The following is a 56,438-nucleotide window of genomic DNA, read 5'->3' on the forward strand; positions in this document are numbered from 1 at the left end:
TAATAGAGCGCGAGCGGGCGCGGGCCGGACCGTATCTGCCGGGTCACATCCTCAAGGTCGTCATAGGGGAGGATCGGAAGCAGCGGCCCGAATATCTCCTCCTGCATGACGGCCATTTCCAGCGTGACATTCAGCAGCAGGGTAGGGGGGAAGCGGCGGCCGTTGCCGGAGGCGCTCGGTGCAAGCGCCTGGACGATCTCCGCGCCCTTGGCGCGGGCGTCGTCGACGAGTGCCGTGAGCCGCTGAAAATGGCGGTCGCTAATGATCGAGCTGTAGCGAGGCGAGTCTACGCCCTCCGGGAACATCTTGCCGCAATCCTCGACGCAGGCGTCCGCGAACGCCCGCTCCGTGCCCGCTGGCACGAACACATAATCGGGCGAGAGGCAGATCTGGCCGGCATTGCGGGCCTTGACCGTCATGATCCGTCTTGCCGCTTCGGCAAGGTCGAACTGCCTGGTCACGATCACCGGCGATTTCCCGCCAAGCTCCAGGGTGACGGGCGTCAGGTTGCTCGCCGCGGCGCGCATCACATGCTTCGCGACAGCCGTGGAGCCGGTGAAGATCAGATGATCGAACGGCGCCTCCGAGAAGATCGCACCCCTGCCTTCGCCGCCCAGCACGGTGCTGACTTCGTCCGGCGAGAAGGATTCGCTGATCAGCGCCGAAAGCAGATCCGAAAACCGCGGCGTGAATTCCGAGGGCTTCAGGATCGCGCGATTGCCGGCCGCCAGGATCCCGGCCAACGGGCTGAGGAGAAGAGTGATCGGATAGTTCCACGGCCCGATGACCCCGACCACGCCAAGCGGCGTATATTCAACCCTTGCCTCGCCGCCCGGCGTGATCGAGTGCCGCGCCTTGGGCTGCATCCAGGTCGGAACATTCTCTGCCGCGAATTTCAGTGCCGACGCGGCCGCCAGTATGTCGACGAGCGTTTCCTCGCGGGCGCGATTGCCGAAATCGTCGGAGATCGCCGTTACGAGCCGATCCTTGTTCTGGGCAAGGAGCGAAACGACGCGCCGGATGCGATCGACACGGATCTGCGCGCCGGGAAAGCCGTCGGCTTCATAAGCCGCGCGCTGCGCCGCCACGATGGAATTGAGTTCGCTTCGGAATTGGTCGAGATCGCTCACGGTCACCGTCTCTCTCCTCAAAGAATGGGAACAGCCCCCTGCGTCGGCTATTTTCTGGACGCCGCGGGCCGAAGGTCGTCGCCTCCGATCCAGGGCCGGTGCCCGCCGATCGTGTAGGCACCGTCGACAAGGATGTTTTGCCCCGTCACGAACGATGCGGCGTCAGAGCAGAGGAACACGGCAACTTCCGCGACCTCGCTTGCCTCGCCGAGCCTGCGGGCGGGCGTGTGATCGGTGATGGGACGCTGCGTGATCTCATCCATGAACCGCCGGGTCATCGCGGTCTCGATCACGCCGGGATTGACGTTGTTCACGCGGATGCGCTCGCCCGCCGTCTCGACGGCGAGCGCTCGCGCCATGCTGTCGAGCGCCGCCTTGCTGGCGGAATAGATGGACGAGCCTGGCAGCGCGCCATGGGCAAGCCAGGACGAGGTGTTGACGATCGCGCCGCCATGTCCCTGCCGCTGCATCTGCACGATCTCCGCCCGGCAGCACAGCCACACGCCACGGAGGTTCACGTTCATCGTGGCATCGAAATCCGCCGGGCTGAGTTCGCCGATCGGACCCCATGCGCCTTCGGTGCCCGCGTTGTTGAAAGCCGCGTCCAACCGGCCAAAATGCGATACCGTCCGCTCGATCAGCGCGGCCACCTGATCCGGGTCCGACACATCCGTGGGCACCGCCAGCGCGAAGCCGCCATCCTTCTCGATCTCGGCCACCACGGAGGCCAGTTCCTCCGAACGGCGACCAGCTACGACGACCTTCGCGCCACGTCGGGCGAAGAGGTGGGCGGCCGCCCGGCCGATGCCGCTGCCGCCACCCGTCACTAGGGCGACCTTACCGGCGAAATCCTGAGCCATTTGCGTCTCCTTTTCGCATGGCTGGCGTCCTGGGCGGCGCTGCTGCCGCGACGACGCTGTCGCCTGCGAAACGGATTGTCCGGGGCGGCATCATGCGATCTGGCGGACAGTTAGGATTGCCGTTCCTTGATGACAAAAGGCCATTTCAGTATGCGGTGATGAATAGAATAGGATAATCATGCCGCCACCGACCCTCCCGCATCTCGTGACCTTTCTGGCCGTCGCCAGGCTGCTGAGCTTTCAGAAGGCGTCCAGCGACCTGAACCTTTCCACCTCCGCCGTGAGCCACGCGATCCGGACGCTGGAGGAGCGTCTCGGCGTGAGCCTGTTCAATCGGACCACCCGCAGCGTCGCGTTGACGGAGGCGGGCGAGCATCTTCTTGGCCGCCTTGAGCCGCTGCTCAGCGATGTGGGCAGCGTGGTCGATGAGATGAATCTGTTCCGGGATCGGCCCTCGGGTCGTTTGCGGATCAACACGTCGCGTTACGCGGCGCATTTGGTGGTCGTGCCCCTGATGGCGCGCTTTCTCGCCGCATTTCCCGACATCACGCTCGACATCGTCGACGACAACGGAATCGTGGACATCGTGGGGGCCGGGTTCGACGCTGGAATCCGCTTCCTGGAAAGCGTGCCGGAAGACATGGTTGTCGTTCCGCTGGGCAGGGATTGCCGGTTCGCGGCGGTCGCCACGCCGTCCTGGCTGGATGCCAATGGGCCATTGCTGCATCCGAATGATCTGCTTCCCCATGAATGCGTCCGCTATCGCTTTCCAAGCGGCCGCATTTTCCGTTGGGAGTTCGAGAAGGAGGGCCAGCGGATCGATCTCGACGTCAGGGGGCGGGTGTCGGTCGGCGATCAGGATCTGGCCCTGGCCGCGGCAATCGACGGCATAGGGCCGGCATTCATCTTTGAGGACGTGGCGCAGGACGCCATTGCTTCGGGCAGACTGGTTCGCGTGCTGGAAGATTGGTGTCCGCGATTTACGGGACCGGTGCTTTACTATCCGCAACAGCGCCGGGTTTCTTCGGCGCTCCGCACCTTCATCGCCATGGCTCTGGGCCAGGTGTGATCTCGATGCCTGGCCCCGAGCCTCGCATTATCCGATCTGCCTCAACACCTCGTCCCGTTATTTCCTTTTGATCCGGGGCTGGTGTGATCGCATAAGTTGCGCACCCTTCACGGTGCGAGGAAACTATCCGCGCGCGCGATTACACTCTGTTCCTGTAAATTCTGAGCCAAAATCGTGGATGGATAGGTCAAGGAGGAAGTAATGCCAGACCATAAAGTGGCTATTGTCACGGGCGCATCGCGTGGAATAGGGGCGGCGGTGGCCGAACGTCTCGCCAGCGACGGCTTTACCGTGGCTATCAACTATGCCGGTGGCGCTCCCGAAGCGGAGGCGTTGGCGGCCAGGATCGTCGGCGCCGGCGGCATGGCGCTGACGGTGCAGGCCGACGTCAGCGATCCGGCGGCAGTGCTGCGCATGTGGGACAAGGTTGAAGGCGAAGCGGGCGGCGTCGACGTGCTAGTGAACAACGCCGGCATCATGAAGCTGGCGAAGATCGCCGATGGCGATGACGCGCTGATCGACAGTCAGATCGCCATCAACCTGAAGGGCAGCCTCTATATGATGCGCGAGGCGGCCAAGCGTCTGCGTGACGGCGGCCGGATCATCAACTTCTCGACCAGCGTGGTCGGCCTCAAGCTCGAGACCTACGGCGTCTATGCCGCCACCAAGGCTGCGATCGAACTGCTGACCGGCGTCCTGTCCAGGGAGCTGCGCGGCCGGAGCATCACCGTCAATGCGGTTGCACCGGGGCCAACGGCCACCGCGCTTTTCCTGAATGGCAAGTCTCCCGAGCTTATCGAGCATATGTCGAAGATGAATCCGCTGGAGCGGCTCGGCACGCCCGAGGACATCGCGAACGCGGTGGCCTTTCTGGCCGGTCCCGATGGCGGCTGGATCAACGGCCAGGTTCTGCGCGCCAACGGCGGCATGGTCTGAACCGCAGGCAGATAACGTCAACTCCCTTTTGGGAAGGAGCGCGTTTCATGAGCAACAAGATCATCCTCGTCACTGGCTCGTCCAGCGGGTTCGGCCGGCTGACTGCCGAAGCCCTGGGCCGTGCCGGCCACACCGTCTATGCCTCGATGCGCGACGTTGCCGGCCGTAACGCCAGCAATGCCGCCGAGCTGTCGGCCATCGGCGGCAGCGACATCCGTCCGGTCGAACTCGATGTGCAGTCCGAGCCGTCGGTCAACGCCGCGGTCGAGAAGATCATCGCCGAGGGCGGCCGGATCGATGTCGTCGTCCACAATGCCGGGCACATGATGTTCGGCCCCGCCGAGGCTTTCACCCCCGAGCAGTTCGCCCAGCAGTATGACGTGAACGTGCTCGGCACGCAGCGCGTCAATCGCGCGGTGCTGCCGCATATGCGCGGCCGTCGCGAGGGTCTGCTGGTGTGGGTGTCCAGCTCCAGCTCGGCCGGTGGCACGCCGCCCTATCTGTCGCCTTATTTCGCGGCAAAGGCGGCGATGGATTCGCTGGCGGTCCTCTATGCTCGGGAGCTTTCCCGCTGGGGCATCGAGACGACGATCGTGGTCCCCGGCGCCTTCACCAAGGGCACCAACCACTTCGCCCACTCCGGCCGCCCGGCCGACGAAGCGCGTCTCGCCGAATATGAGGCCGGCCCCTACGCAGGGTTCGGCGAGCAGGTGCAGAAGGCATTTGCCGAGATCGTCCCCGATGACGCCGATCCCGCGCCGGTCGCCGAGATGATCGCGGAAGTGGTCGACACGCCGTTCGGCGAGCGCCCGTTCCGGATTCACTATGATCCGACCGAGGACGGCGCCAATGTCGGCTTCGCCGTGCTCGACCGCCTTCGTGCCGAGATGCTCCATCGTGTGGGGCTTGGCGATCTGCTCAAGCCGCGCATGGTGCGACCGGACTAACAGCCGCCGCTCGCGAGCTGTCCTTGGGAAGTTATGTGTTCGAACTTTCCAAAAATGGAAAACAGTTGCCCAATATCTTCTGTTTTATTCCGAATGTGGAGGCATCAAATTCCGAGCGGGACGAGAAGCTGCGGGTGATCGTCACCGCCAAAAAAGGAGAAGTCTCATGAGCAGGCAGCAGCACGAGGAAGTCGCCAGAATCTGGTTCGCGGCCCTGGGCCGGGGCGATACCGAGACGATGTCGAAGATCAGCACGGACGACCTTACCTGGTGGATCGTGCCGGGCAACAAATTCTCCGGCACCCACACCAAGGCTCAGTTCCTCGGCAATCTTGCGATGCTGTTCGAGAATGCCGCCGGTCCCCTGACGCTCGAATTCCGGGAGATCACCGGTGAGGGCGATCGGCTGTCGATCGTCGCGAAGGGCGATCTGCCGATGAAGGATGGCCGCCGTTATCAGAGCAACTATCATTTCCTGCTCCACTTCCGCGACGGCAAGCTCGCGAGCGGCAAGGAGTTTCTGGACACGCTGCACGTCAACGAGATCTTCGAGGCGCCCGACGACGGCAATTCGAACGTCGCGACCCTGAAGCATTATCTCGACGCTCTCCACCATGGCGACAAGAACACCATGGCAAGCATGTTGGCCGAGGACGCACGCTACTGGATACTGCCGGGCACGACCTTCTCCGGCACCTATGACAAGCCCAGCTTCCTGACGCTGGTGGACAAGCTCGTCGAAGCCCAGTCCGCTCCGCTGGATCTCCAGATTGACGAGATCACGGCGCAGGGTGATCGGGTGGCGATCGTCGTGCGCGGCCACATGCCCCTGAAGGCCGGCGGCAGCTACGACAACATCTACCATTGGCTCTTCACCTTCCGCGACGGCCTGATCGTCGATGTGAAGGAGTTTTTCGACACCATGGCTGTCCGCACGGCCTTCGGCGCTCCCGAGGAACGCGAAGCGGCATGATGTTCGCGGGATAGCCCGGCATGGACCCAAGCCTCAGCTCGCCTGGGAGCCGGGCCGTCCCCAAACCAACTCGATCGACGCGGAACGGCGCACGGCATCGATGCCGGCCCGTTCAATGGAGGCAATCATGAAGTACAAGACACTCGGCAATACGGGCCTGCTGGTTTCCCAGCTTTGCCTCGGAACGATGACGTTCAGTGGCGGCACCGGCGTCTACAAGCATATCGGCAATGTCGGTCAGGCGGGCGCCGACGAGCTGGTGAAGGCCAGCATCGATGCCGGGATCAACTTCTTCGACACCGCGGATGTCTATTCGGACGGCGAGAGCGAGGAAACGCTCGGCCAGTCGTTCCGGAACCTGGGCATCGCTCGCAAGGATTATGTGCTTGCCACCAAGGCGTACAGCCGCATGGGGCAAGGCCGCAACAATGTCGGCGCCTCGCGTGGCCACATCATGGATGCGATCGACGCAAGCCTGCGTCGCCTCCAGACCGATCACATCGATCTCTACCAGATCCATGCGACGGACACGCTGACGCCGACCGAAGAGACGCTGCGCGCGCTCGATGACCTCGTCCGCCAGGGCAAGGTTCGCTACATTGGCGTTTCCAACTGGCAGGCATGGCGCATCGCGACAGCGCTCGGCATTTCGGCGCGCCTCAATCTGGCCCGCTTCGAGACGTTGCAGGCCTATTATTCGATCGCCGGACGGGATCTGGAACGGGAACTTGGCCCGCTCCTCGACGCGGAAAAGATGGGACTGCTTGTCTGGAGCCCGCTCGCGGGCGGTCTTCTCTCCGGCAAGTTCAGCCGCGACAACCAGTCGCCCGAAGGCTCCCGCCGCTCGGAATTCGACTTCCCGATCGTCGACAAGGAGCGCGCGTGGAATGTCATCGACGTTTTGCGCCTGATCGCGGAGGCGCACGGTTGCAGCCCGGCGCGGATCGCGCTTGCCTGGCTCCTCTCGAAGCCGGTCGTGACCTCGGTGATCGTCGGCGCCAAGCGGCTGAGCCAGCTTGAGGACAATATCGCCGCCATCGATATCACGCTGAGCGAGGAAGAAATCCGCAAGCTCGATGCGGTCAGCGAGCTGCCTCCGGAATATCCCGGCTGGATGCTTGCCACCCAGGGCGCGGACCGTCTGGGACCTGTCGATCTGTGGGCCGACAAGACGGCTTCCTCTTGATCGAGCGCTCCCCGCCGGCGAGGACATCATGCGCCACTTCCTGCTCTTCTATGAATACGGCCCCGACTTTGAGGTCCGCCGTGCGGAGGTCCGCGAACAGCATCTCGCGCGGGCCTGGGCTGCCAGCGCGCGTGGTGAACTCGTCCTCGCCGGCGCGCTTGCCGATCCTTTCGACACGGGCGTCCTGCTCTTCAGGGCGGATAGCGCCGTGACCGCGGAGGAATTCGCCCAGTCAGACCCTTACGTGACCAACGGCCTAGTGACGGCGTGGCGCGTGCGGGAATGGATCACCGCGGTCGGTGAAGAGGCGGCATCGCCCGTGGGCAAGCCAGCTGACACCAGGGAGAACAACGATGAGTAAGCGACTGGAAGGAAAGATCGCCGTTGTCACCGGCTCGGCCAAAGGGCTTGGGGCGGCGATCGCGCGACGTTTCGGCGCCGAAGGCGCATCGGTGGTGGTGAACTATGCAACGAGCGAAGCGGAAGCTGAAAAGGTCGTCCGCGATATCGTCGAGGCCGGAAGCCGGGCCGTGGCCATCAAGGGGAACATGCGCGACCCCGCCGAGGTCGAGCAGCTTTTCGCGGAGGCGAACCGGGCGTTTGGCCGCATCGATATCCTGGTGAACAACGCCGGACTCTATGATTTCCAGCCACTGGAGAACATCTCGATCGAGCTGTTCCGCAAGCATATGGAACTGAACGTTTTCGGCTACCTGCTCGCCGTCAAGGAGGCAGTGAAGTACATGCCAGACGGCGGCAGCATCGTGAACATGAGCTCGACGATCACGATGTTCGGCGCGCCGAACTCCTCCGTCTATGCAGCGAGCAAGGGGGCGATCGACGGCCTGACCCGATCGCTTTCCAATGAACTCGCGCCGCGCAAGATCCGGGTCAACGCGATCAAGCCGGGCGTCGTCGACACCGAAGGCGTCCAGGCCGGCGGCTTTCTCCAGACCGACTTTGGACCGAATATCATCGCGCAGACGCCGCTGCGCCGGCTGGGCGTGCCGGACGATATCACGCCTGCTGCCGTCTATCTGGCGTCCGATGAATCAAGCTGGACCACCGGCGAGTTCTTCGTGCTCGCCGGCGGGCATCGCTGATCCGCCGGAGAAGGCCGCGAGCGCACAGGAGATTCAGGATGGCTGAAGTCAGCGAAAAGACCCCCGGCGAGGTGGTCAACCATTATCTCGAAACCTTCTTCAAGAAGGATGTCGACAAGACGCTCGAGTGCCTGACCGACGATGTCGTCTGGAAGGTCCAGGGCGCCGCCGATGTGCCGACCGTCGGCGGTACGTCGCGGCAAGGAAGAGGTCAGGGCGTGGATGGCGCTCTTTCCGCTCAATTTCCAGCCTCTCGACTTCCAGATCGAGCGCACGTTCGAGAATGGCGATCAGGTCGTGCTCACAGGGCATTTCACCCATCGCATTCTCAGCACCGGCCGGGAGTTTAGCAGCGACTTCGCGGCCATCTGCTCCGTCCGGGACGGCAAGGTGAGCGCGTATAATTTCATCGAGGATTCCTACGCTCTCTGGCGCTCGTTCCAGCCTGAATGATCGTCGGCTCAATCCACCTGCGGCGCGAAACTGCGCCTCTTCGTCAATAGCATACCAAGGAAGATACCATGATCGAGCCGACAACCCTGAAGTCGCAGATCGACGGATTTGAGTTCACGGCCCTGCGCGCATCGCCGGAAACGACGCGCAAGGGGGGCGTGATCGTCCTTCAGGAGGTATTCGGTCTCGATGAGGCTGTCCGGCAGGATGTCGCCCGCTGGGCCTGCCTTGGTTTCGAGGTCATTGCACCTTCGCTGTTTGACCGACAGGAACGAGGATTCGTCGCCGGCCATAATGCCGAGGGCCTGGAGATCGGGCTGCGCTATGCGGCGGAGAACGGCGACGATAATCCGATTTCCGATGTGCAGGCCTGTATCGATGCGCTGAAGGACAGCGGGCCGGTCTTCCTTGTCGGCTATTGCTATGGCGGCACCATCACGTGGCGCGCCGCCGCACGGACGAATGGCCTCGCGGCGGCGTCGAGCTATTATGGCGCAGGCGTTGCCGCCTCGGCGGAGATGGCTTTGGGATGCCCCGTCATCTGCCATTTCGGCGCCAGGGATCCGTATATCCCGGTTGCCGCGAGCATTGCCGCCATCACTGCGGCACATCCCGACGTGCCGGTCTATGCGTATGAAAATTCCGGACACGGATTCAATAACGAAGGCCCTGACGCCGATCCGGCCGATGTGCGCCTGGCCCGGGAACGGACATTGAAATTCTTCGAGGACAATGCGGGCCGCGACTGAGACGACCCGCGCCAACCAACGACATCGACGTCCGCACTCCAGGCATGTTCGCGATGCTGCGCGGGCGAGACATTCACCATCGAACGGAGGTTACCCATGCACATGCACGACTGGAACACATATCGCCAGCAACTGTTCGCGGGCGTCGGCGAACTCGGCAAGCTGAGCCCGGACACGGTGCGCGGCTATATGGCCCTTGGCGGAGCAGGCGAGAAGACCGGCCATCTCGATGCCAAGACCCGCGAACTGATCGCGCTGGCCGTCGCCATCTCGCTACGCTGCGATGGCTGCATCACCGTCCATACCGATGCGGCGCGGAAGCTCGGGGTCACGCGGGAGGAAATCGCCGAAGCGCTCGGCGTCGCCATCAGCGTCAATGCCGGCGCCGCCCTTGTCTATTCCACCCGCACGCTGGATGCGTTTGCCGCGGCCGAAGGTGCCTGAGGATTTCGGGCAGCGGACAACATGATCGCATGTCCGCTGTCCGGCACGTTTCAGCGGCCATCGATCAACGGGCCAGGTCGGGGTTCGCCTTCACCTGATCGGCGAGAAAATCGCCGACCGCCTGAATGCGGGCGGACGCGATCAGGTCTGCGTGCGTTACCAGCCAGACTTCGTTGCTGAACATCTGATCGGCAGGGACCATACTGATGAAGTCCTCGCCGGCGGCGAGGAAATCGGGGATCACGGCCAGCCCGAGCCCGGCCCGGACGGCAGCGATCTGGGTGGGCAAGCTGGTCGTAGCCAATGCGATCCGGCAATCGGGATACTCCCGCTCAAGCCATGCCGCCGCCGGCAGATGGGCATGGCTCTCATCCCAGGTGATGAAGTGCCGTCCCCCCAGGGGCTCGCCTTCGATGACCGGGTGCTGCTCGATATAGGCGCGGCTTCCGTAGACCGAGTAGGTCATGTGCCCCACGCGTCTGACCTTCAGGTTTCCGCGCGTTGGCCGCACGACGCGAAGGGCTATATCGGCCTCGCGCCGCCCAAGTTCCGCCGCGACCGTGCTGGTGATGATCTCGAGGCAGATGTGCGGATATCGTGCCCGGAAAGCCGGCATGGCAGGGATGATCAGGTCGGTTGCGAGACTGTCGGATGTGGCGAGCCGCACGGTTCCGGCCGGCGCCTTGTCGAGACCTGTAGCGCCGCGTTCCAGCGCCAGGATGCTGTCCTCGACGGCTTGGGCATGCCGCAGGACTTCGCGCCCGGCATCGGTGAGGAAATAGCCCGTCTGGTGACGTGCGAAGAGCGTCATTCCCAAACTTGCTTCGAATTCGGAAATGCGCCGGCTGACCGTGGACTGGCTGACCCGCAAATCGGCGGAGGTCCGAGTTAGGCTTCCGCTTCGGGCAACTCCTAAAAAATACCGGAGATCATTCCAATCCACGACGTGCTTTCCATTTTCGAGTCTACGCCCTGCAATATCTTCCATTGGGTTCCATCAACAGATCGGCCCTGTCTTCGGCCCAACTCTATTGACGCGGCGCCAGGCTCCCGGGCCGGTCCCCTCTATGCGGTTGAAGGCGCGATTCAGTGCCGCGTCCGTCTCATATCCCACGCGCCGGGCCACATCCGAGGTGGCAATCCCTTGCTGCAGCAGAAGCTTCGCGCGGTAGATACGCCAGCGAGTCAGATACTCGACAGGCGTTTCTCCCAGCACGTTCTTGAACGTCACCGCAAAGCTGGAGCGAGACATTCCCGCGTGCCGCGCGAGTTCGGCAATCGTCCAGGGAGACGCGATGTCAGCGTGCAAGGCACCAAGCGCGCGGGAAACGCGCGCGTCGCGCAATCCTGCCAGCCAGCCGGGCGCTTGGCCTCCTTCTGTATCGCACCACGCGCGAAGTGCCTGCACAAAAAGCGCGTTGACCAGATGTCTGACGACAAGGCCAGCGCCCATGCCATCCAATTTGGTTTCAAGGCCGACCAGTTCGAGGGTCGTCCGCATCAAGGGGCCGCGTACTTCAGCAGACTTCAGCAGCGAGATTGCGGGCAGGAGGGACAGAAGCGGTTCGGCCGCGGCAGCGTCGAAGTGGAATCGACCGGACACCAGTTCCGTGACCGCGCCGTTGCCGCCATATTCATGCGTGAGGCCGTTGATTGTCGAGAATACCGTCTCGCAGGGAACGATCTCCACGCCGGGCTCGCTTACCATCGTAAAGCCGGCGCCACCCTTGATGATCAGGCAATCGCCCGCTTCGACCCATATGGGCTCCGGAAAGCCGTCGGCCAGAAGCCAGGATGCACCGCTGCCGACCACGATCAGGCGCGCCTCGTCGCCCGTCGTGAATGCCACTCCCCAAGGCTCGCGGAAGCGAAGATGCGCGAAGAGCGCATTCTCCACCTGCATCGATGTCAGCATGTCCCCGAGGATGTCCATGCAGCTTTGCTATTGGACGATCCGATAACAATCAATTCAATCGGATGGGCCATTGCCCGGAAAGTCGCGGAGATGCCTCGTCGCTAACCGATCAGATCAGCGTAGAGGGCCTTGGGGTCCAGCGACAGGGCGCTCTTGATCCGTCGTGTCATGTCGTCGGCGAGCACTTCCCAGTCGCCCGCTTCGATTGCATCCAGCGCGGCGTTCGCAACGTTTGCGGGATCATTCTTGGGCATGTCGATGCCCCTCATCATGTCGGTGTCGGTCGCGCCGAGTTGCACGCCCACGACAAGCGTATTTTGCTTCGCGAGCTCAAGGCGGATGCTGTTGGTGAGACTCCACGCCGCCGCCTTCGCGGCCGAATATGCTTCCGCGCCGGGATAGCTGAACCAGGACGTCAGCGAGAGCATGTTGACGATGGCGCCGCCGCCATTGTGCGCCAGAATGGGCGAGAAGGCCCGCACCATTCCGAGAAGCCCGAAGAAATGCGTGTCCATCTCCAGCCGGATCAAATCCAGGTCGCCGAACATCAGGCTCTGGTTCGTGGCGATGCCGGCGTTGTTGATGAGAATCGTCGTATCGCCGGCGATCGCCGCTGCGGCCGCGATCTGCGCCGGATTCGTTATATCGAGCGCGATATGCTCTGCGCCTTCGATGTCGAGCGCCTCGGGATTGCGACCGGTCGCATAAACCTTGCGGGCGCCGCGTTCGATCAGTGCGCGGACATATGCCTTGCCGATCCCCCGGTTAGCACCGGTGACCAGAGCGACGCTTCCTTCTATCTTCACTGGCATAATTCCCGTTCGAGCCCTTACCCATCGGGGGCTGCGGGCTCCAGTGCTAGACCAACCAACCCGTGCGCGTCAGGATTTGCCGTCCGTCTATTTTATTGGATCGTCCAAATTTCTGTTGGATCAGCCATACGCCGCCGGACCTGATCAGGATGGGATCTTATACCACGAGCGCGTACGAAAGACGCTCGAACTCCGCCAGATCCCGCATGACATAGGCGTCGAGGAAGGGCGTCACCTGGGTCATAAATACTCCGGCCAGATCATTCGTCGGGTCGAGCCAGAAATGGGTATTGAGCACACCGCCCCAGAAAGCGCTGCCAACCGCACGACGCCCCGGCACTTGCTGCTCCGTTCTCGCGGCCATCAGGCTATGGGAGAGTTCGACACCGGGCATCGGGTCAAGATCGGCAGTCGCGGGGGCAAAGACGGTAGACCGAGGTTCGATGCGAAGTCTCCCGATCTGGTTCTCCAACGCATCGCGGGCGGTCGTTTCGCCGAGGATGCGAACGCCGTCGAGGCTCCCTATGCCCAGCCACATTCGCAGGAAGCGCAAATAGTCCGGAGCGGTCGAATAAAGGGCATGCCCCATCCCATAGAATTCGGGAGTGGCGGGCGGATCAAGGTTCAGGACACTGGGCTCCAGTTCGCCGCTCTCCTTTCGTGCCGAGAGATCGCCCAGCCGGTCAGCGTCTGCCGCATTCAGTTCGAAGCTCGTGCTCGTCATGCCGAGCGGCTCGAAAATCTCCTCAATGCAAAAACGGTCGATGCCGCGGCCATCGATGGCGGAGACGACCATGCCGAGCCAATCGGCGCCACCCCCATATTGCCAGCGCGTGCCGGGATCGAAAGCGAGCGGATAGCCCAGCCCAGCCTTTTGACCGGAGACGATCGAAGGGATCGCATTCTCCGAGAGATATTGGCCCACCTCGCCATCCCAGAATTCATAAGCCAGACCGGAGGTGTGGGTTGCGAGATGCCGCAACCTGGCTTTCGTCCTTGGGGGGCGGCGAACCTGCCCTTCCGGTCCATTTTCAATCACCACGAGTTTGGCGAAATCAGGGAGGATCTCCTCGACGGGCGTATCCCAATCAAGCCGGCCGCGATCGGCAAGGATCAAGGCGGCAGTCGCGCCAATCGCCTTGCTCATCGAGACAATGCGGAAAATCGTGTCTTCGCCAGCCGCCATTCCGCCCGACCGCCGCGCCGGACCAGATGGGGCTTGCCGAATTGCCGAGAGCAGCAACGACATAGGGAAGGCCGCCATCGGACACCATCGCGTCCAAGGTCGCATCCAGGGATTTCAACTTTTCGGAGCGGGCGGCGTCGACCGCTTTCATTTCCACCTTCGGCATGCTGAGCAACTTTTTGGCTGGGAGCAGGATTTTGTCGTTGCGCTCTAGCGTGCCGGCCAGGCTATTCCCAGCTCATGCAGGCTCATCCCAACATGAAGCCAACTCAACATGGGGCGCTCGCGGATCGCCGTGGCGTACGCCTCACTTCCGGACAATGCATATGAGCAGATCGCCCTGACGACATCGAACTCCGGCTTTTGCGGGTGCTCGACGCGCTCCTGGAGACAAATAGCGTCAAGCAGGCGGCGGCTCTCTTGAATGTCACGCCATCGGCAATCAGCCACTCTCTGGCCGAACTGCGCCGGCGCACGTCCGACCCTCTCCTTGTGAGAAGTGGATCGCGACTCCGGCCCACGCCCCGCGCGGAGTCGATGCGGCCATTGTTGCGCGCCGGCCTGACCGACCTTCACCGCCTGATCGCGGAACCAATCGAATTCACCCCCGCGACCTCCACCCGTAGATTCTCCCTGGCCGCGCCGGAACATATTGTGGTCGGGCAATTGTCGGATGTGCTTCCCGGTCTGATCGCCGAGGCGCCGAAGGCGAGGTTCGAGCTGTCCTCGGTGTTGGCTGCCCTGCCGGAATTGCTGGATTCCGGATCGCTCGATCTGGCGCTGACCACGCTCTATGCCGACGAAACGCTGAAACTTGAGAGCGCGGTGATGCGCGCGCAGCTTTTCGCGGAGCGTTTCGTCTGCATTGGCCGACGTGACCATCCGCTGCTGAAGCACGGCCATATTGATCTCGCGGATTTTCTTAGCGCACCGCAAATTTCGATCCGGATGCCGGGCGCACGCACCAGCCCCACCGATACCGCCCTGGAGAATGTGGGGCTCGCGCGCCACGTCGCCCTCACGCTGGGGAGCGCGCATGCGGCTGCGCAATATGTCATTCACTCGGATTTGCTGGCAATGGTGCCCTTCAGCGTAGCGGCGCGTGGCGAAGCTCTTGGCTTGCTCGCGTACGTCGACCCGCCCATCGAACTTCCGCCGGTTACCGGCATATTGTGGTGGCACAACAGGCTCCATAGTGATCCGGCCCATCGCTGGTGGAGGGAGAAGGTTGGCCGCCTGCTGCAACCGATCAATTTCGGCGAGCGCCCAGCGGCGCCAACTCTCTAGCGCCAGCGCCTGCTGATCGCATAAGTGGCTATCAGACTTCAAAGATCGTGCTGATCCAATCGATGAATGCGCGCACCTGGGGCGCCAGATACTGGCGGTTCGGATACATGACGGAAACGGAGCGCCGGACTGATTTCAGATGAGGCAGAATCTCGACGAGGCGGCCAGTTTCGAGATGGTCGGCAACGCCAGCCTGAAGAGCCTGGATCATCCCGAGCCCGGCAAGGGCGCAAGCTACCAGCGCTTCGGAATCGTTCACGAGAATCGATGAGCGCATCCTGACAGGCCGTTCTTCGCCATCCACGACAAAATGCCAGTCGATCGAGCTCCGACCACGCCCGGCGAAATATGTCACCGCGCGGTGCGCGGATAGGTCTTCAACGGTTTTCGGCACACCGCGCGCGTCCAGATAGTACGGGGACGCGCACGACACCATCGGGACATGCGCCACGACGCGGCTGATCATGCTGCTGGCAGAAAGCTCACCCAGCCGGACCACGCAATCGACGCCCTCGGCGAGCAGGTCGACCGGTTGGTCGCTGACACCAAGGATGATTTCAATATCCGGGTAGCGCTCCATGAATTCGGGTAGCCGCGGAATGATAAGCGGCTTGGCAAGCGCGACCGGAATATCGACGCGGAGACGGCCTTTGGGTGCCTGTCCCGAACTGCCGAACAGGTTCTGCGCCCCAGCCACGTCTGCCAGAATTTGCGATGCTCGCTCGTAGAACAGTTCGCCTTCGCCTGTCAGACTCGATCGCCGGGTGGTTCGGTGAAGCAGGCGCACACCGATCGATGCTTCGAGCGCCGAAACCGCATTCGTGACGCCGGGCCGGGCCATGCGTAGCGCCGCGGCTGCACGGGCGAAGCTGCCATTATCGGCGACCGCGACAAAGATGCGAAGCTGCTGAACGAAATCCAAGATCCTGTCTCCTGGCGCACAAGGCGCAATCGGCATCCATGTCAGAAAGTGTGACTGATTGTTATCAATTTAGATAACATTGAAGTTTGTTTTGCCATCCTTCTGACGTTCGGAGCGCTGCCCTACGTTGCGAGGCGAACGTATCAGGCATCGCCATCAAGGAAGGATTGATTTCATGGACCTGCAACTCAGTGGAAAGACCGCGCTCGTCACGGGCGCCAGCCAGGGCCTCGGCCGCGCGATCGTGAAAACGCTCGCGGGGGAGGGGGTGACCGTGTTCGCGACAGCGCGCAACCCGCAGCTTCTTGCCAGCCTCGCCAGCGAGATCGAGGCAGACGGCGGCATCAGGCCGACCGTGTTCGAGCAGGATTTCGTGGTCGTCGATGGTCCCCGGAAGATCGCCGACGCGGCACTGGCTGCCTTGGGGCACGTCGATATCCTGGTCAACAACGCCGGTGGCAGCAGGCCGATGGATATCGATGCCCCCGAAGAGCAGTGGGTGGAGGGCATGACGCTGAATTTCGACCGTCACCGCCAGCTCACCCAGAAGTTGCTGCCCAATTTCCTGAGCCGAAAGCAGGGCGCGATCATCAGCCTGTCCGGCAATCTGGAGCCCGAGGTGGTCAATGCCGCGATGGTCGCGAAGGCGGGTCTCGTCGTATGGTCGAAGGGCCTCTCCGAGCAGCTCGGCCAGCATGGCATCACCGTGAACTGCGTTCAGCCCGGCCTCATCGATACCGCTCAGATCCGCCGTCTTTATCCAGGTGATGAGCGCCAGAAGTTCGCGCAGCGCGAAATTGCATTGCGTGACTTCGGTCAGCCCCAGGACGTCGCCAACGCCGTCACTTTCCTCGCATCGCCCCGCGCAAGGTACATTACGGGTACTGTGATGCTGGTCGACGGCGGGATGCGGCGACATTCTTTCTGATGCGGTCTGAACCGACCCCAAAGCAGCACGGATCGGGGCAGAACCGCCTCTCCAGCGAGACTTCGCGAGTCGTCATTCAACCTGCGTGCGAATTTTCCAACCGGTCGCTATTGAAGGTTTGACGGCTATGGCGCGGATTTGATAACGACCGGTATGAAATTTCCACGCTGGCATAAGGGCTGCCAGCATGATGCGCTCCATACGCATTCACGAGTTCGGCGATGCCAGCGTTCTTCGTCTGGAGGAGGTCACGGTCGGAGATCCTGCTCGTGGCGAGGTTCGCCTCCGCGGATGGAGCCTTCCATCCCGTCGTTGCGCGAACCTTCAGCCTTGACGAGATCGCCGAAGCGCACCGGTTCATGGAAGCCGGTGAGCAGATCGGCAAGATCATTGTCACCGTCTGATGGGCATGTTCTCACAACTCCGCATTGCGACAGGTAGGCAAAAGATGACCGCAGAACCGCGTTGGAAGATCGCTATTCTCGACGATTATCAGGGTGTGGCCCTGCGCATGGCCGATTGGTCGGTGCTGTCGAACGATGCGACGGTGACGGTCTTCAAAGATCATGTCGTCGAGCCTGATGCAATTGTCGGACGCCTGACGGACTTCGATATCATCTGCGTGATGCGCGAGCGCACGCCTTTGACGCGCGCGATCATCGAGCGTCTTCCTCGGCTGCGCGTCATAATGTCGACAGGACCACGCAATGCGTCGATCGATCTCGAGGCTGCCAACGAGCGCGGGATTTCGGTTCTGCACACCGGCTATTCGTCGTCACCGACGATCGAGCTGACCTGGGCGTTGATCCTCGCGAGCATGCGCGACATCGTCGGCGAGAGCGCCGCGGTGCGTGAGGGCGGCTGGCAGCGTTCCGTTGGCGACGATCTCGCGGGCGGCACGCTCGGCGTGCTCGGGCTGGGCAGCGTGGGTTCGCAGGTCGCACGAATCGGACGCGCCTTCGGAATGGACGTCATCGCCTGGAGCCAGAACCTGACCGAGGATCGGGCACAGGAGGTTGGCGCGCGGCTGGTGACGAAGGAAGAACTTTTCGCGCAGGCTGATATCGTCACCATCCATGTTGTGCTCAGCCAACGCACCCGTGGGCTGGTCGGCGCGGAGGAGCTCGCGCTGATGAAACCGACGGCGCGTCTCATCAATACATCGCGTGGACCGATCGTGGTCGAGAAAGCCTTGATCGATGCCCTGCGCAACGGACGGATCGCGGGTGCGGCCATCGATGTCTTCGATCAGGAGCCGCTGCCGCTCGATCACCCCTTTCGCGCTCTCCCACGCCTGCTCGCGACGCCCCATATCGGCTATGTGTCGCGCAATCTCTATCGACGGTTCTACGGGGACACGGTCCAGAACATCGGGCAGTGGATACGAGAATCCGGAACAGCTTCTCCGTCCAGCAAGATCGGGTGATTTATCAATGTCCGGACGCCCCCGCGAATTCGATCCCACCGAAGCCCTTCAGAGCGCGATGGAGGTGTTCTGGCACAAGGGGTATGAAGGCACATCGGTCAGCGACCTGACGGACGCGATGGGGATCAGCCGGCCAAGCATGTATGCGGCGTTCGGGAACAAAAAAGCTCTCTTTCACGCGGTCGTCATGCAGTATGACGCGCAACACAAAAACATCCTGGAAAAGGCGCTCGAGGCACCAAATGCCAGGATGTGGCCAGGCTTGTCCTCAGGGGCGTGGCGAGGCTGGTAACCTACACCGGCGGAAACACGCCTCCGGGCAGCTTGCTGTTGCAGGCAGGCCTGAGCTGCAGCGATGCTGATATCCCGGCCGAACTGGCCAGCCAGCGAGCCCATTGGGAAACAGCCATCTGCAACCGATTCATTCGGGCCAAGGCCGACGGTGACCTTGTCCCAACCGCCGATCCTGCACTGCTGGCGCGGCACACGGTAGCCGTCCTGATGGGCATGAGCGTTTTGGCGACCCAAGGGGTCAGCCGGGATGAATTGTTGAGCCTTGCGGAAATGGCCGTGATGCCCGTTGCGGCGGCGACCCGATCGATCCCGACATGACTGCCGGGCGCTTCGGCGTCATCGGCGGCTAACCGACCGAATCCCCTCGATCCCAGCCGCTACCTACGCCTCGGCCGGAAGCGGCCATGTGTCGAGCACATGTGCGGCGATCGCGCGGAGCGACGCCTTGGAGGCTCCGGCCCTGGCCTGGACGGCCAAGCCATGATTGACTGCTGTCACATAGCCCGCCAGCATCGCGCAGTCGGTCGCTTGCGGGAGTTCTCCCTTCCGAACCGCGCGCTCCAATCTGTTTCGCCAGGCATCCTCGCCCGTCTTTTGCCGAGCGATGAGTTCCTGGCGCAGCGGTTCGGCTTCGTCGGAGCAGGCCAGCGCGCCATTCATGACTGCGCATCCCCGGCCCACGCCGCCTAGCGTCTGGACCTCGATCGACCCGTCGAAAAATCGACGGACCGCATCGCGGATTCTCGGTTCGGCAAGGGCCTCGCCCAGATAGGTTGTATACTTCTCCTCGTATCGATCGATCGCCTTGCGGAAGAGCGCCGCCTTGTTCCCGAACGCGGAATAGAGACCGGGTCGCACGACACCGGTGGCGCGCGTGAGATCCTCGAAGGAGGTTCCTTCGTAACCCTTCTCCCAGAACACGAACAGGGCAGCTTCCAGCGCCTTGTCCACGTCAAATTCCCGATGTCGTCCCATGGCAGCCTCTTTTCGATACCAACCATTATGGAAAGCTTGACGCCGAAAGTCCAGATAGGATAACGACCGATACCATAATGATCGGTATCGAATCGGAGTCCTCGTGATCAGCGCTGTGCCAGTACAGGAGGACATCGTTCGCCCCGGGGGGTCGGGCTGGCCGGGGGTCGCCTCGATCGCCGCCGGCACGTTTGTGCTCGTCACGACCGAGTTCCTGCCGATCGGCCTATTGTCTCCGCTGGCGGCGGATCTGCGCGTTTCGGAAGGCGTGGCGGGTCTTTCGGTCACCGCGCCGGGCTTCATCGCCGCGATCGCCGGCCCGCTATTGGCCTTGCTGGCGGGGAATATCGATCGGCGGATCGTGGTGATCGCTTTCACCGTGTCGATCATGGTGTCGAACCTGATCGCCGCCATCGCCCCGAATTTCGCCGTGTTTCTGGTGGGGCGTCTGGTCCTCGGCCTGGCGGTCGGCGGCCTGTGGACCTTCGCCATAGCCGTTGGCCGGCGGCTCGTGCCGGAAAGCGCGGGCGCGAGGGCGACGTCGATCATTTCGATCGGCATCTCGGCCGGCACCGTCTTCGGCATGCCGGTCGGCGCGCTCTTCGGCCATCTGGTCGGATGGCGCGCGGTGTTCGCCGCGAACGCCGTTCTCGGCCTTGCGGTGCTGCTTCTCCAGTGCCGCTTCCTACCGCGCATCGCGGCGAGCACCGCCATCGGCGCGCGCCACTTGTTCGAGTTCGCGCGGGTGCCGATGGCGCGGGTCGGCCTGATCGCGAGCGGCCTCATCGCCGGCGGCCACTTCATTGCCTATACTTTTCTTGAGCCCTTCCTGCGCAGCACGCTCGCGCTGGGGCAGACCGGCGTGGCCCTGGCGCTGGCAGGCTATGCCATCGCGGGCATTATCGGGTCTTTCCTGGGCGAGCGCCTGGCTGTCCACAATGTTCGGCGTGCGTTCACCATCTCGGCGGCCGTACTCGGTCTGTCTGTGCTGGCGGCCGCCGCAACCGCGGGCACGCCCGCCGGCGCCATTGCGATGGTCCTGATCTGGGGCACGGCCTTCGGAGCATGGCCTGTCTGCGTCCAGATCTGGATGTTCACCTCCTCACCCAAACTCTACGAGGCCGGCTCCGCGCTGATGGTCAGCGCGTTCCAGATCTCCTTGGCGGCAGGCGCCACGATCGGCGGCCTTCTCGTCGATTCCATGGGCGTCGGAACCGCCTTTCTTGCCAGCGGCGTCGTCGCGATTGCCGGCGCGGTGTGCGCGCTCTCCGCCCTGGCGTGCCGGCCCCAACACACGGTTCGAACGCGGCACTGGGAGAAGCAAAATGAAGATCGGAGTCCTTGGCGCGGCCACTGTGGGCATGACGCTCGCGACCAGGTTCGCCGGAGGCGGTCACAACGTTCTCATCGCCAACAGCCGTGGGCCGGAAAGCCTGGCCGCGAGTCTTGCGGAAGCCGGCAGCTTGGCGAAGCCTGCCGCCGTTTCGGAGGTGCTCGCGTGCGATGTCGTGTTCCTCGCAGTGCCCTGGCTGAAGGTGCGCGCGGTGCTGGGGCCGGACATCGCCTGGGACGGCCGCATCCTGGTCGACACCACCAATATCTTTCTCAGCTATGCCCCGGATTACCGCGTCGATGACCTCAAGGGCGATACCGGCAGCGAGATCGTTGCGAGGCTGGCACCCTCCGCCCGCGTGGTGAAGGCGTTCAACACGCTGCCGTTCAACCGGATGTTCGCGCCGACGCCGGCGGGCTTGAAGCGGGTGCTGTTCGTCGCCGGGGATGCCGACGACGCTGTGTCGACGGTCTCGGGTCTCGTCAAGGAGATCGGCCTTCATCCCATCGCGCTTGGTCGCCTTGCCGAAGCCGGTCGCCAGATGGAAGTCGGCGGCCCGCTCAGCTCGCTGGAGCTCCTGACGCCCGCGAACGCGGGCGCGTCGTGAGCGACGCATCCAACCTGCCACCAGACCCGAACAATCGAAGGAGCCGCTCCATGGCCGAACTCGCTGAAGCAGCGAATACCTCCCTTTCCGGTAAAGTCGCGCTCATGACCGGTGCCGCGCGCGGCATCGGCGTCGAGATCGGCCGCAAGCTCGCGGCGCTCGGCGCGCACGTCATCGTCGCCGCGCGCGACGGCCGGAAAGCGGAAGAGGTCGCGGCCGACCTGCGCGCGCGGGGCGGCGAAGCCTCGGCCCTGAAGCTCGACGTCACCAGCGAGGAAGATCGCAAGGCCGCTTATGCAGCGATCGAGGCGGCGCACGGCAAGCTCGATATCCTGATCAACAACGCCGGCATCCTGCTCGACAGTCCCGACGGCGGCACCCCAGCGCCCCGCCAGCCCAGCGTGGCCCTGCCGGACGTGGTGCGCGAGACGTTCGAGGTGAACTTCTTCGCGCCCATCTTCCTCACCCAGCGCCTGCTGCCGCTGCTCCAGCGGTCGGACGCGCCGCGCGTGGTCAACGTGTCGAGCATCCGTGGTTCGCTGGCGCATCTCTCCGATCCGACGTCGCCGGTCTATCCAGTCCGCGCGCTCGGCTATGACACATCCAAGGCCGCGCTCAATGCCTTCACGATCCTGCTCGCGGCGGAACTGCGCGGCACGCCGATCAAGATCAACGCCATCCATCCGGGCTGGGTGAAAACCGAGATGGGCGGCGGCGCGGCCCCCGTCAGCGTCGAAGACGGCGCGCGCACGGCCGTCCAATACGCCACCCTCGATGCTGACGGCCCGACCGGCGGCTTCTTCTTCCTCGACGAGCGCCTGCCCTGGTGAGGCGCGGGCCCGATTAACCCTTCCCAATCACAGAGAGAGTTCACAATGAGCAAGACATTATCGGGCAAGGTCGCCCTCGTTACCGGCGGCTCACGCGGCCTGGGCGCCGCCATCGCGGCGGCGCTTGCCGATCAGGGCGCGGATGTCGCGATCAGCTATGTCGCCTCGGCGGAAAAGACGGCAGCAGTCGTCGAAAGCCTCAAGGCAAAGGGCGTGCGCGCCGTCGCGATCCAGGCCGACCAGGGCGACCCGGCCGCATCCGGCCCGCTGATCGAAAAGGTGATCGAGACGCTCGGCAAGCTCGACATCCTGGTCAACAACGCCGCCGTGGCCTGGCAGGGCAAGACCATCGACGATCCGGAAATCGACAACGCCGCGATGGACAAGCAGTGGATGATCAACACGATGGGCGTGATCGCCAACATCCGCGCCGCCGCCCGGGTGTTGCCGGACGGCGGACGGATCGTCTCGGTCGGCTCCGGGCTGGGTACGCGCATCGCGTTCCCCGGCACTACCGATTATGCGGCAAGCAAGGCGGCGGTCGTCGGCTACAGCAAGGGCGCCGCGCGCGATCTCGGGCGGCGCAACATCACCGTCAATGTCGTCCAGGCGGGCATGATGGACACCGACATGGCTGCCGGATCGAAGGACAAGCTGCCCCCGATCATCATGGAATCGCACGCGATCCATCGCTTCGCGGAAGTCGGCGAGGTCGCCGCCGCCGTGGTTTTCCTGGCGGGGCCGGATGCGGGCTTCATCACCGGATCGGTGATCGACGTGAACGGCGGCTTCACCGCCTGACATTGCCGATTCTATCCCTCGCTTCCCACGGAGATCCGCAATGGGCGCAGCCCCGCATCTTTTCCAGACCGGTCGCATCGGCGACCTCGATATCCCGAACCGCATCGTGATGGCGCCCATGACACGCGCCCGCGCGAGCGAGGACGCGGTTCCGACCGGCATGATGGTCACTTATTATGCCCAGCGCGCCAGCGCGGGCCTCATCATCAGCGAAGGCACGATCGTCAGCCGGGAGGCGACCGGCTATATCAAGGTACCGGGCCTCTTCACCGCCGAGCAGATCGCGTCATGGCGCCCCGTCACCGACGCCGTTCATGCCAGAGGCGGCCGCATCTTCACCCAGCTATGGCATGTCGGCCGGATTTCGCATCCCGACCTGCTCGACGGCGCGCTGCCGCTCGCGCCTTCGGCCATCAATCCCGGCTTCGAATCCTACACGAAGAACGGCCGGATGGAGACCGTAACCCCACGCGCGATGTCGCTCGACGATATCCGCCGGACCATCGACGATTTCGCGACAGCGGCCAGCAATGCGATCGAGGCCGGTTTCGACGGTGTCGAGCTGCACGCGGCCAATGCCTATCTGATCCATGAATTCCTGGTGCCGAGCGCCAATCAACGGACGGACGACTATGGGGGCAGCGTCGAAAACCGGGCGCGCTTCCTCCTCGAAGTCGTCGATGCGGTGGCGGGTGCCATCGGAAGCCATCGCGTCGGCGTGCGCCTCAATCCGTGCCTCGATGGACCGGCGGGCATCGTGCTCGATGACGAAGCGCGGAAGACCTACGACTATGCGATCCGGGCGCTCGACACCCGGAATCTCGCATTCCTCCATCTGGCGGCGCTGATGTTCACCCCCGGACTCGACTCAGCGGACCGCACGATCGAGATGGGCCGTCGCTACCGCCCGCTCTACTCGGGTGCCCTGATCATCAACGCGGCCATGACCAGGGAAACCGCCGAAGCGGCCATCGCCGAAGGGGTCGCCGACTATGTGGCCTTCGGGAAGTCCTTCGTCGCGAACCCCGACCTCGTCGAACGCTTCCGGGACGATCTCCCGCTCGCCGATCTCGACCCGGCCAATCTCTATACCGGCGGGTTCTCCGGATATCTCGACTATCCACCTGCCGCCTGACGGCCGGCCGCCGCTCATGGGCGCATTCCGCTTAGCAAGAAAGATTCAGGACATGAAACTTGATGGAAAGATCGCCGTCGTCACGGGCGGCAGCTCGGGCATCGGACTGGCGACCGCCAGGACGTTCCTCGCCGAGGGCGCGCGGGTTTACATTACCGGGCGCCGGCAGGCCAAACTCGACGATGTCGTCGTAGCGCTCGGGTCGAACGCGGTAGCGGTTCAGGGCGACGTCTCAAAGCCGGCCGACCTTGATCGGCTCTATGCGCTGATCCGCAAGGAAGTGGGGCACGTCGACATCGTCTTCGCCAATGCCGGCATCGGCGAGGTCGCGCCGCTTGGCGAACTCACCGAGGAGCATGTCGACGCGCTTCTCGACATCAACATCAAGGGCGTGATCTGGACGGTACAGAAGGCGCTCCCGCTGATGGGGCGTGGCGGCTCCATCATCCTCAACGCCTCGATCGTCGCGAGCAAGGGCTGGGCCAACTGGAGCGTCTACAGTGCAACCAAGGCAGCGGTCCGTTCCTTCGCGCGCACCTGGGCGTCCGACCTCAAAGGCCGGGATATTCGTGTCAATGCGGTCAGCCCCGGTGTTATCCTGACGCCGGGCCACAGTAAGACTGGCCTCCAGGCTGCGGAGCTTGAGGCGTTCTACACCTACGCTGCCGGCATCACCCCGCTGGGCCGCAACGGGGAGGACAGCGAGGTCGCCAAGGTGGTCGCATTCCTGGCTTCGGACGACAGCAGCTTCGTGACGGGCAGCGAGATCTTCGCCGATGGCGGGTTCGCGCAAGTCTGACGCAACGGTCCGGGCCGCCCGAACGAACAGGGATTCAGGCGGTCCGCTCCGGCCTGTAGATTTCGGCGAAGACCTTGACCAGCCAGTCGATGAACACACGGAGGCGCGTGTTCATATAGCGGTTCGAGGGATAGAGGACGTGGAACGGGTGGTTCGGCCGGACCCATTCCGTGAGGATCGGCACCAGCCGGCCTTCCTTGATCGCTGGCCGCAGCTTCCATTCGAAGCTCTGCAGCACGCCCAGACCGGCGATGCCGGCGGCGAGATGGGCGTTGCTCTCGTTCACGCTCAGGATCGACCGACCCGTGATCGTGACCCGGTCCTCTCCGCGCTCGAACCTGAAGGCGGTTGGCCGGCCAGTCCGCGCCAGGCGGTAATGGATCAGCGCGTGACCGTCGGTGAGCTCGTCAGGGTGCCGGGGGATTCCATGCCGCTCGAGATAGTCCGGGCCGGCCGCCGTCAGCCATGGCGAGGAACCCAGCAGCCGGCTGATGATGGTCTGATCGCTGAGTTCGCCGCCACGGATCGCGCAATCCGCCCCCTCCCGGATCATATGAACCGAGCGGTCGGAAACGCCGATCTCGATCTCAATCTCCGGATATTCGGCCTGGAACTGCGGCAGCGCGGGGATCAGCACCTCGCTCGCAACCCACGAGCTGGTGTGGACGGCGAGCCTGCCGCGCGGCTTCACACGCTCGCCATCGAACACGCTGTCGATGTCGGGAAGCTGCTGGAGCCAGGCCGAGGCGCGCTCGTAGTAGATCGCGCCCTCCTTGGTGACCTGGACCGATCGCGTCGTCCGGTTCAGCAACCGCACGCGCAGATGGCCTTCGAGTTCGCCGACGATCTTACTCACCGTGGCCTTCGGCATGTCGAGCGCATCCGCGGCGCTGGTGAACCCGCCGGTTTCGACCACGCGGCAAAAGGCCTTCATCGCCAGAAGCTGGTCCATATTCTTCCTTCGCGCCCGATATCGGAATCCGATTGTCTATGGCTGTAGACAATTATTCCCCAATAACTGCGCTAATCAACAACAATCGGTACCCCCATCTCTGTGGCGCGGCGACGGTGCCGCAGCATGATCGGGGCGTCCGCATCCAGCCAGGTTGAACGGCACACGACCGCATCCATTACAGGAAGACGAAAATGACAGAAATTCTCGCTGGAAAGATCGCGCTCGTGACAGGCGGCGGACGCGGCATCGGCGCCGCCATTGCGCTCGAGCTGCTTCTCAGGGCGCAACCGTGGCGCTCAGCTATTCGGCAAGCGAGGCGAAGGCGAAGGAGATCGTCGCCAAAATCGAGGCGGCTGGCGGCTCGGCGATCGCATTGAAAGCCGACCAGTCGGTCGAGAGCGAAGTCATCGGACTCATCGCGGCGGTTGTCGAACGGTTCGGCAAGCTCGACATCCTGGTCAACAATGCCGGTGTGTTCGAGGCCGGCACCATTCCCGATACGCTCGATACGAGCCGCTTCGAGCGACAGGTAGCGATCAACTACCAAGCGGTGGTCGTGGCTATTCGCGAAGCCTCGCGTGTGATGGGCGAGGGTGGTCGGATCATCTCGCTTTCGACGGGACTCGCAGCGCGGGCGAGCTGGCCCGGCATCGCCGACTACAGCGCCACCAAGCGCGCCATCGAGGGCTACACCAAGGGCGCAGCCCGCGACCTGGGTGCCAAGGGGATCACCGTCAACGTCATCGGCACCGGTTCGATCGATACGGACATGAATCCTTCCGACGGGCCGCTGGGTGAGTATCAAAAGGCCGCAACGGCGCTGGGCCGGTTTGGCCGACCTGAGGAGATCGCGGCGGTGGTTGCCTTCATCGCGAGCCCTGCCGCGAGCTATGTCACCGGCGCGATCATCCCCGTAGACGGTGGCTACACGGCTTGATCCCTGTCTTAGCGTCCTCGGCCATCGTGCCGGGGACGTGGGCGAAGCGCGGTTCGGCGTGGGACGATATTTCCCTCTCGGCGGAATGTTTGCCGAGCCTCCCGGTCTCGCCACCGTCTGGCGGCAGCTATCGAGTGGTTCCGCTCATTCCGTGAACGTCCGACTTGTTGGCGGAAGCGGAAATGTCCTTCGCCGACCGTGAAACATCTGCTTTTCGATCGGCATTCCCAAAAGCCGACAGGCCGCTGATGGCCCAAAATGGCCATGCGATTGATGCCAGATCAAGAGCAGAAAAGGCTGATAAACCGTTTCGCCGCGTTCCTGAGCTATGCGCGCTGATGGAAGGGCGAGATTGGCTGGCGTCCGTCTCATGGAAGCCTGAGCTATACCACTGCACCCCACAGGGAATGTGGGAACTCTTGTGGTATCAGATTTCCTGATCAACCCATTTCACGCGCAAAATCAACGCGATAAATCGCTTGACTGGTGACCCCTACGGTCACCCGGTTTCCGTGGCAAGGTATTGATCTTGCTACAGTATTCGCCGTAAGCGAAGCACTAATACCATCACAAGTACCATCGGTCCAGCGAGATAATATGGGTCTGTCTGAAGTCGATGAGGACCGGCCCCATGCCTCTCATTGGCAGTCGCCATTCCTCCCCCGGGAGAAATGCGACCGACCACGAGAACAACCGACGAAGCTCGTAAGCCGGACTTCGCGCGCTGCCGGTGCGAATGGACTTCGCCAATAACAGCAGGTCCATCACCTTCTCATTTCTGCAACTCCGGCGGGAAACCCAACTCGAAGTCGGAAAGATGCGCGGCGGTGCCGAACGGCAGGCAGTTGACAATGGCCCGTCTCAATTCGGCTTCCATCCAAAGGCCGCCATCATGATGTTGAAGAGCTGCGTGTTGGAGAAGAAGCCACGGACGCTATCGGCGCCCGGCCCCATCGCGACGGCAACGACTTCTTCTCCGGCATGAGCCCCCTTCGCATCAGCCGCAACTACCTTGGGCTGGTCAGGATTGTCGGCGGCGATTTGATCTGCAAGCGGTTGTCCGCGTTTTCCGGAACGCAACTTCAGATCATAGGAATGATCGGCGACGAAGAGGATCAGCGTATCCTCGCCTACGACCTCGCTGACCCGTCGGATCAGATTGTCCATCTCGACGGCATGGGTCAGGCCCTTTTTCAGATCGTTGGTATGCATGTCCCACTCGACCATCAGGAAATAGCCTTTCGGGTTGCGGCTCAGGCTCGAAATGGTGGCTTCCACGGCAGGGATGGGGGCATAGTCCTCGTCGCGGAGAATGGCCGCTCTTCTCGTCTTGGGCGTCAGCACCGACGGATCGTCACCGAAGAGATAGCCCGATCCCGCGAATGTCTCGGCGGCGGTCCTGCCGGTCCTGGTGAAAGCCGCCTCGGCTGCGTCGCGGTCCTTGCCGATCAATATGTCCACACCGTCGCCATAGCGTGGCGCCAGCAATTGCCGGAATATCTCGTCCTTGTCGGAACGCTTCGCTACATGCGCATAGCAGGCCGCAGGAGTCGCATCCCAGATCGGCATGTTGGTGATCACGCCAGTGGAGAGTCCGCGCTCCTCTGCATATTCGAGGACCGTCTTCACCGGCGTGACCGTCCCATTGGTGGATGGGATGACGGAGCTCATGCCGTTATTGGTCTTATGGCCGGTGACGATGGCGGTCATGCCCGCAGCAGAATCCGTCACCCAGCTATCGAGCGCCGATGTGTCCGATAGCGCGACATAGGGCATGGACTGGATGAACAGCGATTGGGGACGATCATGGGCATAAATGCTCGCGGCGCTCAGCGTCGGCAGTCCGCCGGCATCGCCAAGGAACAATATGACGTTTCGCGCTTGCCGTCCTTGAATCTTCGCGGGGTGCTCCCTGGCTTCGACGGGCGCGTTGGTGCAAACGAGGAGGGCGCTCATCACAAGAGCGAGAGCCGACATGACTCCCGCATATCCGCGCCAGAAGAGATTGGAACGACGAACAAGTGTGGACATGCGACTCAATCCTTATGCGGCCTTCTCTTGTTAGTCATATCAAGAGAAATATCGAAATTATGTTGACCGCTGTCTTTGACAGATTTGGTGGTTGTGACAATTTTACTATCCACCGTATCATAAGTGATCACTCGTATTGCATTCCCGGATGGGGAAAAGCGATATATCCGAATGGCGCCGCCGTGCTCCGCCGTCGGCTGATAGTCGCTGGGTGAATGCACGATATGGCCGTGGTCATCCCGGCTATAATCGCTCAGTAGCGCATGAACGATATTGCCATGATCGCCGGTGAGTTTTAAATATTGCGCATTCGGCGTGCTTTGATCGCCATTCAGGATCAGGCGGATATTCGGGTGCCGCCTGAATGACTTGTCCCATAGCTGCTGAGGCGTGTTGCCCGCTTCCCCATGCACTTTCTTCCATTGCATGACGCCCTGCGGCAACAGGCTTCCGTTCTCGCCCTTTTTCGGCTCCCGAATCGGGCCGAGGAACATGTGCGTCACGACGATCCCGAAGCGGCTCTTGTAGCGATCGAGGATCGTATCGACCCATCGCAATACATCGTTGGGCGCATTGCATTCAACATGAAGGATCACGAAATTCAGCCCACCGGCGGAAAATAGCTGATAGCTGTTGGCGTTGTTGCTGGAAAATCCGGGATGCCCCCGCTCGCCTTTGAAATAGCCCCCATACCAGGGGAATTTCCGGAAGCGCGAAGCCGGGAAATATTTCTGGAACAGCGAGGAATCCCCCGGGTTGGTCATGTCGTGATTGCCGACCACCAGGCCATAGGGAACGACGCCGTGGAAACGGTCCAGATAGCGGCGCGCCAGTTCCCACTGAAGCTCGTTATTGGAGTCAACGATGTCGCCGCCATGGGTGACGAAGGCTACTTTCTGGCTCTTGAGGTTGGCGACGACCCATCGCGTTTCCGCATCGAAAACCGGGTTCTCCGTGGGAAGATCGACATCGCGCTGGAGGGCCGTTCCCCGGCCCAGGTAGCCCTGCGTGTCGGACAGCATGACAATGCTGAAGCTGCCCTCGGGGGCGGGGTCGAGCGAAGTCGTTTGCGCCGTGGTCACGGCTGGATGCAGCGACAAGGCGATGGCCGCGCAAGCTGTGGCCATCATTGCGAAAAATCTCATCCGTCAGGCTCCTTGCTTCGATCGGCCATGAAGATGGCCGATCGGGATGCCGATGTGCTTCGACAAATTCAGAAACGGACGCGCAGGCCCATGGTGAAGTAACGATATTGCGCGGCGGCGGGGGTACCGCGATTGACCGGATAGGAATATCCGACCCCGCTGGTGCTGATGAAAAGCGGCGGATTCGTATTCAGGAGATTCTGCACATTCACATAGAGATCGGTTTCGACACCAGCCACATGGAAGGTTTTGCTGATGCTGAGATCGATGGCATTGAATGATTTGATATTGGGTTCGGCAAATACCTGGGAAGAATTGGTGCGGTGGCTGTATCGGCTGTACCAGGTGTCCTGAATATTGATCGTCCAGTCATCGACATCATAATTCACGAACAGCGTTGCCCGCCCCTTCGGGAGCGCCGGAAAACTGGGGATCGCCCCGGCCGTGGCGAACGTATCGTTGCGCGGCTGATAGGTCCCCAGCAGGCGAAGGCTCAATTTCCCCGGCGCGGAGGCGGCGATGGCCGACAAGGGAAAGTTGTAACCCAGTTCGACATTAACACCTTCGGTGCTCTGCTGGGCGACATTCACATTCTGCGATGTGATGGCCGTGGGAGCGTTCGCGGGCGAGGTATAGCCCGGCTGCCCCGGCGCGATGGGCCGGGTCGCCAGCTTGCAGAAGGGTGAATCATAATTCGGAGCCGAGGCTATGCACAATTGCTGGATGGCAAGCGTGGCATAGGCCGCGACGGCGATGCCATCGGTTATCTTGATGTTATAATAGTCCACGGCAAGGGTCAGGCGCGGAATGAAGCTCGGGGTCAGCACGATGCCCGCGGTCCAGGCATCCGATTTTTCCGGCTTAAGGTCGGGATTGCTGTTCGTGGTCTGCTTGACGGAGACGGCAGTGTTGGTCAGCAAATCGGTGAAGGTGGTATTGTTAACCTGGGCCCTCGCAAAGAGGTCGTTCAGATTGGGCGCGCGAATATCGCGCGACCGCGTCCCGCGAAAGCTCAGCTCATCGCTGAGCCGCCACATGACGCCGGCTTTCCAAGTCTGGACGCTGCCCGATGTGTTGTAATGGGTGAAGCGGCCTGCCGCATCCACACGCAGGCTCTTGATCAGCGGAAGATCCTTCAGGATCGGGACGTTGATCTCGCCACCGATTTCCTGGACCGCCTGATGCTGTATCGGAATGGCGTTGACGGTCGTCTGGGTATATAGGCCGCCCGCCGAACAGAGACGAAGCCCAGTGCAATCCACAACGTCATCCGGCGAGAAGAGGCTGTCGATGCGGAAGCTGCTCCAGCGGGCCTCGCCAGACAGCGCGGCGCTCACCGGGCCGGCGGGCAGCTTGAAAATATCGCCCGAGATCGACCCGCTGACATCATGCTTGTCGTTGAGCATGTCGTACCAGGTTTTCTGGCTGACATAGTCGAATTGTTCCTGGGTGACGGCACCAGGCCCGAAAGGGTTGATCGGCAGGCATCCCGGATAGAGCGAGGCGGAGGCAGTGAGGGAAACCTGGCAAACCACCTTGCCGTTCGCATCGAGCACGGCGTCGCGTGCCGCCGCCAGCTTCTGGTTGTTCACACCGATCGCCGAGACCCTTTGCTTCACCTGGGCATAGGAGTAAAACAGGTCGTAATGGAGACGGTCCCATAGCGATCCTTCCAGCCCCGCCTCGCCGGACAAAAACCGGTTTGTCGACGTTTGGCTGTAGGTTCTGCCGTTCGCGGACTTGTTGTCGATTTGTTGCGTCACCCTCGCGACCGAGAATGTCCCCGCAGTGCTCGCCAGCAGAGCCTGCGCGGCCGGCGTGAGGAAAGCATTGGTGCTGTAGAAGCTGCCTCCGAGGGAGTTTCCTCCATAGGTATGATAGCTTTTGCTAGTCGCCAGGAAACCTTGCACATAGAAGGTGGCACTGTCGCTCAGATCATAGCTGAAGCGGCCAAAGGCGTTGAATCTTTCAAGCGTTGACTGAAAGCCGACCTGCGTCGCCACGTAGCCGCCATCGCCGCCGTCCGAGAGATTGTTGGTGCCGGTCGCCGTCCCCTTGTCGAACGGGCCGATAACTCCGTTAGTGACGAATTGCATGCCATTGGCGGCGCAACCCGTGCAGGTGATGAGGCCACCAGCGCTGTTGTTGGTGGCCCGGGCGTACTGGATCGCGACATAGGGGCTTGCCGCCGTACCCAGCCCCTTATAGGCCCATTGCTGGCCGCCTTCGATATAGGGGCGATCACCTTGCAGGATATAGGGTCGGTGATAATAGCTGACCGCTCCTTCGATGTGGCCGCGTCCGTCGAATATTTCCCTACCGCCAGCCACGGAGGCCCGCCAGGATTCGCCATCGCCAAAATTCGAGATGCCGGCGTTGGCGTCGAACTTCACGCCTTTGAACTTCTTATCGAGAATGTAATTGACAACGCCGGTGATCGCATCGGAGCCATAGACGGCCGAAGAACCGCCCGTAGTGATTTCCACTTTTTTTATTATCGCCGTCGGTATGACATCGACGTTCACCGAACCATCCGCATTGGCGGGGGGGACACGGTGGCCGTCCAACAAGACCAGCGTACGATTGGCACCGAGATTCAAGAGGCTAATGTTGGTACCGTTCGAGTTCCTCACAGGACCGCCCAAACTAAACCCGTTCTGGCCGCCGAGAATCGAAGGCATCTTGAGCAGTGCGTCGGTGATGGTCGAAGGCGTGGTTTTATCCAGTTCCTCAGCCGAAAGCGCCACCACCGGCGTAGGCGAATTGAAAGTATCGGTGATGACGCGCGATCCGGTGACAGTGATATCGCTTTCCGGGGCGGGCGCCGCTGATTCACGCCTGGCGGCGACGGTTGCAACCTGCCGCTCGGGAAAGCGACTCGCCGATTCTCGATTTGTCTGATTCTGGCGGTCGGAGGAACCACCCGGCACGACCAGAAAAGCGTCCCCGCGCTTCTGCCAGGTCAGCCCCGATCCGCGCAGAAGCTGGCTCAGAGCCGCCTCGACCAACGAAGCTGCCGAGATCGCAGGCGCCCGCTTTCCACGCAGCAGGGCCTGATCGTAGAGTATCTGTGCGCCGGACTGCCGCGACAGCGCGTTCAGTGAATCTGTGAGGCTTGCCGAAGGAAGCGAGATGTTGCTTTGCGCCAGCGCCGGAGATGCGACGCTAGTAGCGCCAATGATGAGAGTGAAGGCGGCGACGCCTGCACGAAGCGAACCTTGGAACCTGGACACGATGTAATCCCCCTGAGCGTGAGTTGATTGGGTTCAGGGGAAAGACGCGGCGATTGCCGAAATTTGCCAAAGTTTTTTGTTGCATTTTAGTGACGAGATCGAGCGACGCGGAAGGCCGTTCAATTCTTGGAGAGGATTACGGCATCATCGGTCTGATGGACCCGGAAAGTATGGGTGATGGCCAGGTTCTGGAGTTGGCCGACCGGATCGGTCAGGCGTATCCGTCCGCCTACGAGCTTGTTCGCCAAGCTTTCATCCTCAATCCTGATCGGCAATGGTGAGAGGCTTTGCAGATCGGCGACCACTTGCCGTAGAGGCACACCCCTGTATTCCACCCACTCGCTGCGCCAGCGGGCGACGTTCTTCAGGCTGACATCCTCGATCTGGCTCAGGCCCGCTTGGTCGAGCGTGGCCGCCTGATTGGCGGCGAGCCGGATCGGCTTGCTGTACCAGCCATTGCGACTGAATTGGACGACACCCGTAGCAACCGTGACTCGGATACTTTCTGGTCTGCTCAAGACCTCGAAGCTGGTCCCGACGTCCACGATGCGAGCGTTACCGGTATCGACCCTGAACGGGCGACCCGTATCATGCGCGACATCAGCGAAGATCGCGCCGTGGGTCAGCTTTACTTCGCGGTAGTGCCGTGTGTAGCGGACCTTGACCTCCGCGCCGCCCGCCAAGGTTAGCTGTGTTCCGTCTGCCAACGTGACGTTCTGGACCTTCCCATCCGCCACCGCATATTCTTCGGGTTGGGCAAGGCGCAACTCGACCCAAGGCATGGCTTTGTAGCTGCCTGCCGCAACCAACATGACGGCCACGCCACCCACCAGCCAAGTGGGTCTGGATGGACCTCGACGCCCATAGGCGCGCAAGGCCGCGTCCATGTCCCGCCCCATGATGTGCCGCCACATTGAATCGAACACCGATCGGCGGCGAGGATCGCCGGCGAGCCATTCGTTAAAAGCTGTCTCATCGAAAGGGTCGTCGCTCGTGCGGCGATCAATCCACTGCGCGGCCTCGAACTCGATGGAGTTAGTCTCGGACAGGGTCGCCTCGTTGCTCAATTCTCTGAATCGCCAGATGCAGGTCCACCATGGCTCTTGCCATATGATGGCTGACGGCGCTGGGGGAAAGACTCAAATCGCTGCCCACTTCGCCCGGAGATTGCCCATGCACGCGGCGTCGGATGAAAACCTCGCGGCGCAAGGGAGGCATTTTCTTGAGGATGTCCGCGACCAGCGCGATCAACTGGCGGCGCTCTATCTGCTGATCCACGGTCGGCAGCGGACAGGCCATCGTGTCCGACAACTCGACCACCGGAACCCGTTGGACGCGGCGGAAATGGTCCCGCACTAGATTGAGCGAGATACGACGCAATAGCGCGCGGGCATTGGTCACGGTGTTGTCTGGTTTCGCCTCAAAGACCAACAATCGGAGATAGGCCTCCTGAACGATGTCCTCGCTCAATGCCGAGTCGCGCACCTGCCGCCCTACATATTGCAGTAAATCAGTGCGTTGTGCGGTCAGTTGAGAAGCGCGGGAAGCCATCGCGCCGCCATAAAAGTACGATATGACAGTGCGGTTTCACCGCCGTCGATGCTGTAACCACTAAGGGCGAAGGCGATGGTTAGCGGCCGTTGGTATTCGGAACCTCAATGCCGATGGTGCATCGCACTAGCTGCTTGGTCTTGGCGGCCTGCTGCTCGCAAGCGGCGATTGCGTCGCGGTTGGCCTGCCGCATATCGGCGGCGTCAACGACGGCCTGCCAGCCTTCCGGGTTCCCGGCGCGCATCAACCGGATTCCCGCGTCCCATAGCGTCGGCTCGCGGACGACACGCGCGGCGAGGTGTTCGGGCCAGTGCCAGCCTGTCGGCGCAATGCGCGCACCAAAACCGGGGATCGCAGTCATGACCAGGCATCCGGCGACGAAGCCGCCGCCTGCCGCCCACCATAGGTTGCGATTCTGCTGGTCGATGGTGGTTGCTGTGCCGATGGTTGCCCACAAGGTGCGCGCGTTTTCGGTAAGTTCGCGCGCTGCTTTGGTAAGCATGGCCTGATCCTCGCGCCGCGCCATCACCGCCGCCGCCTCGAACCGCGCCTGAAAATCCTCTGGCGTCATCTGCAAGGCGGGTGCGCTCTCAATGGCGATCAACGATTTGGCGATCTTGGCAAGGGTGTTGCTGTAGTCGGGAACCTCGATTTCCGCCTTCTCGGTCGCCAGATGTTCGACGGCGCGGCGCAACAGCGCCAATTCGCCCCTTAGCTCGGTAAAGGCCCGCGTCGCCGGGTCCGGTGCGGGCGGCTCGTAGGGCAATGCGTTGGGCCAGCGTTTTTCGTCCATGTCTTTCTCCTATCGGCTCATTCCAAGGCCGCCGCCATGATCGAACGGCACGGAGTCCGCCAAATCACGGGCAAGGCTGCGGCCCATATCCACGTCGATGCCCAATTCCTGACGCCGCCCGGACAGCAGCGATTCCACCTGCGCGTCGCGTTCAAGGCTTTTCGCCATCCCGGCCATTTCCTGACCGACGCGCTTCGCGTCCCGAAAATCGCCATCGCGCCGTAGCTCGTCCTGCGCCTGCCGGAGCTGCTGCCAGCCCTCCACGAAGCGGTCGGCGCGGCTGTAGGGATCGGCCCGCAATTCCGCCTCTTGGCTCATCGCCCGTAGCGCGGCCTGGCCTCGCCCCTCCGCGGCCTCGCGGATCAGTTCCGGTTCGCCCCGGAACGCGCTGTTCAAGTCGGTTGAGGCATTGGGCCGGATCGCGTCCAGTCCTTCGCGCGCGCGGTCGAACGCCTCGCGCTGGTGAGGCATGGCGTCGATGCCCTGCGCGCGGGTCTGCTGGATGGCATCCAAGGCGCGCGCATAACGCTCGACCGCGCCGCGCACGCCTCCGGCGCGCATCGGCTGCGGGTCGTGGTCGCGCTGCTGCTGGCGGGCCGGATCGCGCTCGGCCTTGGGCATCGCGCCGCTCAAGTCCAGCCCGTCGAAGATGCCGCGCGGACGTTCGGACGCTGCCGATGCCGCGTGATCCTGACCGGCCAGCGAGAGGCGCAAGCCCTCGAAGATCCCGCGCGCCTTCTCGGCCACCGGACGGATGATCTCGGCAATACGCTCGCCAAGGCCGATGCCACGCTGCTCGGCAAACTGCTGCGCCGGGTCACGTGCGGCCTGATAGTCGCTCGCCATGTCTTTGGTGCGCTCTCGCGAAAGCGTCTGAACGAGTTTGGACTGATCCCGGAAATCATCACGGCCGTAGTGAAGCGCCATGCCGTCGCGGTGGCGCGTCATCCCGACATAGGAGCCATGCCGATCCATCCCCGGCGTGGCGAGCATATGCGAGCGATCCACGCTCATGCCCTGCGCCTTGTGGATCGTGGCGGCGTAGCCATGATCGAGGTCGCGATAGTCCTTGAGGTCGAACGACACGGAGCGCCCGTCATCGGTGCGCACGGTCATGCTCTGCTGGTTCACCTGCTCGACGGTGCCTAGCGTGCCGTTCTTCACCGCAAGGTCGCGCTCGTTGCGAAGGAACATGATGCGATCGCCGCTGGCGAAGGCGCGCGCGCCGCGCTCGGTTTTCACGCGAACATCGTCGCCAAGCTCGCCCGCTGCCCGCATCCGGTCGCGCGCCGCCTCGTTCAGTTCGCGGACCCCGTCATTGGTATGCGTGAGGATGATCCGGGTTTGATCGGGGGCGGCGATGCGCTCGCGGTCCCAACGCTCGACAAGCTCGCTGCGCGCCTGCTCGCGCGTTTCGGCCGCGTGAACCATGCCCCGCTCGGCATAGGCCCGGATTGCTTCGCCAGTGCGGCCGGTCGCCAGATGCCGGGTGGCGTCCTGTTGCCAGCTTTCATGCTGGCGGCGAACCTCCGTAATCTCGACGCCGCCATGCCGCTCGTGGATGGCGCGGAAGGCCGCGCCCGCCTCGATCGCCTGCAACTGCTGCGGGTCGCCCACCAGCACGACCTTGGCCCCCGCGTCGGCGGCATGGGACAGAACGCACTCCATCTGGCGCGTGCCGACCATGCCCGCTTCGTCGATCACCAGCACGTCGCGCGAAGTCAGAAGGTCGCGGCCCTGCGACCATCCATGTTCCATGCTGGCGATGGTGCGTGAGGCGATGCCGGAGCCGTTCTCCAACTCCTCCGCCGCGATCCCCGACAACGCCGCGCCGCGCACCGCATAGCCGCTGCGCTCCCACGCCTCCCGCGCCACGCCAAGCATGGCGCTCTTGCCGGTCCCGGCGTAACCGACGACGACGCTCAAATCCCGCTCGCCGGTCACATGCTCGAACGCCGCGCGTTGCTCCCCGGTCAACTCCAACCCGCGCCCCTCCGCGCTGGTCAAAGCCGCTTCGCGCGCCTGCTCGTCGGTGTGGTGCCGTTCGCGCTCGGCCATCAATTCCGATGCGCGCTGCAACCGCTGCTCGGTTTCGATCATGTAGCGCGACGTGAACCTGTTGTCGCCGCGCGCGTCCTTGCCCAAGGCGATCATGTCGGGCGATGTGCGAACGGCGCTCATCGCCCGATCATATTGCTCCTTGCCGTCGCTGTGCCGGTGGATGAACATCGCAAGGTCGCGATTGGTGAACGTCGCCTGCTGGTGGGTGATCGCGTCGAGCGCGATGCGCGGCTCCGCGATGATCTTTTCGCCGTTGCGATTTGCAATCTCGCGGTGCTGCTCGATGCGCTCGGACTCAAGCCCGCGCTCGCCCATGCGCGAAGCTGCGGGGCCGATCTTGTCTTGCGGCTCAAGGTCGATGCCTTGCGCCTCAAGACTGCGATGGTCGATCCGTGCATCTATGTCGAGTTCGACAAGGCGCGCGTTGACGTGATCGGCCCACCGCTCGCGCCACTGTTCGACAAGTTCGGTGCGGTTCCAGTCACGTTCCTTCTGCCCGAACTCATCGGGACCGACTTCGCGCATGGTGAGCATAACATGGGCATGGGGTTTGGGCTGGCCGTCCGCGCCCATATCCCAATGCACATTCAAATCCGCGATCATGCCGCGTTCGACAAACTCCGCTTGCACAAAGTCGCGGGCCAGTTCGATGCCTTGTGCCTTGTCCATCTCGCGCGGAATGGAAAACTCCACCTCGCGGGCAAGCTGCGCGTCCTTGCGCTTCTCGCCTGCCTCGACCTCGTTCCAGAGGGTTTCCCGATCCGACAGGCGTTCGGGCGCGCCTTCGGGCAGCATGATCTCGCTATGCTCGACGCCCGACTTGGCGCGGAAATCATGGTCGCGGTCCAGCCGCTCGTCGTGCAGCCGCTCGCCAGCCCGATAGGCAGCGGCTGCGACGGCGCTGCGGCCGCTGGAACGGCCAATGACCTGAACGCTGAAATGGTAGATCGCCATAGCGATATACCATCTACTGCCTTAAGCGCACGTCGGCACGACGTATAAGCGCGCCCTTCTCGAATAAAATCCGAGCAGGGACTAGATGGTTCCAGAGCGTCCCGGCGACTCTACTGCATTACGCAAAACGATAACCTAGTATCACTCCATCAAACAAGGATGGAGACTTTGCGATGCGTAAGCCGCGCGACTTTGATTCGGAATTGAAGGCGCTGGCCGATAAGGCCAAGGCCATCAAGGAACGCCGCGTGCGCCAGTTTGGCGAACTGGTGGCGGCAACGGGGGCCGATGTGCTCGACGCTGACTTGCTCGCGGGCGCGCTGCTCGATGCCGTCGCCAGCAAGGATGCCGCCACAAGGGAGGGCTGGCGCAAGGCGGGCACGGCCTTCTTTCGCAGCAAGGCACGCAAGCCTGCGTCGCTATCTGAACACAATCCGGAAGGCGCTCTACCGCTTGAAGGCGGCGCGGCATCGGGTTGAGGCGCAAAAGGCACGAATGGACACGCGGGAGTGGGTGATGAAACGGCGAGAGCGAACGCGCCACTTGATCGAGTTGGGCGGCTTGGTGGTCAAGGCGGGGCTGGTCGATCTGACTGACGATGATCGCGCCACGCTCTACGGCGCGTTCCTGTCGATCTCAGGGAAGCTGCAAAACGAGGAGCGCGCCAACGCGCTCGCCCTGTGGCAGCGGCGCGGCAAACGGGCATTTGAGGCGGAGCAGGAGTGAAGATGTAAAGCCCGTATGCAACGAATGATGCCGATGATTTTTCATTCAGTGGCCTTGGCCTCACAATGGAAAGCTGATCTTCGACATGAGCAGGGACCGCGCGCTTTGATCGGACAGGCAAAAGTTCCAGCCATTCCTAATGACCCTAAATGCCCGCTCCCGTTAAATTGGCCACAGGATGCGGGGCGCGCTGGCGCCGGGTAAGCAGGAGCAACCATGTCGCCATCAGAATAAGGCTAACTTCCGTTATCACAGTTGGCGGCGAGGAAGCAGTTGCAGCCCCGACAACGTGGCGTCCGACGAGCAGCAGAACATAGCAACCGGCCGTAACGACACGTGCCAGCCGCGACGAAAGCACAAATCGGCGCCCAGACAAGCTAATTATGGCGACGGCGGCTGCCGTAATCCCCATTAACAGCCAGGGGGTCGTGCGGAAAAATAAATTGCCGGTCAGCAGGATCAGCGGCAGCACCACGTAGAGCACATTATTGGCGTGATAGAGCCGCTCCGAAATGCTTTCCTCACTCACCACCCTGTTACCGTCGCGCAACCACAGCAGCTTCATGCCACTGTCGATGACCCAAAGGCAGAGCAGACTGAGCACGATATAGACGGTCAGCACGCCGACACCTCCGAACCGCGCATAGTGGATCGGCCGCAGCGCGCTTTCTATCACACCCCACGCACCTCCCGCCGGCTGGCGCTGAACGACCGTAAGACGGCCATCGGCGAGGTCGCAACGCGCCTCGACCGAGCCACCGCCCTCGCCAGACCATTGCAGGCTGTTCAGCCGCAGGAACCGGATGTCCAGTCGATCACCGTTTCGCTCAACGCCGGCAAAGCGGGTTCGGGGCAGGAGGTCCGCCGCACGTGTAACGCATGCATCTAGCCGTCCCACCGCCGCAGGCGAGGGCGCTTCCGGAATCCCACGCGGCGGGACGGCGGGGCGGCTCTCGCCGGCCAACGCCATCGCGATCGGCACCGTGGCGATCTTCATGCCCAATATCGCGCCGGTCAACGCCATTACGAGAAGGAATGGCGTCAGCCACAGGCCGATGCGCTTATGACTCTCACTCAGGTTGAGGATGCGGGACCGGCGACGCCATTTCCAAGCTTCTTTGAACTGCTTGCCGTGAATGAAAAGGCCGGCGCCAACCAGGATGGTGATGAAGGTGCCCGTCAGTCCCATCGCCAGCCGTCCCCAGGGCTTGGGCAGCAGCAAGTCGGTGTGGATGCGGCGAAACAAGCCGTCCAGGGCGAAATTGTTCCATTCGTCCCGCAGCCCGGTCGTCGGATTGACCATCAGCACGACGGGCTTTCCGCCCGCCGCACCTGGTCCAGCATAGACGTAAAAGGGCCGCATAGGCGTCGGCGCGACCATGTTCCAGCGCGGCCCCCCATCATTTCGGGCATGAACGAACCGAAGCACCTCACTCGGACTCGCCGTCGGCTGATCATATGCTGCAGCCACGTCCGGTCTAAGCCACGGCCGGGCAAGGTCCGCATAGAGCGAGAGGATTCCGGTCCAGATCGACCAGGAGATCAGCAGCAGGAAGACAAGGCTCACCGCGCCATGAATGGCGAGCAGCCGCTTCGAGATCGCCTTGCGGTTCACGACTCGGCCTTTCGCAAGGTGAACCATAGGACGGCAAATAGCAGCAGCGTCCACAGCAGGCAGCTACCGATCGCCACGGCAAACAGGGCGCTCCCGCCCTTGAGGCCCGAGAGACGCGCCAGGCCGACCAGCGCAGCAACGCTCGCGGGAAGGCCTATAACTAGTGTCGCAAGCGTTATCATGAGGGTTCGGAGCATCATTGGCGGCGCTCGCTCATCGCCCAACTCAGCGCAGCTCCAGACAGGCCGAGGCTGAACAGCGCAAGCACAATCCCCGGTCCCGCCCCAAGCAGGGCCACACCACCGATAAACGTGCCGCACTCAAGCAACCCCAGCGTCAGCCAGGGACGCCTGAACCCTCCAAACCGCACGCTCAGAACTCGAAGCCGATGCCGGCGAAGACCGTGCGCGGAGCGCCGACCGAGATACGGAAGGTGCCGCCTGATGCGGTATAGTAGCGCTCATCACCGATGTTCTTGACGCCAGCGGTGAGGCGCAGCTGACGACCTGCCCCCGCCGGAATATAATACCAGGCCGAGCCATCTACTACGAAATAGTCGCCTAGAGCGAAGCTATGCTGGATGTCACCGTAGCGCTGCGAAGCATAGACCGCGCCCAGCCCAGCCCCAAGGCCGTGGAAGGGGCTGGCCTGATCCTTCACTTCGTAACTGATATAGGCATTGGCGTTGTAACGCGGCACATTGGTGGGCAGTTGGCCGTCGAGGGCGGGGTCTCGGCTTACCACCTGGGCGTCGGCGTAGCCGAAGCCAGCGCGCACGTTGAGGCCGGGAAGCGGCGAACCGATGGCGCTGATTTCGACGCCGCGCGAAGTCTGCCCGCCTGTGAGGAAGGGCACGCCGTTGGCGACTTCGACGAGGTTGCTTTGCTTGATGTCGAACCAGGCGGCGGTCAGCAGCAGCCGGTTCGAGAACAGTGCTTGCTTGACGCCCGCCTCGACCATCCGCCCTTCTTGCGCGGGGAAGATCATCGGCGCGTTCTCGTAAAAGTTCTGCGGCTGAAAGGTGTCGGAATAGTTGGCGTAGAGAGTCCAGTCCGGCGCCGGCTTGTAGGTCAGCGCACCGCTCTTGGTGAACTTGTGCTCGGTCGGATAGGGGAAGTTGCTCGCCCCGGCGCCGACGATCGCCCGGTTGTCGAAGTCCCCGCTATAGGCCTCGTAGCGCGCGCCGAGCGACAGTGTCAGCGGTTCGGCGAGTTGGATGTCGGCCTGGATATAAGGGCCGTAATCCTCCTGCTTGACCGAGCGCAGCGTCCGCGTCGTCGCAGCCGCACCGTTGTTTACGAGTTGGTCGGAGCGGGAGTCGAGAACCGTGCCGAACGTCTGGTCCGCGCCGACATAGTTGATCCAGCTTTCGGTCTGGCGGCGGTATTCGACGCCGGCCACCACCTTGTAAGGCAGGATCAGCTCGCCTTCGCCGCGCAGCTGGACCCGTCCGAAATAGGTTCTGAGCGCCCGATCGTCATTGCCTTCGACGCGGCGGGTCAGCGTGCCGTTGGCTGCGACGGCCCGGACCTCCGTGTGGACCTCGCCGGTGTCCTCGCCATTGTAGAGCAGCTTGCTCTCGACCTGCCACCTGTCTGAAATCGGCACGGCAAGATCGGCGGAGACGAGATTATAGACCGACTCGCGCCGCGCAAACGGCGCGTCATACCGTGTCCCGCGGCCCAAGTCGGGAATGAAGCGCGCGCCGCCCCCGCCCGGGACCGGCACGGTGATGAAGCCGCGGTCCATCGGGCGATCATCATCGCCATGCTCGTAGGTGAGGTTGGCAGTGGCGCCGCTCTCGCCGAACCAGCTCACGCTGCCGTTGACGAAGAGGCGCTTGGTGTCGGAGGTATCGCGAAAGGTATGGCCATTCTCGTAGCTGCTAGTGACCCGGTAGGCGAACCTGTCGCCGGCAAACCCGCCGGTCACATCGACATAGCCCTGCCGTTCACCCCGACTGTCGATATTTGCCTCGATATGCCGATAATCCTGTAGTTGTGGTTTCTTGGTAATGATGTTGACCAGGCCGCCGGGCGTCATCTGGCCGATGTCCGAGGTTGGCCCTTTCAGAATCTCGACGCTTGCGACGGTGCTCGGATCGACGATGCTGTTGGTCTTCATGCGGACGCCGTCACGATAGACGTCGTCACGGCGGCGAAAGCCGCGGATGATATAGTCCTCGCGCGTTCCGCCGTAGCCGTCATTGTTCACGACGTTGGCGGAGTAACGATAAATCTCGCTCAGTTCGCGGATGTGCTGATCGCGCAGGAGCTGCTCGGGGATCGTATCGACCGAACGCGGCGTATCGAGGATGTCCTTCTGGATGCGGCTTCCGGTTTGCGGCGTGCGGCTGAAATAACGCGCCTCGGGCGTGCCGGTGACGACAATGTCGGCAACCTCGGCAGTGCGATCGTCCCCCTGAGCTGTCGCCGCGACTAGTTCATAACCGCCGCGACCGTCGAGCTGGGCACGCAGGCCCGTTCCGGTAAGAAGCTGGGCTAGTGCCTGCTCTGTAGAATAGCTCCCGCGTAGCCCCGGTGTCCGCAGGCCGCGTAGACGGGCGGCGTCGACCGCAATCATTACATTCGCTTGGCGCCCCAGCCGGGCGATAGCTGCGCCGAGCGAGCCGGCCGGGATATCGAAGCTGCGAACGACCGTTTGCGCCTGCGCCGGCACAACTGCGACGACGGCCGCACACCCCGTTGCGAAAAGGATAGCCGCCGCGCCGCCAGCGGCGTGGGTCTTGAACGAAATCATATACGCCCCGCACTTGTGTTGCTCTCACAAGGAAGGACGAGCGAGTTTCCCAAACAGCTCAAGATGGATGGAAACTAGTCCCCACGACGCAAGCTGAGGTCGCCTCCGGGCAAGGACGTGATGACAAGATCGACCGCATGGGCAATGCCCTCGACGGCACGATCGGTGTCGCGAAGCGAATAACTGCCGGTCACACGCAACCCGCTCAGCTTGGCCGCATCAAAGCGAACCGGGCGTGCCCTGTATCGGTTGAGTTCCGCTAGCACCTCCGTGACGGGCCGGTCGTCCGCCTCCAGCCAACCTTCGGTCCATAGCGATGCCTGCGCCGGGTCGACGCGCGCCTCCATCTGGACGGCGGCGGCATTCAGACGCGCGCGTTCGCCCGGCCCAAGGGTGCGGCACAGCGCTCGGCCGTCGACGATCACTGGGCAGACGCGCACATGTGATCGCGTGACCGTCACGAGCGTCCCGCTCTTGTCGCGACGGACGATGAACGCCGTCCCGAGCGCGGTTGCCGTGCCTTCCGGTGTTTCGACAACGAACGGCTTGTTCGGATCACGCATGACATCGACCAGAACTTGACCCTGATCGAGATGCACAATTCGATGCGTTCGCGTGATCCGGACATCAACCGCGCCATCGGTGTCGAGAGTCACCCGACTGCCGTCGGTAAGCGCGATCTCCTGTTGCTCGCCCGGTGCCGTTCTATAATTCTCCTCGGTGCCTGAAGGGGACAGGGCTTGCAAAGAAATCCATGTTCCCCCGGCGATGATCGCAGCACTCACGCCGAGAGCTGTCAGACGCATGCGACGAGTCCGCCGACGGATAGCCGAGTGCAACGCCTCCTGCTCGATTGCGCTGGTGCTCGATACGGTCTGCGTGAAAGCCTGAAGCCGCCGAAACGCTTCACGATGCTCTGGCGCTTGTGCGCACCACTCCTCGCAGGCGGCGCGATCAGTTTCGGTCGCATCGTCGGCGTCGAGGATCGCCGCCCAGCGCGCGGCGCCGGCGAGGGTTTCGCGGCTTGGTTTCGACTCTGGTGGACTCACCTAATCTTCATACAGAAGAGTGAGGCATTCCGCATTGGCGAGCGCGATATGCCGCTTGACGGTGCTGAGCGATATTCCGAGCTTCGCTGCGATCTGCGATTGCTCCAATCCAGCGATGCGACGCAGGTAGAAAGCATCGCGGGCCTGCTGCGGAAGCGCCTCGATTACGCGCAGGATCGCATTCAGCATCTGCACGGCCTCGACGATCCGCTCGGGCGTGAGGGCGTCCGCATGATCGTCGCGGGCGGCTACGGCTTCGAGCACTGCTCGCTCCACGTCCCGCCGCCGCCCTTCGTCAATCAAGAGCCGCCGCGCGACCGTGGCAAGATAACTACGCGGCGCAGTCAGCGCGACATGATCGGTGCGTTCAATGAGACGGCAGAAAGTATCTTGCGCCAAGTCGGCGGCACGCTCGGGACAGCGCGTGCGGCGTCGTAACCACCCCTGGAGCCATTCCGCATGCGTCGCATAGAGCGAGCCAATCTCAATTGTTGCGACAGCGCTTGACAAGATATTCTTTCGCGCCCGGTGAGCGATTGAATCGGAGTTCTAGGACAGTTGGGCGCCTACCGTAATTGCGAAGCATTTGCAATGATGGTTCTTGATAGCCTCTCCTCCGTCGTTTCTGAATGAAGGCAGGTTCCGTGTTGAATAATTGGAATGGCTGATGCGTGCGTAATCCGGTCGGACGGCCGGACTGGCAATCGGGGTGAAGCCGTCCAACGCAACCAAACTGCGCCGAGCGGAAGCCGCGAAGGTAAGCGCCAAGGATCAGGCGTGAATGTCGCCAACGCCGGTCAGATGCAGGACACCCTTGCCCGGCAACTCAACCCGTAGTTCCAGCTTGCCACCTGCGGCTTCCACGAAGCGGCGCAACGTCGAAAGATAAAGGTCGGTCTGACGCTCGATCTTGTGAACGGAAGGCTGCTTCACGCCCAAGGTTTCCGCGATCTGCTCCTGGCTGCGCTCGGCAAGCTGGCGCAACGCTTTCAGTCCCTCGACCTCCGCGATTAGCTCCTTCGTGCGCGCCTCGATCCGGCGGCGGCTATCTTCGGGCAGAGCGGTCATGATCTCGCTGCGCGAACGTCCCATCGTCATTTCTCCTTCGCGGCCAATGCCGCCAGATGCTCGTCAAACCGCTTGTCGGCCTTGGCGATCAGCGTTTTGTAGAACCGCTTCTGCACCACGCCCGCCTTGTCGCCAGCGACAAGCAAAATGGCCTCTCGCTCCGGGTCGAACGCGAAGGCCACGCGCCATACGCCGCTATCGGCATTGAAGCGCAATTCCTTCATGTTCGCATGTCGCGATCCGCCAAGCGTATCGGCATGCGGACGGCCAAGCCGGGGGCCGTAAAGTTCCAGAAGCCCCGTTGCGGCTAAAAGCTCATCCTGCACCGCATCGGGCATCGCGTCATATTCGGCATCGAAAGCGTCATGGTTGCGAACCGTCCACGGCATAGGGGGCTATATATCCTCTGGGCTATATTTTGTCCATAGCCTTGAAGCTATGGGATTGCATGGTGGTTATCGTCTTGCCGGGTCAATACACGATAGCCACCATCCACCTGCTCGGCGTAAACGGAAAAAATCCCATGCCGTCTTACCAAGTTGACGCAATCGGCGCTGTAGTGCCTCTCCCTCTTGCGCGGAGGGGCGAACCGATAAAGCATGGCAACGTGGCAATGGCGGGTCACTGGAAAAAGGCTCGTCATGCCCTGCGAATCCGAATCACGCCCGTTGCGTCGGGCCGCTTCCTCTCTCGACAAACCGGCAAATGCCGTGACTTATTTGTCACGGTCGACAGAGAAGCGTGCAAGTATAGTTCGGCAAGTTATGCCCTATATCGCCGTCCACCGACATACGCCGCCGTTTTCCGTAGTTCGCCGTCGTTTCCCGCCTTTACCTACATTTATACCGCCGTGAGCACTATGCTCGCCACATCTCGGCTAAGCGGCTCTTGCGTGGCGGGTTAGAGCTGCCAATTCTTCGTTTCAGGGGGCTTCATCAACCGTCATAGAATGAAAGCCCGTCCCGTGAGTAACAAAGAAAGGATTATCCGTCTCAAGACCGTGCTGACCCGCACCGGGCTTTCCCGTTCCACCCTCTACCGCAAGATCGGCGAAGGCACGTTCCCGCGCCAGGTGCCGATCAGCGTCCACGGCACCGGCTGGCATGAATCTGCCGTCGATCGCTGGATTGCCGATCCTATGAGCTACCGCGAAGATCGCGCCGAATGACGCGAGGCCGGGCTATTGCCCGGCCTTCGCCTTACGGAACGTGCCCTTGATGACCTTCGCGCCGTCGCGGAGGAAATCCAGATGATCGGACCAATGCTGCATCATGCGGACGCGCTCGTCCCAATATTCGCCGCGTGTGTAGGCACGGCGCACCGCGTTGTTGTCGCAATGAGCAAGCTGGCGCTCGATCGCGTCGGGATGCCATAGGCCCATTTCGTTCAAGAGCGTGGCCGCCATCGCCCGGAAGCCGTGGCCGGTCATCTCGTCCTGGGCGAAGCCCAGGCGCCGCAGCGCCGCGTTGATGGTGTTTTCCGACATGGGGCGATCGACCGAACGCAGCGAGGGGAACAGGAAGCTGCTGTAGTCCTCGTCATGCTCGATGGTTTCGAGGATCGCCAGCGCCTGCCGGGACAGGGGGATGCTGTGGACGCGCCGCATCTTGGTCTTGTGCTTCGGGATGACCCAAAGCGCCTTGTCAAAATCGAAGTCGGCCCATTCGGCATAGCGCAACTCGCCCGGCCGGACGAACACATGCGGTAGGAGGCGAAGCGCCGCCTTGGTGTTGGGATGCCCCTCGAACGCCTCAAGGGCGCGCAACAGGCCGCCTGCCTCACTGGCGCTGGTGATCGCCGCCCGATGGATGGGCTGGGGTGCGATCAGCGCGCCGCGCAGATCGGCGGCAACGTCTCGCTCGGCGCGGGCCGTGGCGATGGCGTAGCGGAATATCTGGCTGGCAGTGCTGCGCAGCCGCTTCGCGGTTTCGTAGCGGCCCTTGCCCTCCATCTTGCGGAGCATGACAAGAAGCTCCTGTGCGGAAATGGAGGCGATAGGACGCTTGCCGATGGACTCGTTGATGAAGTCCAGCAGCCAGCGCAATTTCTTCATGGTGACGGCGGAGCGGCCTTCGCGCTCGACCTTCACAAGCCATTCGTCGGCAACCGCCTTGAAGCTGTTGGATGCGGCGACCGCCGCCGCAACCTTTTCCAGCTTGATCCGCTCAGCCGGATCGTCGCCGCGCGCCAGAACCTTTCGCGCCGCGTCCCGTTGCTCGCGGGCTTCGGCAAGGCCGGTGTCGGGATAGACGCCGAAGGCCAGCGTCTTTTGTTTGCCCAAGTGGCGATAGTTCATCCGCCAGTAGCGGCCGCCATTGGGAGTGACATACAGGAACAGCCCGTCGCCATCGGTGAGTTTGTAGGGCTTTGCACGACCCTTGGCATTTTTGATCGAAACAGCGGTAAGCGCCATGATGGTATCTCCTTTTGGGGGAGGACCGCGCTACCATCAGATATACCATCAAGACGGTGGTATCCGGTGGCACGAAGCCGCTCCGTATGGGATACCTATACCACGAAAAACCCGCAGAAATCAGACAGTTATGGCATCTTCTGGAACCCTCTGGGAGAGGATTTTGGTGACCCCTACGGGAATCGAACCCGTGTTTCAGCCGTGAAAGGGCCGCGTCCTAGACCGCTAGACGAAGGGGCCGTTTAGCGTGGAGCGGGCGAACTAGGGAAACAGAAGCGGCTGGTCAACACCTCAATCGCCCTTCCTGGCCATTCCAGCGATGCTGGCGCATCACCGGAACCTCAGGCTACTCCGCCCAGGCCGCATCTTCTATGTGGAGCTCGGCGGCGGGGCGGGCGCCCCAGTCGTCGATCCGCGCGCGGCCGGCCAGCCAGAGCTTGCGATGGCGGGGCGCGGAGAGCAGCGCCTGGCCCAGTTCGGTCTCCGCCTGGCGGAAGGCGACTGCCTTCAGGCTGCCTCCGCCGTCGCCCGAGACGATGACGCGGACATGGCCGCCCGATCCCACCACATCGGCCTTTATGATGCTCACCGGGCCGGCGGCGACGCGCGGGGCGGGCCAGCCCATGCCATAGGGGCCGCCGGCCTCCATCGCGGTGACGAGGTCCGGATTCACGCCCGCCGCGGTGACGACGGCATCGAGCATCAGCGCGCGCTCGCCCATCGCTTGCGTCACCCGTTCGGAGAGGCGCTCCTCCAGGAAATCGGCAAAGGCGTCGAGCCGGTCCTCGGCGATGGTGACGCCGCAGGCCATTGCGTGGCCTCCGCCGGCATGGAGCAGGCCGGCGTCCTTGGCGGCCATGACCGCGGCGCCGAGATCGACTCCGGCGATCGAGCGGCCCGATCCCTTGCCGATGCCGTTCTCATCGAGCGCGATGACGATCGAGGGGCGGCCGAGCTTCTCCTTGAGGCGGCCGGCGACGATGCCGATCACGCCGGCATGCCAGCCGCGCGCGGCGATGACCGCAACGGCGCGGTTGCCCTGGCGGAGGCCGATCTCCTCGGCTTCGCGCTGGACATCGGCCTCGATCGCGCGGCGCTCCTCGTTGAGCTGGTTGAGTTCCTCGGCGATGGCGCGAGCCTCGTCGGGATCGCGGGTAGTGAGCAGGCGGACACCGAGATCGGAGCGGCCCACGCGCCCTCCGGCATTGATGCGCGGGCCGAGCGCGAAGCCGAGATCGGTGCAGGTCGGCGCGCGGGTGAGGCGCGACGCCTCGATCAGCGCGTTGAGGCCGATATTGCGGCGCTGGCCCATCACCTTGAGGCCCTGGGCGACGAAGGCGCGGTTGAGGCCCTTGAGCGCGGCGACGTCGGCCACGGTGCCGAGCGCGACGATATCGAGCAGGTCAAGCAGGCGCGGCTCGGCGCGGGCGGCGAAATAGCCGCGGGCGCGCAGCGTGCGGATCAGCGCTGCCCCGAGCAGGAAGGCGACGCCGACGGCGGCGAGATGGCCGTGCGCGGCGCCCTCGGCCTCGTCGAGCCGGTTGGGGTTCACCAGCGCCAGCGCGACGGGCAGCTCGGCCGTGCATTTGTGATGATCGACCACGATCACCTCGGCATGGGCGGCGCGGGCCATCTCCAGCGCCTCGAACGCCTGGGCGCCGCAATCGACGGTGACGATCAACCCGGCGCCTTCCGCCTTGAGCCGCACCAGCGCCTCGCCCGAGGGGCCATAGCCCTCCATCAGGCGATCGGGGATATAGGGCCGCGCCTCCAGCCCCAGGTCGCGCAGCAGCAGGATCAGCAGCGCGGCGGAGGTCGCCCCGTCGACATCGTAATCGCCGAAGATCGCGACCTGCTCGCGCGCCTCGACCGCATCGGCCAGGCGTTCGGCGGCCCGGTCCATGTCGCGGAAGATCGACGGATCGGGCATGAAGGCGCGGATGCTGGGATTGCGGTGCCGCTCCAGATCGTCGCGCGCCACGCCGCGCGTCATCAGGAGCTGAGTGACCAGATCGTCGGGCGCGAAGCCGGGATCGCGCGCGTCGGTCGCCAGCCCGCGCCAGCGCCAGGGCTGGCCGAGGATCGAACGGTGGATGTTGAGGACGCTGGACATGTCGGCGCTGTGTGGGCTCGGGGATTGCGCTTGTCGAGCGGCGTCAGTCGGCATCCTCCACGCCGGAGACATAGGTCTGGATCGGCAGGCGGAGCCAGACGCCTTCGCGGAACCATTTGGTGACGATGTGCTTCGTCCCCTCGATCACGCGCATCCCTTCGTGCAGCGTGTCGTAATTGGGGGTGCCGTCGGGCATCATGTTGTTCCAGGCCACCAGCAGGCCGCGCTTCGGCTTGAAGCGGATGCCGGCACGAGGGAACCAGGTCGCGCCGCCTTCCTCGACATCGCTGAGATAGACCATGGCCGTCCAGGTGCGCTGGCCGCCGGTTTCCAGCATGCGCTGCCAATAGTCGCTGCTCTCATGGAAATAATCGCAATGCGCGCGGAACTGCTGGTTGGGCGCATAGCGCTGGCCCTGGAGCGTCTCGGCGTTTTCCGATGGGATGCCCAGCAGATCGGCGATCCGCTCGTCGATGGCAAGCACGTCCTCGGACCAGCGGTGCAGGTCCGAACTGTCGCTGGTGCGGTATTCGGGATCCTGGCTTGTGGCGAGTAGGGTGGAGGGGCGCGGATTGCTGTCGATCAGCGCGATCAGCGCGTCGCACTCGGCATCGCTCAGGAAATCGGGATAGGTGTAGATCTGCGCCGTCTCGACCTTGGCGCGCTTCACATTGGGGTTGGCCTCCAGCCGCGCGACGACATCGCGCCCGATCTGCGCGCGCTTGGGGGAGGGCGATCCCGATACTCTGCCGATAACCTTGCTCACGTTCCGGCAATTCGCGCCATGCGCAGCGGATTGCAAGCATCAAGCCGCAAACAGGGGCTCGGCGATCGATCGGCCGAGCCCCCGGATCTCCGGCAAGGGGAGCGGGGCCCCCTTACCAGAAGATGTCGTAGATCGTGTCGACCACTTCGCCGGTCTCGACATCGACGAGCAGCGCATCGTTGTAATAGCGCACCCAGCGATACGGCCCGTAGACCTCGGGCAGGCGATAATAATAGGGATCGTTGATCCAATATTGCGACGAGAACAGGATCGAATCGAGCGTGTAGCCGATCGAGAAGCGGCGATAGCCATAGCCCCAGCCGCCGGGCGCATAATAGCGCGGCAGGCGATAGAGGTTGCGGTTCGAGTTGCGATAGCCGCGCCAGTCATAGCGGTTGTCGTTCCGCCAGCCATTGTTCCAGCGTCCGCCGCGATCGCCGCGCCAGGCGTTGTTGCCGCGATTCCAGTCGCGGCCACGGTTATCGTTCCAGTTGCGGTTGCCTCGGTTCCAGTCGCGGTTGCCGCGATCATATTGGCCGCGATTGCCGTTATACTGGCCGCCCTGGTTGCCGCGCCATTGCTGCGTGCCTTGGCCGTTCTGGCGATCACGCCACTGGCGCTGCTGCTGGCCCTGAGGGGCTTGGAAGCGCTGGCCTTGCGGCGCCTGGAACTGCCGTCCGCCCTGAGGCGCCTGGCCGCGGTTTCCGCCGCTACGGTCGCTGTCCCACTGGCGCTGCGGCTGGCCCGCATTGGGCTGCTGCTGCGGGCGCGGGCCGCGATCGGGCCGGGCCTGCGGAGCCTGTTGCTGCCGCTGCTGGCCACCCCAGTTGCGCTGGGGCTGCGGCTGGGATTGCTGCGAGGCGCCGCGATCGCCACCACGGCCGCCCCAGCGGCCTCCGCCACGGTCCTGCGCGAGCGCTGCCGGCGGGACCAGGGCCGTTGCGGCGATGATCGCCGCGAGTATGGTTTTCTTCATGAACTTAGTCTCCGCTGGGACCGGCAAGGCACCGGGGATCCAGATGACAACTGGTGTACGAACCGGGCGATGAGCGGTTCCTGAATTCGAGTGAAAGCGGATTGAAAGGAATCAGGGTTCTTCCGCCGGTGCAGATACTTGCGCGTCGGGGCCAGGAACAAGCGGCGCATCGCCGCGGGTGATGCGTGCGGCCTCGGTGATCGCGTCGAGCAGGCGCGGATAGATGCCGCAACGACAGATGTTCGGGATCGCCGACTTGATGTCGTCTTCGGAGGGATTGCGATTGCTGCGCAGCAAAACCGACGCGGCCATGACGATGCCGGGGATGCAATAGCCGCATTGCGAGATGTTGCCGGCGATCAGCGCCTGCTGCACGGGGTGGCTGCGATCCCTGGACAGTCCCTCGATCGTGGTGACGAACGTGCCCTCCAGCGCGCCGATCGTTTCCTGGCAGGCCAGCCGCGCGGTGCCGTCGACATCGACGGTGCAGGCGCCGCAATCGCCGGTGCCGCAGCCATATTTGGTGCCGGTGAGATTGGAGGCGTCGCGCAGTGCCCAGAGCAGGGGTGTCGCCGGGTCCATCCTGTACTCGACCGGCTGGTTGTTCACGGTGAAGCGAGTCATTTTCGAACCCTAGCGGGAAACCGGTCGTTTCCGAAGCCGGCATTGTGCCGCAGCGCTGCCGGGGCGACATTCCGGCGATGACACTTCCTGCGCTCTTCGTGCCCCATGGCGGCGGCCCCTGCTTCTTCATGGACCCCGATGGCGGCCCGCCCGATCCGATGTGGCGGCCGATGCAGGCCTATCTCGGCGGGCTGATCGAAAGCCTGCCCGAGCGGCCCAAGGCGATCCTGCTCGTCTCGGGCCATTGGGAGGAGGATCAGGTCACGGTCCATGCCGGCGACGGGCATCCGCTGCTGTTCGACTATTACGGCTTTCCCGAGCATACCTATCGCCTGCGCTGGGATACGCCGGGCGCGCCCGAGGTGGCGATACGAGCCAAGGCGCTGATCGAGGGGGCTGGCTTCCCGGTCGGCGTCGAGCGGGAGCGCGGCTGGGATCACGGCGTGTTCATTCCGATGATGGTCGCGGTGCCGGAGGCGGACATCCCGCTTGCCCAACTCTCCTTGCGCAAGGATCTCGATCCGGCGGCGCATATCGCGATCGGCAAGGCGTTGGCGCCGCTCAGGGACGAAGGCGTATTGATCGTCGGCAGTGGCATGAGCTTCCACAACATGCGCGCCTTCGGGCCGCAGGTGACGCCGATCGCCGACCAATGGGATGCGGCGCTGACCGAGGCGGTGACCGATCCCGATCCGGCGCGGCGGGCCGGGCGGATTGCGGCATGGGATCGGCTCCCGCACGGTCGCTTCGCCCATCCGCGCGAGGAGCACCTGCTGCCGCTGATGGTGGCGCTCGGCGCGGGCGGGGAGGGGCCGGCGGCGTGCGACTATCGCGGTCATGTGCTGGGTTGGACGGTTTCGGGTTATCGGTTCGGTTAGGGGCTGATTCAGCGGATTGAAAGCCTTCGCCGGGGAAGGTTGTCCCAATGCTGCCAGATCATATTCTAGCGCAGGACCGCCCCGGCGAGCATGGCTGCGGCGGCAAGCGCGGCGAGCAGCCAATAGCCCCATGGCCCTGACGATGCGAGCAATGGGCTGTCTGGGTCGATCTCCTTCGGGTCGACCCCACTTTCCAGGGCGAGCGCGGTGCGGAATCGTTCCCAGGTGCCGGGCTGATCGGCTTCGGCTGGTGGAAGCGCCTTGCAGAGCGTGGCATAGACATCGCCGGCGGTGCGCCACTTGCCGGCGTCCCCATAGTCCAGGGTGATGCCGAACGCGTCCTCGACATCGCCGATGGCGACGATCTCGTCGCCGTCGCCGCCCAGGCCGACGCTTTTCGGCGACGCTGCCTTCATCCTAGTCCCGCCAGCTCTTGTCCGTCCGATCCACCAGCCGCACCATCGCCGCGAAGTCCGCGGTGCCGGGGCCGCCGGGCACCTGGGCCATGTGGATGTCGCGCTGGTGGACGGCGACGACTTCGTCGGAGACCATCAGCGGCGTGCCCATCGACGCGGTGGCGATCTGGATCTCGCAGGCGCGCTGGAGCGACCAGTGCTTGATGAACGCCTCGGGCAGGGTGCGACCCATCACCAGGATGCCGTGGTTCCTGAGCAGCATCACCCGCTTGTCGCCGAGATGCGCTAGCAGCCGCTCGCCCTCTTCGTCGCGCACCGTCACCCCCTCGAAATCATGATAGGCGATCTGGCCGGCGAAGTTGCAGGCATAGAAATTGGTGGGCTGGAGCCCGCCCTCGACCGAGGCCACCGCCATGCCGGCAGTAGTATGGGTATGGGCGATGCAATGCGCGTCGGGCAGATGGCGGTGGAACAGCGCATGCTGGACGAAGCCGGCGCGGTTCACTGGATAGGGCGAGTCGTCGAGCTTGTTGCCGTCGATGTCGATCTTGACCAGGTTCGACGCCTTCACTTCGCTGAAGTGCAGGCCGAAGGGATTGATGAGGAAGGCGCCTTCCTCGCCCGGCACCTTCAACGTGATGTGGTTGTAGATCATCTCGGACCAGCCGAGCATGTCGAACACACGGTAGCAGGAGGCGAGCTGCTGCCGGGCCTCCCATTCGGCTTCGGTGACGCGGGGCTTCTGCGCGAGCGCGGTGGCCATGATACCTCTCCAAGGCTTTTTCGTGGATTGGGTATGCCACGCAAGTTGGGCTAACGGAAGACGTAAGGCACCACCGAGCGCCGGTCTGCGTCGATCTCGATCACCGATCCTGCGGGCGGGAAGGCGCGCTGGTCGCAGCGGTCGCGGGGGCAGATGCGGCAGGATGCGCCGATCGGAGTCGCCGCGCCGCCGGTGCGGATCGCATCGGCATAGACGAAGTCGGCGGCGTGGGTTTCCTCGCAGCCCAGTGCGACCGCGTAGCGGCGGGGCGGGCGCGTGTAGCTGCCCGAGGGCTTCACCAGCCCCTTCGCCATCGAGACGTAGCGGCTGCCGTCGGGCATCTCGGCGAGCTGGACGAGGATGCGATCGGGGATCGCCACCGCCTCGTGCACTACCCAGAGCGGGCAAGCGCCGCCGAAACGGGCGAACTGGAGCCGGGTCGCGGAATGCCGCTTGGTGATGTTGCCCGCCATGTCGACGCGGCAGAAGAAGAAGGGAACGCCCGCCGCGCCGGGGCGCTGGAGCGTCGAGAGGCGGTGGCACGCCTGTTCGAAGCTGACCGCGAAGCGCTGGCGCAGGCGATCGATGTCGTGGCGCGTTGCGTGCGCGGCGGCGCGGAAGCGGCCATAGGGCATCAGCAGCGCGCCTGCGGCATAATTGGCGAGGCCGACGCTCAGCAGCTCGCGCGAGGCGGGGGCGATCAGTCCCGAGGCATCGACCACCAGCCGCATCTCGTTGGCGAATTCGTAGCGCACCAGCCGGTGGGCGAGGAGGAAGTTGCGGCTCTCCGGCGGGAGGCTGCTGTTGAGTGACAGGAGCCGCTGGGTATCGTCGAAGCGGCTGAGCTGGCTGCCGTCGCCGTCCTCGCTGGCGACGCGGACGCCGTGCCACAGGCGCAGCCGGTCCTCCAGCGCGCGAGCCACCGGCCCGTCGTCCAGCGCCTCGGCCAGCGCCTCGGCCGAGCGGTCTATCGCGTCGATATAATTGCCCTCGGCCTGGAACCAGTCGCGCACTTCTTCCCAGGGAAGGGGCGCGGCGTCGCTCGATCCGGTGTCGAACCGGTCGTCCAGCACGCGGAGCTGCTCCTGGGTGCGGCGCCAGGCGTCGTGGAGCGCGACCATGCGGCGGGCGAGCAGGGGCTGCTGCTCCAGGCCGCGGCGCACATCCGCCTCGTCCATGCGATCGGCGGGGACGCTGGTGTCGGTCGCGGCGTCGATCGTGCGGAGGAGCGCGGCGGTCTCGGCCTCGCCGCCGATCTCGGACGCTTCGAGCGGGAATTCGCGGGCGAGGGCGAGCAGGACGATGTCGGTGATCGGCCGGTCGTTATTCTCGATCTGCGAGAGGTAGGAGACCGAGATGCCCAGCCGCGCGGCCATCGCCGCCTGGCTGACGCCGACGCGGCGGCGCAGCTCGCGCAGGCGGAATCCTTCGAACAGGCGGCGGCGGGGGGAGGCCATGCCCCCACTATATCTGCAAACCCATGCCACGCAACTTTGCAACATTGCATTTGC

The 56,438-nt window shown here is 63.3% G+C and carries 61 protein-coding genes and 1 tRNA gene (1 of these 62 only partly in view); 29 read left to right on the plus strand and 33 right to left on the minus strand.

Annotation, left to right across the window (positions count from 1 at the left end):
- Together HB724_RS02855 and HB724_RS02860 are read right to left on the minus strand one after the other, a co-directional pair.
- Positions 1–1,136, minus strand: the 5' portion of a protein-coding gene (locus HB724_RS02855; RefSeq protein ID WP_213979395.1) for an aldehyde dehydrogenase family protein. Its footprint begins 292 nt before the window's first position; 1,136 of the gene's 1,428 nt are visible here — the first part of the coding sequence; the start codon lies at positions 1,134–1,136; its stop codon lies beyond the left edge, outside the window.
- A gap of 41 nt (positions 1,137–1,177) precedes the next feature.
- Positions 1,178–1,990: a glucose 1-dehydrogenase gene (locus HB724_RS02860; RefSeq protein WP_213979396.1), complete on the minus strand. Its 813-nt coding sequence runs from the start codon at positions 1,988–1,990 to the stop codon at positions 1,178–1,180.
- 178 nt (positions 1,991–2,168) lie between these two features.
- Between HB724_RS02860 and HB724_RS02865 the strand changes: the two genes are divergently transcribed.
- From HB724_RS02865 to HB724_RS02910, 11 genes are all read left to right on the plus strand, one after another.
- Complete coding sequence (locus HB724_RS02865) at positions 2,169–3,059, plus strand: LysR family transcriptional regulator (RefSeq protein ID WP_213979397.1); 891 nt, start codon at positions 2,169–2,171, stop codon at positions 3,057–3,059.
- Between the two features lie 201 nt (positions 3,060–3,260).
- The gene (locus HB724_RS02870; RefSeq protein WP_213979398.1) at positions 3,261–3,995 is read left to right on the plus strand and encodes an SDR family oxidoreductase; all 735 of its coding nucleotides are present in this window, start codon (positions 3,261–3,263) and stop codon (positions 3,993–3,995) included.
- Positions 3,996–4,042: 47 nt separating this feature from the next.
- Positions 4,043–4,942 carry an SDR family oxidoreductase gene (locus tag HB724_RS02875; protein ID WP_213979399.1) on the plus strand — a complete coding sequence of 300 codons (900 nt, stop codon included), beginning with the start codon at positions 4,043–4,045 and terminating at the stop codon, positions 4,940–4,942.
- A gap of 35 nt (positions 4,943–4,977) precedes the next feature.
- On the plus strand, positions 4,978–5,112 hold the full coding sequence (locus HB724_RS20365) for a hypothetical protein (protein WP_256731285.1): 135 nt from the start codon (positions 4,978–4,980) through the stop codon (positions 5,110–5,112).
- Positions 5,109–5,915: a nuclear transport factor 2 family protein gene (locus HB724_RS02880; RefSeq protein WP_213979400.1), complete on the plus strand. Its 807-nt coding sequence runs from the start codon at positions 5,109–5,111 to the stop codon at positions 5,913–5,915. Before HB724_RS20365 ends, HB724_RS02880 begins: the two co-directional genes overlap by 4 nt.
- Before the next feature lie 127 nt (positions 5,916–6,042).
- Complete coding sequence (locus tag HB724_RS02885; protein WP_213979401.1) at positions 6,043–7,101, plus strand: aldo/keto reductase; 1,059 nt, start codon at positions 6,043–6,045, stop codon at positions 7,099–7,101.
- Between the two features lie 28 nt (positions 7,102–7,129).
- Entirely contained in the window at positions 7,130–7,462 is a 333-nt protein-coding gene (locus HB724_RS02890) for a YciI-like protein (RefSeq protein WP_213979402.1), read from the plus strand.
- The gene (locus tag HB724_RS02895) at positions 7,401–8,204 is read left to right on the plus strand and encodes a glucose 1-dehydrogenase (RefSeq protein WP_213979403.1); all 804 of its coding nucleotides are present in this window, start codon (positions 7,401–7,403) and stop codon (positions 8,202–8,204) included. The genes HB724_RS02890 and HB724_RS02895 overlap by 62 nt, the downstream gene beginning before the upstream one ends.
- A 171-nt stretch (positions 8,205–8,375) precedes the next feature.
- Entirely contained in the window at positions 8,376–8,657 is a 282-nt protein-coding gene (locus HB724_RS02900; RefSeq protein WP_213979404.1) for a nuclear transport factor 2 family protein, read from the plus strand.
- Positions 8,658–8,725: 68 nt separating this feature from the next.
- Entirely contained in the window at positions 8,726–9,406 is a 681-nt protein-coding gene (locus HB724_RS02905) for a dienelactone hydrolase family protein (RefSeq protein WP_213979405.1), read from the plus strand.
- A 96-nt stretch (positions 9,407–9,502) separates the two neighbouring features.
- Positions 9,503–9,850, plus strand: coding sequence for a carboxymuconolactone decarboxylase family protein (locus HB724_RS02910; protein WP_346344654.1), 348 nt, complete (start codon positions 9,503–9,505; stop codon positions 9,848–9,850).
- 64 nt (positions 9,851–9,914) lie between these two features.
- On the opposite strand, the gene HB724_RS02915 is transcribed toward HB724_RS02910, so the two are convergent.
- The 4 genes from HB724_RS02915 to HB724_RS02930 form a co-directional block, all read right to left on the minus strand.
- A complete protein-coding gene (locus HB724_RS02915; protein ID WP_213979406.1) occupies positions 9,915–10,838 on the minus strand; it encodes a LysR family transcriptional regulator in 924 nt (307 codons plus the stop codon).
- Between the two features lie 9 nt (positions 10,839–10,847).
- Positions 10,848–11,783, minus strand: a complete 936-nt coding sequence (locus HB724_RS02920) for an AraC family transcriptional regulator (RefSeq protein ID WP_213979407.1) — start codon at positions 11,781–11,783, stop codon at positions 10,848–10,850.
- A gap of 83 nt (positions 11,784–11,866) precedes the next feature.
- On the minus strand, positions 11,867–12,571 hold the full coding sequence (locus HB724_RS02925; RefSeq protein WP_213979408.1) for an SDR family oxidoreductase: 705 nt from the start codon (positions 12,569–12,571) through the stop codon (positions 11,867–11,869).
- Between the two features lie 163 nt (positions 12,572–12,734).
- Entirely contained in the window at positions 12,735–13,826 is a 1,092-nt protein-coding gene (locus HB724_RS02930; RefSeq protein ID WP_213979409.1) for a serine hydrolase domain-containing protein, read from the minus strand.
- A gap of 300 nt (positions 13,827–14,126) precedes the next feature.
- Between HB724_RS02930 and HB724_RS02935 the strand changes: the two genes are divergently transcribed.
- Positions 14,127–15,050 carry a LysR family transcriptional regulator gene (locus tag HB724_RS02935; protein WP_213979410.1) on the plus strand — a complete coding sequence of 308 codons (924 nt, stop codon included), beginning with the start codon at positions 14,127–14,129 and terminating at the stop codon, positions 15,048–15,050.
- 31 nt (positions 15,051–15,081) lie between these two features.
- Here the strand turns inward: HB724_RS02935 and HB724_RS02940 are convergent, their stop codons facing one another.
- Positions 15,082–15,972 (minus strand): LysR substrate-binding domain-containing protein, encoded by an 891-nt coding sequence (locus HB724_RS02940; RefSeq protein WP_213979411.1) that lies wholly within the window; start codon positions 15,970–15,972, stop codon positions 15,082–15,084.
- A 175-nt stretch (positions 15,973–16,147) separates the two neighbouring features.
- On the opposite strand from HB724_RS02940, the gene HB724_RS02945 reads away from it, so the two are divergent.
- The 5 genes from HB724_RS02945 to HB724_RS02965 all read left to right on the plus strand — a co-directional run bounded on the left by HB724_RS02945 (position 16,148) and on the right by HB724_RS02965 (position 18,938).
- Complete coding sequence (locus HB724_RS02945) at positions 16,148–16,900, plus strand: SDR family oxidoreductase (protein ID WP_213979412.1); 753 nt, start codon at positions 16,148–16,150, stop codon at positions 16,898–16,900.
- A gap of 221 nt (positions 16,901–17,121) precedes the next feature.
- Complete coding sequence (locus HB724_RS02950) at positions 17,122–17,304, plus strand: zinc-binding dehydrogenase (RefSeq protein WP_213979413.1); 183 nt, start codon at positions 17,122–17,124, stop codon at positions 17,302–17,304.
- A gap of 44 nt (positions 17,305–17,348) precedes the next feature.
- Complete coding sequence (locus HB724_RS02955) at positions 17,349–18,326, plus strand: D-2-hydroxyacid dehydrogenase family protein (protein ID WP_213979414.1); 978 nt, start codon at positions 17,349–17,351, stop codon at positions 18,324–18,326.
- Positions 18,327–18,333: 7 nt separating this feature from the next.
- Positions 18,334–18,618 carry a TetR/AcrR family transcriptional regulator gene (locus tag HB724_RS02960; RefSeq protein WP_213979415.1) on the plus strand — a complete coding sequence of 95 codons (285 nt, stop codon included), beginning with the start codon at positions 18,334–18,336 and terminating at the stop codon, positions 18,616–18,618.
- Entirely contained in the window at positions 18,579–18,938 is a 360-nt protein-coding gene (locus HB724_RS02965) for a hypothetical protein (protein ID WP_213979416.1), read from the plus strand. Before HB724_RS02960 ends, HB724_RS02965 begins: the two co-directional genes overlap by 40 nt.
- Positions 18,939–19,001: 63 nt before the next feature.
- Here HB724_RS02965 and HB724_RS02970 read toward each other — a convergent pair whose 3' ends face one another.
- Positions 19,002–19,571, minus strand: a complete 570-nt coding sequence (locus HB724_RS02970) for a TetR/AcrR family transcriptional regulator (RefSeq protein WP_213979417.1) — start codon at positions 19,569–19,571, stop codon at positions 19,002–19,004.
- 127 nt (positions 19,572–19,698) lie between these two features.
- On the opposite strand from HB724_RS02970, the gene HB724_RS02975 reads away from it, so the two are divergent.
- From HB724_RS02975 to HB724_RS03000, 6 genes are read left to right on the plus strand one after another with little or no spacing between them, the layout of a single operon-like run.
- The gene (locus HB724_RS02975) at positions 19,699–21,231 is read left to right on the plus strand and encodes an MFS transporter (RefSeq protein ID WP_213979418.1); all 1,533 of its coding nucleotides are present in this window, start codon (positions 19,699–19,701) and stop codon (positions 21,229–21,231) included.
- Positions 21,140–21,535 carry a hypothetical protein gene (locus HB724_RS02980; RefSeq protein ID WP_213979494.1) on the plus strand — a complete coding sequence of 132 codons (396 nt, stop codon included), beginning with the start codon at positions 21,140–21,142 and terminating at the stop codon, positions 21,533–21,535. Before HB724_RS02975 ends, HB724_RS02980 begins: the two co-directional genes overlap by 92 nt.
- Positions 21,536–21,585: 50 nt before the next feature.
- Complete coding sequence (locus HB724_RS02985; protein WP_213979419.1) at positions 21,586–22,365, plus strand: SDR family oxidoreductase; 780 nt, start codon at positions 21,586–21,588, stop codon at positions 22,363–22,365.
- Between the two features lie 45 nt (positions 22,366–22,410).
- On the plus strand, positions 22,411–23,166 hold the full coding sequence (locus HB724_RS02990; RefSeq protein WP_213979420.1) for an SDR family oxidoreductase: 756 nt from the start codon (positions 22,411–22,413) through the stop codon (positions 23,164–23,166).
- Between the two features lie 40 nt (positions 23,167–23,206).
- Positions 23,207–24,301 (plus strand): alkene reductase, encoded by a 1,095-nt coding sequence (locus HB724_RS02995; protein WP_213979421.1) that lies wholly within the window; start codon positions 23,207–23,209, stop codon positions 24,299–24,301.
- Between the two features lie 52 nt (positions 24,302–24,353).
- Positions 24,354–25,100, plus strand: a complete 747-nt coding sequence (locus HB724_RS03000; RefSeq protein WP_213979422.1) for an SDR family oxidoreductase — start codon at positions 24,354–24,356, stop codon at positions 25,098–25,100.
- Between the two features lie 34 nt (positions 25,101–25,134).
- On the opposite strand, the gene HB724_RS03005 is transcribed toward HB724_RS03000, so the two are convergent.
- Positions 25,135–26,052: a LysR family transcriptional regulator gene (locus tag HB724_RS03005; RefSeq protein WP_213979423.1), complete on the minus strand. Its 918-nt coding sequence runs from the start codon at positions 26,050–26,052 to the stop codon at positions 25,135–25,137.
- A gap of 71 nt (positions 26,053–26,123) precedes the next feature.
- Positions 26,124–26,342 (minus strand): hypothetical protein, encoded by a 219-nt coding sequence (locus tag HB724_RS20370; RefSeq protein ID WP_256731288.1) that lies wholly within the window; start codon positions 26,340–26,342, stop codon positions 26,124–26,126.
- Positions 26,343–26,344: 2 nt separating this feature from the next.
- Here HB724_RS20370 and HB724_RS03010 point away from each other — a divergent pair, with 2 nt between their 5' ends.
- Both HB724_RS03010 and HB724_RS03015 read left to right on the plus strand, forming a co-directional pair.
- On the plus strand, positions 26,345–26,992 hold the full coding sequence (locus tag HB724_RS03010; RefSeq protein WP_346344655.1) for an SDR family oxidoreductase: 648 nt from the start codon (positions 26,345–26,347) through the stop codon (positions 26,990–26,992).
- Positions 26,993–27,174: 182 nt separating this feature from the next.
- Positions 27,175–27,432 (plus strand): hypothetical protein, encoded by a 258-nt coding sequence (locus tag HB724_RS03015; protein ID WP_213979424.1) that lies wholly within the window; start codon positions 27,175–27,177, stop codon positions 27,430–27,432.
- A gap of 421 nt (positions 27,433–27,853) precedes the next feature.
- Here the strand turns inward: HB724_RS03015 and HB724_RS03020 are convergent, their stop codons facing one another.
- From HB724_RS03020 to traA, 7 genes are all read right to left on the minus strand, one after another.
- A complete protein-coding gene (locus HB724_RS03020) occupies positions 27,854–29,023 on the minus strand; it encodes an alkaline phosphatase (protein ID WP_256731289.1) in 1,170 nt (389 codons plus the stop codon).
- Between the two features lie 5 nt (positions 29,024–29,028).
- On the minus strand, positions 29,029–30,168 hold the full coding sequence (locus HB724_RS03025; protein ID WP_213979425.1) for a metallophosphoesterase: 1,140 nt from the start codon (positions 30,166–30,168) through the stop codon (positions 29,029–29,031).
- A gap of 68 nt (positions 30,169–30,236) precedes the next feature.
- Positions 30,237–33,401, minus strand: a complete 3,165-nt coding sequence (locus HB724_RS03030) for a TonB-dependent receptor (RefSeq protein ID WP_213979426.1) — start codon at positions 33,399–33,401, stop codon at positions 30,237–30,239.
- 119 nt (positions 33,402–33,520) lie between these two features.
- A complete protein-coding gene (locus HB724_RS03035) occupies positions 33,521–34,468 on the minus strand; it encodes a FecR domain-containing protein (protein ID WP_213979427.1) in 948 nt (315 codons plus the stop codon).
- Positions 34,437–34,952 (minus strand): RNA polymerase sigma factor, encoded by a 516-nt coding sequence (locus HB724_RS03040; protein ID WP_213979428.1) that lies wholly within the window; start codon positions 34,950–34,952, stop codon positions 34,437–34,439. The genes HB724_RS03035 and HB724_RS03040 overlap by 32 nt, the downstream gene beginning before the upstream one ends.
- A gap of 79 nt (positions 34,953–35,031) precedes the next feature.
- The gene (locus tag HB724_RS03045) at positions 35,032–35,745 is read right to left on the minus strand and encodes a DUF6118 family protein (protein ID WP_213979429.1); all 714 of its coding nucleotides are present in this window, start codon (positions 35,743–35,745) and stop codon (positions 35,032–35,034) included.
- Positions 35,746–35,754: 9 nt separating this feature from the next.
- Positions 35,755–38,760, minus strand: coding sequence for a Ti-type conjugative transfer relaxase TraA (gene traA / locus HB724_RS03050; RefSeq protein ID WP_213979430.1), 3,006 nt, complete (start codon positions 38,758–38,760; stop codon positions 35,755–35,757).
- A 173-nt stretch (positions 38,761–38,933) separates the two neighbouring features.
- Here traA and HB724_RS03055 point away from each other — a divergent pair, with 173 nt between their 5' ends.
- Positions 38,934–39,239 (plus strand): conjugal transfer protein TraD, encoded by a 306-nt coding sequence (locus HB724_RS03055; protein ID WP_213979431.1) that lies wholly within the window; start codon positions 38,934–38,936, stop codon positions 39,237–39,239.
- Between the two features lie 37 nt (positions 39,240–39,276).
- Complete coding sequence (locus tag HB724_RS03060; protein WP_213979489.1) at positions 39,277–39,486, plus strand: conjugal transfer protein TraD; 210 nt, start codon at positions 39,277–39,279, stop codon at positions 39,484–39,486.
- A gap of 145 nt (positions 39,487–39,631) precedes the next feature.
- Here HB724_RS03060 and HB724_RS03065 read toward each other — a convergent pair whose 3' ends face one another.
- The 7 genes from HB724_RS03065 to HB724_RS03095 form a co-directional block, all read right to left on the minus strand.
- Positions 39,632–41,101 carry a PepSY-associated TM helix domain-containing protein gene (locus HB724_RS03065; protein WP_213979432.1) on the minus strand — a complete coding sequence of 490 codons (1,470 nt, stop codon included), beginning with the start codon at positions 41,099–41,101 and terminating at the stop codon, positions 39,632–39,634.
- The gene (locus HB724_RS03070) at positions 41,098–41,298 is read right to left on the minus strand and encodes a hypothetical protein (protein WP_213979433.1); all 201 of its coding nucleotides are present in this window, start codon (positions 41,296–41,298) and stop codon (positions 41,098–41,100) included. The genes HB724_RS03065 and HB724_RS03070 overlap by 4 nt, the downstream gene beginning before the upstream one ends.
- A gap of 175 nt (positions 41,299–41,473) precedes the next feature.
- A complete protein-coding gene (locus HB724_RS03075; protein WP_213979434.1) occupies positions 41,474–43,861 on the minus strand; it encodes a TonB-dependent receptor in 2,388 nt (795 codons plus the stop codon).
- A 74-nt stretch (positions 43,862–43,935) separates the two neighbouring features.
- Positions 43,936–44,910, minus strand: a complete 975-nt coding sequence (locus HB724_RS03080; RefSeq protein WP_213979435.1) for a FecR family protein — start codon at positions 44,908–44,910, stop codon at positions 43,936–43,938.
- Positions 44,911–45,420 (minus strand): sigma-70 family RNA polymerase sigma factor, encoded by a 510-nt coding sequence (locus tag HB724_RS03085; RefSeq protein ID WP_213979436.1) that lies wholly within the window; start codon positions 45,418–45,420, stop codon positions 44,911–44,913.
- A gap of 261 nt (positions 45,421–45,681) precedes the next feature.
- On the minus strand, positions 45,682–46,002 hold the full coding sequence (locus HB724_RS03090) for an XRE family transcriptional regulator (RefSeq protein WP_213979437.1): 321 nt from the start codon (positions 46,000–46,002) through the stop codon (positions 45,682–45,684).
- Between the two features lie 2 nt (positions 46,003–46,004).
- Complete coding sequence (locus HB724_RS03095) at positions 46,005–46,367, minus strand: type II toxin-antitoxin system RelE/ParE family toxin (protein WP_213979438.1); 363 nt, start codon at positions 46,365–46,367, stop codon at positions 46,005–46,007.
- A 575-nt stretch (positions 46,368–46,942) separates the two neighbouring features.
- On the opposite strand from HB724_RS03095, the gene HB724_RS03100 reads away from it, so the two are divergent.
- Positions 46,943–47,146 (plus strand): AlpA family phage regulatory protein, encoded by a 204-nt coding sequence (locus tag HB724_RS03100; RefSeq protein ID WP_213979490.1) that lies wholly within the window; start codon positions 46,943–46,945, stop codon positions 47,144–47,146.
- A 12-nt stretch (positions 47,147–47,158) separates the two neighbouring features.
- On the opposite strand, the gene HB724_RS03105 is transcribed toward HB724_RS03100, so the two are convergent.
- The 6 genes from HB724_RS03105 to HB724_RS03130 all read right to left on the minus strand — a co-directional run bounded on the left by HB724_RS03105 (position 47,159) and on the right by HB724_RS03130 (position 52,870).
- Positions 47,159–48,391, minus strand: coding sequence for an integrase arm-type DNA-binding domain-containing protein (locus tag HB724_RS03105; protein WP_213979439.1), 1,233 nt, complete (start codon positions 48,389–48,391; stop codon positions 47,159–47,161).
- Between the two features lie 164 nt (positions 48,392–48,555).
- A tRNA-Glu gene (locus HB724_RS03110) sits at positions 48,556–48,631 on the minus strand.
- Between the two features lie 106 nt (positions 48,632–48,737).
- Positions 48,738–50,504: a single-stranded-DNA-specific exonuclease RecJ gene (gene recJ, locus HB724_RS03115; protein ID WP_213979440.1), complete on the minus strand. Its 1,767-nt coding sequence runs from the start codon at positions 50,502–50,504 to the stop codon at positions 48,738–48,740.
- A gap of 43 nt (positions 50,505–50,547) precedes the next feature.
- On the minus strand, positions 50,548–51,270 hold the full coding sequence (locus tag HB724_RS03120; protein ID WP_346344657.1) for a 2OG-Fe(II) oxygenase: 723 nt from the start codon (positions 51,268–51,270) through the stop codon (positions 50,548–50,550).
- Between the two features lie 112 nt (positions 51,271–51,382).
- Positions 51,383–52,246 carry an RcnB family protein gene (locus HB724_RS03125; RefSeq protein WP_213979441.1) on the minus strand — a complete coding sequence of 288 codons (864 nt, stop codon included), beginning with the start codon at positions 52,244–52,246 and terminating at the stop codon, positions 51,383–51,385.
- A gap of 111 nt (positions 52,247–52,357) precedes the next feature.
- Positions 52,358–52,870 carry a (2Fe-2S)-binding protein gene (locus HB724_RS03130; RefSeq protein ID WP_213979442.1) on the minus strand — a complete coding sequence of 171 codons (513 nt, stop codon included), beginning with the start codon at positions 52,868–52,870 and terminating at the stop codon, positions 52,358–52,360.
- Between the two features lie 77 nt (positions 52,871–52,947).
- Between HB724_RS03130 and HB724_RS03135 the strand changes: the two genes are divergently transcribed.
- Entirely contained in the window at positions 52,948–53,748 is an 801-nt protein-coding gene (locus HB724_RS03135; protein WP_213979443.1) for a class III extradiol ring-cleavage dioxygenase, read from the plus strand.
- A gap of 65 nt (positions 53,749–53,813) precedes the next feature.
- Here the strand turns inward: HB724_RS03135 and HB724_RS03140 are convergent, their stop codons facing one another.
- From HB724_RS03140 to HB724_RS03150, 3 genes are read right to left on the minus strand one after another with little or no spacing between them, the layout of a single operon-like run.
- A complete protein-coding gene (locus HB724_RS03140; protein ID WP_213979444.1) occupies positions 53,814–54,164 on the minus strand; it encodes a hypothetical protein in 351 nt (116 codons plus the stop codon).
- A gap of 1 nt (position 54,165) precedes the next feature.
- Positions 54,166–54,927 (minus strand): class II aldolase/adducin family protein, encoded by a 762-nt coding sequence (locus HB724_RS03145; protein ID WP_213979445.1) that lies wholly within the window; start codon positions 54,925–54,927, stop codon positions 54,166–54,168.
- 50 nt (positions 54,928–54,977) lie between these two features.
- Positions 54,978–56,384: a short-chain fatty acyl-CoA regulator family protein gene (locus HB724_RS03150; RefSeq protein WP_213979446.1), complete on the minus strand. Its 1,407-nt coding sequence runs from the start codon at positions 56,382–56,384 to the stop codon at positions 54,978–54,980.
- Positions 56,385–56,438 lie beyond the last annotated feature (54 nt).

This window comes from Sphingomonas sp. dw_22 (assembly GCF_018449795.1).
In the GTDB taxonomy this organism is placed as follows: Bacteria; Pseudomonadota; Alphaproteobacteria; order Sphingomonadales; family Sphingomonadaceae; genus Sphingomonas.

Coding starts and splice junctions, on each gene's coding strand:
- HB724_RS02930 (WP_213979409.1), bottom strand. CDS start 13,826: ATGTCGTTGCTGCTCTCGGCAATTCGGCAAGCCCCATCTGGTCCGGCG.
- HB724_RS03130 (WP_213979442.1), bottom strand. CDS start 52,870: ATGACTCGCTTCACCGTGAACAACCAGCCGGTCGAGTACAGGATGGAC.
- HB724_RS03075 (WP_213979434.1), bottom strand. CDS start 43,861: ATGATTTCGTTCAAGACCCACGCCGCTGGCGGCGCGGCGGCTATCCTT.
- HB724_RS03145 (WP_213979445.1), bottom strand. CDS start 54,927: ATGGCCACCGCGCTCGCGCAGAAGCCCCGCGTCACCGAAGCCGAATGG.
- HB724_RS03140 (WP_213979444.1), bottom strand. CDS start 54,164: ATGAAGGCAGCGTCGCCGAAAAGCGTCGGCCTGGGCGGCGACGGCGAC.
- HB724_RS03055 (WP_213979431.1), top strand. CDS start 38,934: ATGCGTAAGCCGCGCGACTTTGATTCGGAATTGAAGGCGCTGGCCGAT.
- HB724_RS02865 (WP_213979397.1), top strand. CDS start 2,169: ATGCCGCCACCGACCCTCCCGCATCTCGTGACCTTTCTGGCCGTCGCC.
- HB724_RS02950 (WP_213979413.1), top strand. CDS start 17,122: ATGCCAGCGTTCTTCGTCTGGAGGAGGTCACGGTCGGAGATCCTGCTC.
- HB724_RS02985 (WP_213979419.1), top strand. CDS start 21,586: ATGGCCGAACTCGCTGAAGCAGCGAATACCTCCCTTTCCGGTAAAGTC.
- HB724_RS03025 (WP_213979425.1), bottom strand. CDS start 30,168: ATGAGATTTTTCGCAATGATGGCCACAGCTTGCGCGGCCATCGCCTTG.
- HB724_RS03040 (WP_213979428.1), bottom strand. CDS start 34,952: ATGGCTTCCCGCGCTTCTCAACTGACCGCACAACGCACTGATTTACTG.
- HB724_RS03070 (WP_213979433.1), bottom strand. CDS start 41,298: ATGCTCCGAACCCTCATGATAACGCTTGCGACACTAGTTATAGGCCTT.
- HB724_RS03045 (WP_213979429.1), bottom strand. CDS start 35,745: ATGGACGAAAAACGCTGGCCCAACGCATTGCCCTACGAGCCGCCCGCA.
- HB724_RS03150 (WP_213979446.1), bottom strand. CDS start 56,384: ATGGCCTCCCCCCGCCGCCGCCTGTTCGAAGGATTCCGCCTGCGCGAG.
- HB724_RS02920 (WP_213979407.1), bottom strand. CDS start 11,783: ATGGACATCCTCGGGGACATGCTGACATCGATGCAGGTGGAGAATGCG.
- HB724_RS02875 (WP_213979399.1), top strand. CDS start 4,043: ATGAGCAACAAGATCATCCTCGTCACTGGCTCGTCCAGCGGGTTCGGC.
- HB724_RS03005 (WP_213979423.1), bottom strand. CDS start 26,052: ATGGACCAGCTTCTGGCGATGAAGGCCTTTTGCCGCGTGGTCGAAACC.
- HB724_RS03095 (WP_213979438.1), bottom strand. CDS start 46,367: ATGCCGTGGACGGTTCGCAACCATGACGCTTTCGATGCCGAATATGAC.
- HB724_RS03105 (WP_213979439.1), bottom strand. CDS start 48,391: ATGGCGCTTACCGCTGTTTCGATCAAAAATGCCAAGGGTCGTGCAAAG.
- HB724_RS03060 (WP_213979489.1), top strand. CDS start 39,277: ATGAAACGGCGAGAGCGAACGCGCCACTTGATCGAGTTGGGCGGCTTG.
- HB724_RS03090 (WP_213979437.1), bottom strand. CDS start 46,002: ATGGGACGTTCGCGCAGCGAGATCATGACCGCTCTGCCCGAAGATAGC.
- HB724_RS02885 (WP_213979401.1), top strand. CDS start 6,043: ATGAAGTACAAGACACTCGGCAATACGGGCCTGCTGGTTTCCCAGCTT.
- HB724_RS02890 (WP_213979402.1), top strand. CDS start 7,130: ATGCGCCACTTCCTGCTCTTCTATGAATACGGCCCCGACTTTGAGGTC.
- HB724_RS03000 (WP_213979422.1), top strand. CDS start 24,354: ATGAAACTTGATGGAAAGATCGCCGTCGTCACGGGCGGCAGCTCGGGC.
- HB724_RS03135 (WP_213979443.1), top strand. CDS start 52,948: ATGACACTTCCTGCGCTCTTCGTGCCCCATGGCGGCGGCCCCTGCTTC.
- HB724_RS02955 (WP_213979414.1), top strand. CDS start 17,349: ATGACCGCAGAACCGCGTTGGAAGATCGCTATTCTCGACGATTATCAG.
- HB724_RS02910 (WP_346344654.1), top strand. CDS start 9,503: ATGCACATGCACGACTGGAACACATATCGCCAGCAACTGTTCGCGGGC.
- HB724_RS02860 (WP_213979396.1), bottom strand. CDS start 1,990: ATGGCTCAGGATTTCGCCGGTAAGGTCGCCCTAGTGACGGGTGGCGGC.
- HB724_RS02960 (WP_213979415.1), top strand. CDS start 18,334: ATGTCCGGACGCCCCCGCGAATTCGATCCCACCGAAGCCCTTCAGAGC.
- HB724_RS02945 (WP_213979412.1), top strand. CDS start 16,148: ATGGACCTGCAACTCAGTGGAAAGACCGCGCTCGTCACGGGCGCCAGC.
- HB724_RS03020 (WP_256731289.1), bottom strand. CDS start 29,023: ATGTCCACACTTGTTCGTCGTTCCAATCTCTTCTGGCGCGGATATGCG.
- HB724_RS02990 (WP_213979420.1), top strand. CDS start 22,411: ATGAGCAAGACATTATCGGGCAAGGTCGCCCTCGTTACCGGCGGCTCA.
- HB724_RS02905 (WP_213979405.1), top strand. CDS start 8,726: ATGATCGAGCCGACAACCCTGAAGTCGCAGATCGACGGATTTGAGTTC.
- recJ (WP_213979440.1), bottom strand. CDS start 50,504: ATGTCCAGCGTCCTCAACATCCACCGTTCGATCCTCGGCCAGCCCTGG.
- traA (WP_213979430.1), bottom strand. CDS start 38,760: ATGGCGATCTACCATTTCAGCGTTCAGGTCATTGGCCGTTCCAGCGGC.
- HB724_RS02870 (WP_213979398.1), top strand. CDS start 3,261: ATGCCAGACCATAAAGTGGCTATTGTCACGGGCGCATCGCGTGGAATA.
- HB724_RS02880 (WP_213979400.1), top strand. CDS start 5,109: ATGAGCAGGCAGCAGCACGAGGAAGTCGCCAGAATCTGGTTCGCGGCC.
- HB724_RS02900 (WP_213979404.1), top strand. CDS start 8,376: ATGTGCCGACCGTCGGCGGTACGTCGCGGCAAGGAAGAGGTCAGGGCG.
- HB724_RS02915 (WP_213979406.1), bottom strand. CDS start 10,838: ATGGAAGATATTGCAGGGCGTAGACTCGAAAATGGAAAGCACGTCGTG.
- HB724_RS03125 (WP_213979441.1), bottom strand. CDS start 52,246: ATGAAGAAAACCATACTCGCGGCGATCATCGCCGCAACGGCCCTGGTC.
- HB724_RS03015 (WP_213979424.1), top strand. CDS start 27,175: ATGTCCTTCGCCGACCGTGAAACATCTGCTTTTCGATCGGCATTCCCA.
- HB724_RS02995 (WP_213979421.1), top strand. CDS start 23,207: ATGGGCGCAGCCCCGCATCTTTTCCAGACCGGTCGCATCGGCGACCTC.